Source organism: Nonomuraea sp. NPDC048892 (genome assembly GCF_040649735.1).
In the GTDB taxonomy this organism is placed as follows: domain Bacteria; phylum Actinomycetota; class Actinomycetes; order Streptosporangiales; family Streptosporangiaceae; genus Nonomuraea; species Nonomuraea maheshkhaliensis.
The window spans coordinates 1-56,787 of record NZ_JBEZFZ010000040.1 but is presented as its reverse complement, the minus strand read 5'-3'; the positions used below and the strand labels follow the sequence as shown (position 1 = coordinate 56,787).

Here is a 56,787-nt window from a genome sequence, read left to right as displayed (position 1 = left end):
CGACGCCACCGCCTCCGCGCTGGCGGGGCTGGTCGCCGACGCGGGCGGCGAGCCGTGGATCGCCGGCATCGTCCCCGACGAGCCCGGCGCGCTCAAGGACCGGCTGGCCGCGGTGCTGCCCGAGTCCGACCTGGTCGTCGTCTCGGCCGGCTCGTCGGTCGGCGCACGCGACGAGACCGCGGGCGCGGTCGCCGCGATCGGCCAGGTCTGGTGCCACGGAATCGCCATCAAACCCGGCAAACCCACACTGCTGGCCGAGTGCTCCGGCGTGCCGCTCATCGGGCTGCCTGGCAACCCGCTGTCCGCCCTGGTGGTGTTCGGGCAGGTCGGCGTGCCGCTGGTGTGGCGCATCGCCGGCTGCGAGAACCCGCCGCCGCAGCCGAGCACCCGCGCCCGGCTCTCCCGCGACCTGGCCTCGGCGGCCGGCCGCCTCGACGTGGTCCAAGTCGGCGTACGCGACGGCGTGGCCGAGCCGATCTTCGGCCCGTCGGCGCTACTGTCGGTGCTGGCCCGCGCCGACGGTTACGTGATCGTGCCGGAACCGGCCACCGGGCTGGACGCGGGCACCGAGGTAGAGGTCACCCTGTACAGATGAGCGCTGAAAGTCCCTTCGTCTCCGACGTGCCCGCGGCCCAGGCGCTCACCGTCTGGCGCGAGGCCCGCGCCGCGGCCGGCTGCCCCGCCCGGGTCGGCCCGGTCCGCATGCCGGTCGGGTCCGCCGTCGGCCGCGTCACCGCCGAGCCCGTATGGGCGCTGCGCTCCTCGCCCGCCTTCGACGCCGCGGCCATGGACGGCATCGCAGTCCGCGCCTCCGACACCGTCGGCGCGGCCGACACCACCCCGGTGCTGCTGGCCCACGGCGACTTCGCCGTGGTCGACACCGGTGACCCGCTGCCCGAGGGATACGACGCCGTGGTCATGCGCGAGCACGTCCACCGCACCCAGGACGGGGAGGCCGAGCTGCGGGCGGCCGTACCTCCGTACCAGCACGTCCGCTCCATCGGCGAGGACATCAGCGCCGGCGAGCTGCTGCTGCCCGAGGGACACCGGCTGCGCCCCGTCGACGTCGCCGCCTGCGCCGCGGCCGGGGTCGTCGAGGTCGGCGTCCGCCGCGCGCCGCGCGTGGTGATCGTGCCGACCGGCGACGAGATCCGCCCCGTCGGGGCCGAACTCGCGCCCGGCGACATCCTCGACACCAACTCGATGATGCTGGCCGCGCAGGCCAGGGAGGCCGGCTGCTCGGCGCGCGTCACGGACATCGTTCCCGACGACCCCGCGGCCATCACCGCGGTGCTCATGGAGGCGGTTCAGGACGCCGACCTGGTGCTGCTCATCGCCGGCTCCAGCGCGGGACGCGACGACTACACCGCCCGCGTGGTCGCCGAGGCCGGCGTCGTCGCCGTCCACGGGGTCGCCGTGCGTCCCGGCCATCCCGTCGTGCTCGGCGCGGTCGAGCGGACGCCGGTGATCGGCGTGCCCGGCTACCCGGTGTCGGCGGCGCTCACGTTCGACATCTTCGCCGCACCCGCGCTCGCCGAGCTGGAGGGCGCCGCGCCGCGCGAACGCCCCACCGCCACGGCGCACCTGGCCAGGAAGCTGCCGTCGGCCATCGGCATGGACGACTGGGTACGCGTGCGCCTCGGCCGGGTCCGCGACCGGCTCGTGGCCACCCCGCTGCCCAGGGGCGCCGGCGTGCTCACCTCCCTCGTCCGCGCCGACGGCCTGCTCGTCGTGCCCTCCGGGGTGGAAGGCCACCACGCCGGGGAGCAGGTCCGGGTCGAGCTGCTGCGTGGCCTGTCCGAGATCGGCCGCACCATCGTCGCCATCGGCTCGCACGACATGGTGCTCGACCTCGCCGCCTCCGCCCTGCGCGCCGCCGACCCGCTCATCACCCTGGCGTCGTCGAACGTCGGCTCCCTCGGCGGCCTGGTGGCCCTGCGCGACGGCCTCTGCCACGTGGCCGGCTCACACCTGCTCGACCCGGCCACCGGCCTTTACACGCTCCCGTACGTGGACCGCCTGCTCGGGGCGGACGCCGACGTCGCCGTCATCCGGCTCGTCCACCGCGACCAGGGCCTCATCGTCGCCCCCGGCAACCCGCTCGGCCTGACCGGCATCGACGACCTCGCCAAACCCGACCTGCGCTACGTCAACCGCCAGCGCGGCGCCGGCACCCGCGCCCTGCTCGACCACGAGCTGGCCGGCCTCGGCATCGACCCGCGTGAGGTGTCCGGCTACTCCCGCGAGGAACACACCCACCTCGCCGTCGCCGCCGCCGTGGCGGCCGGCCGCGCGGACACCGGCCTGGGCATCCTGGCCGCCGCGCGCGCCTTCGGGCTGGACTTCGTGCCGGTGGCGCGGGAGCCGTACGACCTGGTGCTGCGTACCGGGACGTTGGAGGAGGAACTGCTGGCGCCGCTGTGGGAATTGCTGGAACGACCGGAGTTCCGGGCAGAGGTGGAGGCGCTGGGCGGCTACTCCTGTGCCGAAACGGGCCGCCGCATCCGCTGACCTGCGCTTGGGGCCGGGGCCGTCAGCCGCGCGGGGCGTACATGATCACCAGGAGCGCCGCCAGCGCGAACAACATCAGTGAGCGAACGATCGTCATGAACGGTGGTACTCCACTCCGCCTCCGTACCAGGAAACTTTGCATCAGGCGACAGCCCTCTTCAGCTCCAGTGTGTTCCCACCACGAGTGGGCGACGGGGCCACCGGGCCGGTCAGTCCCTCGATCACCACGCTCGCAGACGTTGACGCGGTGCCACACGTCGCGGTGCCTTCCGTTCTGACGAGGTGGTGGACCTCCGCACCGATCGCCAGGGCATACCGGCGAACCGTGGACAGGCGTGGATCTCCACCGACTCGCTCGAAGTCGGACACCGCGGGTTGACTCCGCCCCATCCTGTCCGCCACCTCGCTCTGCGCCAGCCCAAGCTGCTTACGCACGCCGACGAGGGCCTCGATGAGACGCATGTCGCGTTCGACCGCTGCGCTCTCCCGCCGAACATCGGGATCATCCAGGTCGATACCGAGCAGAGCGGCGACGTCATGGTCCATGCCTACCTCCAATGATCGGCTTCACCTTATATACGGCGCTGCCGGTCCAGCGTCACACCGGAGGCCGCTGCTACCGGGCGTCGGCGTCTCCGCCTGGGTGCTGGGCCGGCGGGTGCCGGTGTGGGTGGGTCGGGTCGGTGGTGAAGTGGAGGCCCTTGGCGGACAGGTGGTGTTCCAAGGCTTCCGGGCTCTGGTGGGTCTGGTCGGGGAGGAGGTAGTACTCCTCCAGGAGGGCGCGGGCGGTGTCGTCGTCGCTGACCGCGCAGTCCCAGAGCACCTCGCCGTCCTCGACGGTGACGTCGAAGGCGAAGAAGGCGCAGCAGGCCTTCTCACGGGCGGCCAGGTCGCGGACCCAGGCCGCTGTGCCCGGTTCGGCGCGGAGGCGGAAGCGGATGCCCTGCTCGGTGCGCTCGCGGGCAGTGAGGTGGCGGGTGAACAGGTGGCGGTACTCGTCCAGGCGCTCCTGGGGCGTGTCGGAGGCGGTGGTCATGTCGCAGACGATCGGGGTGGAAGCGGGGGGAATGTTCACCTTTGGGCTCCTCCGGGTGGGGCGGTCAGCGCTCTTGTGGTGCCGTCACTTCGAACCGTAGAGTCTGGAGCCTGGTCCAGAGTCAAGGGGTTGCGCCGTGAAGATCGGGCAGGTCGCGCACAAGGCCGGGGTCAGTGTGGATACGGTCCGTTTCTATGAGCGGCGCGGGATCCTGCCTGTCGCCCGGCGCCGGCCCTCGGGATACCGCGTTTTCGACGCCGCCGCGGTTGAACGCATCCGGATGGCCAAGAGCCTGCAAGAGCTCGGGTTCACCCTGGACGAGATCGTCGATGCCCTGGCCGCGCACGATCGTGGTGGTGCCACCTGTGACAGTGAGCGCTGGCGGCTGGAAGCGGTGGTGGATCGGATCGATGGCAAGATCGCCGAGTTGGGCCGGGCGAGGCGCGCCGCTGTGGAGACTCTGAGTGATTGCCGGGCAGGGTGCTGCCGGCTGGCTTATCCGCACGCCGACTGAAATAGCTGCCGGCTCGCCTATCCGCATGCCGACTGACGTGGTTGCGGGCTCGCGTATCGGGCGCGCTGCCTGAAATACTCGTGCGCCGATCAAAACCGCCGAAAACGCCGAAGCCGCGGATGTTCGTCGACTGAAGCGCTCGCGCCGGGCTGCGGGAAGGAGACAGGGAATGCGGGGGCCGCTGGTCGTCAAGCGGGCACTCGGTGAGCCGCCGCTCCTCCTGGCCGCGACGGTCTCGATCCTGCTGGCGACGACCACGCTGGTGGCGCTGACCATGTACGCCTCCTCCATCGCCGGCGCGGGCGTGCGCAGGGCGCTGGAGACGGCCTCGTATCGGCAGACGACCACCACGATCAGCGCTCAGGTCGATGCCAGGACCTTCCCGACGTACGACCGGCTGGTGCGTGGCGAGCTGGCGGCGGCGTACGGGGCGGCGCCGGCGGTCACCACCAGCCTGCGCTCCGACTCCTATGTCATGCCGGGGCAGGACGGCGAGGAACTGCCCGAGTTGCTGCGGTTCGGCAGTCACGACGGGCTCGACCGGCACGCCCGGCTGGTCGCGGGCAGGTGGCCGCGGGCCGGAGGGGAGAGCGTCGAGGCGGTGGTCTCGGAGCCGGCGGCCGCGGCCACCGGGTTCCGTCCCGGCTCCGAGCTCGTGCCGAAGGCGCGGCTCGACGGGCGTCCGGTGCAGGTCCGCGTGGTGGGTGTCTTCCGGCTCGACGACCCCGCCGACGAGCGCTGGGCCGGCGAGGAACTGCTGCGCCGGGGCGTGGAGCGCGGCGAATACACCACGTACGGGCCGCTGATGGTGGCGAGGGAGACGTTCGCCGGGCGCTTCGCCACCGGCGTCAGGGCCGTCTGGGCGGCCGAACCGGAGCTCGGGGCGCTGACCCCCGAGCGGCTGCGCCCGCTGGCCGAGGCCGTCGGCCGGGTCGGGGAGCGGCTGACGAAGGCCGGCTGCGTGAGCTGCGTGACCGCCGGTGAGCTGCCCGAACTGCTCATCCAGCTCGGCACCGCCTCGCTGGTGGCCCGCTCGACCATGCTGATCCCGGTGCTGCAGTTGTTGCTGCTGGCCGCGTACGCGCTGATGCTGACCGCGCGGCTGCTGGCCGACCACCGCCGGATGGAGGTGGCGCTGCTGCGTTCGCGCGGCGCGGGCACGCTGCGGCTGGTGGCGCTGGCGGGCGGCGAGGCGCTGCTGGTGGCGCTGCCCTGTGCGATCGTGGCGCCGTTCCTCGGCCCGCCGCTGCTCGCGCTGGTCACCATGCTGCCCTGGATCAGCGCGTCGGGGGTGCGGCTTGCGCCGGTAGCGGATCTGGGCACGTTCCTCGTGTCGGGTGGGGTGGCGCTGGCGGCGGCCGTGCTGCTGGCGCTGCCGGCCGTGGCGGGTGCGCGGCGTACGTACGTGGAGGAGCAGACGGCGCGCGGGCGCGGCGGCCGGCGCGGCCTGATCCAGGGGGCGGGCGCGGACCTGGCGCTGCTGGCGGTGGCCGCGCTGGCCATCTGGCAGCTCCAGCGGTACGGCGCGCCGGTCACCGAGACGGCGGCCGGCGGGCTGGGCATCGATCCGCTGATCATCTCCGGGCCCGCGCTGGCCCTGCTGGCAGGGGGTTTACTGGGGCTGCGGCTGGTGCCTCGGGTGTCGAAGCTGGCCGAACGGGTGACGTCCAGGCGGCCCACGCTGGTCGCCGCGATGGGGGCCTGGCAGGTCAGCCGGCGGCCGCTCAAGTACGCGGGCCCGGCGCTGCTGCTCACCCTGGCCGTCGCGATCGGCGTCGTCTCCATGGCCACCACCTCCACCTGGCAAGCCTCGCAAGGCGATCAGGCCGATCACCAGGCGTCGGCCGATCTGCGCCTGTCCGGGCCGGCAGAAGGGCCTGAGCTGGGGGCGCTCGGCCGGGGCACGGCGTTCACGGCGTTACCCGGCGTCACCGCCGCCTCGCCCGCCTTCCGGGCGCAGACCGACGTGGGCGGCGAGAGCGCGCTGCTGCTCGCCCTGGACGCGGGCCGGCTCGGCGAGCTGTTCCGGCTGCGTCCCGACCTGTCGGAGCTGAGCGTGGCTGAGCTGGCGCGGGCGCTGCCCGGCGACCGGGCGGGCCGGCTGGAGTTGCCGGGACGGCCGCGCACCCTCACCGTGCGGGTCGCGACCCGCGCCGCCGCGACGGCCCGGCTGGTGATCTCCGACGCGCTGGGCGTCTGGCGCGACCTGCCGCTCGGCGAGCTGAAGTGGGGTCCCAACCTGGTCGAGGTCGATCTGGCCCCGCTGGCCGGGCGCGCCGGGCGGATCGCCTATCCGCTGTCGGTACGCGGGCTCGTGGCGGGCGAGCAGGCCGGCCCGAGGCTGACCGGGCTGAAGGCGGACGGACTGGACGTGCCCGTGGCCGGGGCCGTCTCTCGCCCGCACGGCATCGTCACCTTCGAGCCGCCGGCGAAGTCGGAGGTGCCGGGGAAGGGCGAGTCGGGCCTCTCGGGGGTGCGCGGCGAGGCCGGGGAGCCTGGGCCGTTGCCCGTGGTGATCACCCCCGGTCTGGCCGTCACGTTCAAGCTCGACATCGGCCAGAGCGGAACGGTCCGCCTGGCCGGCCGGGTCGTCCAGGTCGTCGTGGCCGGGATCGTGACGAGCATGCCCACCAGCGCCCCCGCCCAGCAGGCCGTGCTCGCCGACTGGGAGACGCTGCAGACGTACGAGCTGGCCTCCGCCCAGCCGTCCAGGCCCGCCACCGAATGGTGGCTCGCCGCCGCGGGCACCGCGCCCGCGCGGGAGATCCTGCGCCGCAACCCTCAATGGGACGTGACCGCGATCGACCGCCGGGAGCTGGCGGCCGAGCTGCGCGACGACCCGCTGGCCGGCGCGCTCCAGGGCGCGCTGACCCTGGGGTTCGCCGCCGCGCTCGGGTTCGCGGTGCTCGGGTTCCTGGTCAACGCCGTGGTCGCGGCGCGGGAGCGGCGGGCCGAGTTTGCCGTGCTGCGGGCCCTGGGCGCCGGTTTCCGCCAGGTCTTCGGGATGCTGGTCACCGAGCAGGCGTTCGTCATCGGGCTGTCGCTCGCGGCCGGCACCGGGCTGGCCGTGCTCGTCGGGAGCCTGGTGGTGCCGCGCGTCGTCCTGACCGGGCAGGCGTCGGCGGTCACGCCCGGTGTGCTGTTCCACGTCCCGTGGGCCGCGGTCGCGGCGATGCTGGTCCTGGTCACGGCGGTGCTGGTCGCGATCGTGGCCGGGCTGGCCCGGCGGGTGTGGCGGGGGCAGACCTTGGAGGAGCGGTGACGATCCCTCTGGGCGTACGGGCGCACGCGGGCACGTTCGCGCTGATCGCCGTGCTGACGGCGGTCGCCTGCCTGCTCCTCGCCGGGCTGCCCAGGACGATGCAGGCCTCGTTCGACCAGGCACTGCGCCGGTCGCTGGCCGGCGCACCAGCGGTGCGGGCCGACGTGGCCGTCACCGGCGCCCCGGTCCTGCCGCCCGGCGAGCTGCGCTCACGCGCGCAGTTCGAGGACGCCGGCCTGCGCTGGCGCCGGCTCATCCCGGCGGCGCTGCGGCCCATGATCGGGTCCGGCGGCCACATCAGCGCCAAGACCTCCCGTACGCCCGTCGCCGGCGCGAGCGGGATCCGTACCTTCGCCAACCTCGGCTGGCTGTCCGACGCCGACCGGCGGGTGGAGTGGGTGAGCGGCCGCGCGCCCGGCAAGCCGTTCACCATGCAGTACGTGGGCACCACGATCCCCGTCATCGAGGTGGGCGTCGTGGAGGAGGCGGTGGCCCGGATGGGGCTGCGCGTCGGCCGGACCATGATGCTCGGCGGGAGCGTGCACACCGCCGCCAAGATCGTCGGAGTCTTCAAGGCCAGAGACCCGGCCGACCGCGCCTGGACTCACGACGCCGACGTCCTGCACGTCACCAGGATCGTACCGCTGGACGCGCCGGAGGAACTGCACACCACGACGCTGATGTCGGACGACGGCCTGGCCGCGCTGGCCAACCGCGAACGCACCCTGTCCTACCGCTGGGTCCTCCCCCTCGACGGGCGGGCCGCGAGCGCGCTGGGCGTGCCGGACGTCGAAGCCGCGCTCGCCGAGTTCGAACGGCAAGTGGACGTCCAGGGGACGGGCAGCATCATCTACCGCGTCGTCACCGGGCTGCCCGATCTGCTGGGCGCCTTCCAGGTCGCGCTGTCGGCCGCGCAGACCGTGATGTACCTGCTGCTCGGCGGCCTGTTCGCGGTCGCGCTCGGCGTGATCGTGCTGGGCGTGCGGCTGCTGACCGACCGGCTGGAGCCCGCGCTGTCCCTGGCGCGGGCGCGCGGCGCGTCGCTGCGGCAGGTGGCGGTGGCCGGGGTCGCGCTGACCGCGCTCACGGTGGTGCCCGCGGCCTTGGCCGGGTACGCGCTGTCGTACCTGCTGCCGGGGCCCGTGCTGCCCATCGTGCACGCCGGTCCCGCGGCCGTGGCCGCCGGTGCCATGGCGTTCGCCGTGACGCGCCTGGTGCTCGCACACCGCGCGCCGCTGAACGAGCGCCGGGCCGACCTGGTCGCCGCCCGGCCGTCCGCGCGGCGGCTGACGGTGGAGGCGCTGGTCGTCGTGCTCGCCCTGGTGGGGGCGTACCTGCTGCGGGCCAGAGGGCCGTCTGGCACCGCGCAGCAGGATCCGTTCCTGCTGCTGATCCCGGTCGCGCTGACGGTGGCGGCCGCGCTGATCACGCTGCGGTGCCACCCGTACCCGCTGCGGCTGTTCGTCGGGCTGGCCGCGCGGGGGCGGGCGGCGGTGCCGTTCCTGGGCCTGGCCAGGGCCGCCAGGGAGCGGTCGGCGGGCGCGCTGCCGGTGCTGATCCTGCTGCCCGCGCTGAGCCTGTCGGTGTTCGCCGCGGTGGTGCACGACGGGATCACCACCACGCAGCAGGTGGCGTCCTGGCAGAAGGTGGGCGCGCCGATCAAGCTGACGACGGAGGGCAACCTCCCGGCCGACGTGGTCGATCGGGTACGACGGGCGCCAGGCGTCGAGCGGGTGGCGCTCGCCCTGACCGGCCGGGTGCAGGTCAAGGCCACGGGAGAGTGGCCGTACGCGGTCGCCGTGGACCTCGCGGCGTGGCGCCGGGTCAACGAGGACGCCCCGATCGCGCTGCCTGAGCTGTCCGGGAAGAACTCCGCGCTGCTCTCGCCCGCCCTGGACAGCCGGGGTTCGTTCGACATCACGTGGTTGTCGCCGGTACGGCTGAACGCCCAGGGCGTGATCGACGCGGTGCCCGGGTTCTACGCCAGTGGGCAGTTCCTCCTTGTGTCGCAGGAGGTGCTGCCCTGGCCGGCGGCCGACACGCTGCTGATCAAGGGCGACATCACGCCCGCTGAGCTGGCCCGCCTCGTGCCTTCGGCCACGGTCGAGACGCAGGAGGCGGCGCTGGCCGGGATCCGGGCCGACCCGCTCACCGGCACGGTCCGCACCACGATGGTCGTGGTGACGGTGGCGCTGGGGGCGTACGCGCTGGTCGCGATCGTGCTGTCGCTGGCCGCCGGGGCCGCCGGGCGGGCCAGGACGGTCTCGCTGCTGCGCACGCTCGGGCTGTCCGACCGCCAGGCCCGGCGGCTGACCCTGCTGGAACTGCTGCCCGTCGTCCTCATCACGGCGCCGGTCGGCCTGGCCCTGGGCCTGAGCCTGCCGGCCGCGCTCGGGCCGGGCGTGGACATGTCGGCGTTCGCCGGCGGCCTGCCCGTCACCGAGCACCCGCCCGGCCTGCTCACGCCGGTGGCGCTGGCGGCCGGGCTGGGGCTGTGCGCGGTGCTGGGGGCGTACGCGCACACCGCCATGAGCCGCCGCCGCGCCCTCGACGCCGCCCTCCGCGTGGGCGACACCTGAGCACGCCGCCCTCCGTGTGGGCGACACCTGAGCACGCCGCCCTCCGTGTGGGCGACGCGTCAGCATGACGCTCGTCGTGTGGGCGGCGCCTGAGCGGGACCGTCCACCCCGGACGGAGATGGGGACGCGAGCACCGGGGCGGCCCGTCGCGGGCCGCCCCGGTCAGGGCGTCAGCGGACGCGGATGAAGACCGGGTTGGAGTAGAACCACAGGTCCTCCCACGGGCTCTCCTTCCCGTCGGCCTGCGGCTCCATCTCGTCCGTGCTGGTGCCGCGCACCCGCAGGTAGCTGTCCTGGCCCACGTCGCGCAGGGTGTGCCGGATGACGACATCCTTGCCCTGGCGGCGCCAGTCGCGGGGGCCGAAGCGGGCCACGACCTTCGTGGTGGGGTTGGTGGCGGCGTCGAGGTCCGAGCTCACGCCGGTGACCTGGCCTGCGATCAGGTCGACCCGCTGCACCTCGGGACGGTCGCCGTTGCCGTTCTTCCCCTCCAGGGGACGGAAGCGGATCTCCACCTCGACGTCGGTGCGGCCCCGGTTGCTGACGACGAGCGTCTCGCTCACCGTGGCCCGGCGGCCCTGGTTGCTCGCGGTCACGTCGAGCGCGGTGATCAGGTCGCCGGTGGTGACGAAGATCCGGCCGTTGCGCAGGCCGTCCATGATGTCGCCGTAGTCCTGCCGGGCCGCCACGTACGTCTTGCTGTACTCGCCCGGCCAGAAGTCGGAGCCGCCGCGGGTCCAGTGCACGTGGGAGTCGGAGGTGGCGGTGATCCACCAGTGCCGGCCCTCGCCCAGCAGGGAGTCCCACAGGCCGCCGACGCGGGCGGTCATCTGGTCGAATCCGCCGTAGGTGGGGTGGTTGCCGTACCCGCCGCGGGAGCCGCCGTTCAGCGGGCCCGCCTGGTGGCCCGGCGCGCCCTCGAAGCCCACGTACACGTCGGGGGCGGCGTTGTTGCCGTTACGGAACTCACGCGGCGTGTCCTGCCCCCACACGCCGAGCCCCGTCGCCGACCGGGAGGCGTGGTGGGCGATCACCAGCGGCTTGCGGTTCATGCCGCGGGCGGCCTTGAGGAACTCCACCATCTTGGCCTCGGTGTCGCGGCCCGGATCGGTCGGGAAGGCGTCGAACTTGGCGAAGCGGCTCTCCAGCTCGAACAGCTGCTGCGCCTCCCCGTCGTGGTGCGGGATCATCAGGGTGTGGTGGTCCAGCGCAGGCGCGTCGAACTCCATCCCCCAGAACTGCAGCACCTCCGGCACCAGCACCCGTGACCGCAGCAGGTCGGGGTAGGCCTGCTCCAAGTTCACCTTCGAGTGCGTCGGGCCGCCGTGGTCGGTGCACATCGCCCAGGTCAGGCCGAAATACTTGGCCATGATGGCGTTGGTGACGATGGGGTAGACCGCGTCCGCGCCCTTGTGGAAGGTCGGCGGGTTCGTCTTGGTGTCGAACTCACCGCTGTACTCCGAGTGGACGTGGTGATCGCCCGCCCGCCACATCCGGCCGTTGTTGCCGCCGGCGGCGAACGTACGCTCGTCGTCCGCCTGCGCCGGGGTGCCGCCGATCAGGGGAGCCGCCGCGGCCAGGGTCGCGCCGACGCCGGCGTACTTGACCAGACGGCGTCGGGAAAGCCCGGAGTGCTCGGTCTCCTCGGCCTTCTTGTTCCTCACAGTGCTGCCTTTCCTGCAGATAAGGGTGACAGCTGACAAACCTCCAATAGGGGGATGAACACGACATGAATGGCCGCAGGAGACACCCAGAACGCTGCGCAGCGTCTCGGCGCTCAGGGCCGGTCCAACGGGTGCTGGAAGTTGTTCAGCAAGGTGAAATGGTCCTTCGACTCCGGCGGGATCGGCCCGAGCTCCACCAGGCCCGACGGCGGCTCCAGCCCTGTGCGGTAGAGCTTGCCGACACCGGCGCCGTCGTTCGCGGAGGAGGCGATGATCAGGGAACGGCGGTCCTTCGTGAGCGCCACAGACAGGATCGCGGACTCGGTGGCGGGGGCGATCTCCTTGATCACCTCGACCTCGGTGTCCTGGACGTACTCGATGTCGTCCCGCGCCAGCCGCGGCGAGACCCGCGCGGTGTAGAAGTCGTTGCTCCCGCCCTGGCAGAGCAATTCGGCGGCGCCGAGCCAGGCGAGGGGCAGGCAGTCGCGCAGCCCGCCGCCGTCACGCACGACGACCTCCATGCCGAACGGCTTCATCATCGGCTCGTCGTCATGACCGACGATCGTCCGGCCGACGAGGTCGAGCTCCGCGCCGCGTACCGACCTCATGCCCTTGGCCACGGTGGTGGGGTCGGCGGCGAACCTGCCAGACGGGTGCACGGTGCCCGGGCACACGACGGCGACCTGCCCGACGACGCGGTAGTAGATCTCCTCGCTCTCGTTCTTGACGCACGCCATGCTGAGCCGGCGCGCGACCGGCGTTCCGTCCTGGGCGGCCGAGTAGAACCGCAGGCCGCGGCGGAACCAGAACGAGCCGTCGGACGCGAAACCGGGCCGGCTGTCGGAGAACGTCTTCGTCACGTACCCCTTCATGTTCGACCGCTCGGTGAGGTCGGTGAACGCGCCGGTGCCGAGGTCGAGCCAGCCGACGTGCGTCGGATCGCTGCCGGACGCGCCGTCGACCTGGACGGCGAGCCTGCGCCCGTCCGGGGAGACCGGGCTGATGCCGGGGTCGCCGGTCTCGCCGCAAAGGCTTCGCACGACCGCCTTCCGGCCATTGGTAGCGATCTCGGTCAGCAGGGGCTGGAGCATGGCGCTGGAGAAGGTCGCGGCGGGCGTACGGAAGGCGTCGTCGTACGCCGTGACCCGCCAGTGCGCACCGTCCCGCGAGCAGGCCACCGGGCCCCGTGCGGCGAGCAGAGCGGGCAGGCTCTTCGCCGCCTCCGCCAGGGACTCCGCGCGAGAGTTGCGCGTGGCCGGGGGTACGGCGGCGGGTTCCGGTGCCGCCGCGCAGGCGGTGGTGGCGAGCAGGAACGCGACGGCCGCTGCCGTTCCGCGGAGGGTGCCCATCAGGAGGACTCCATTCGATGATGATCCGTAAAAGAGTGAATACCATTAACCATGTGATGGATGTTCACCGCAAGTGGCGGGCGCGGCCTGCTCGCGGCTCGCGGGCATGGCCGGGAGCCGCGAAACTAGGCCTGTGACAGAGTTGACGCGACGCGAACGACTGCGGGCCGAGCTCGAACGCGACGCCAGGGCCGCCGCCAGGCGGCTCGCGGCGGAAGAGGGCGTCGAAGGGCTCACCGTCGCCGCCGTGGCCCGGGCCGTGGGGGTGACGCCGCCCGCTCTGTACCGTTACTTCGACGGCCGGGCGGGGCTCGTCCGCGCCGTCTACGACGACGTCACGGCGGAGTTCATGGACACCCTCGCCCAGGCCGTGCGCCGCCAGGACCCCGACGACCTCAGCTCCCACCTGCACGCCGCCACCCGGGCCGTGCTCGATTGGTCGATGGCCAACAAGGTCGAGTTCGACCTGCTCATGGGCGCCGCCTACGCCAAGATCGCCGACTCGGAGGAAGGCATCCCGACGGTCATCGCCCGCGAGCTGGGCGGCTTCTTCGGGGTGCCCTTCGCCCGGCTGTGGCGCGAAGGCCGGCTGCGCATCCAGGCCGACGAGGACATCGATCCCGTCCTGGCGGAGCAGCTGCGGACCTACCGGGCGCGCGTGGGGCTGGACTTCCCGATCGGGGTGGTGCTGCTCATGGTCATCTGCTGGCGGCAGATCTACGGGCTGCTCTGCATGGTCGTGTACGAGCATCACAACTTCGCGTTCGACGACCCGATGCCGCTGTTCGAGCACATGATGGACCACCTGCTGGGCATCCTCGGCCTCGAACGCAGCCCTCGCCTGCGCGTTCCCTGACCGACGCGGGCCTTCGGCAGGGCCTGTGACGAGTCACACTCTCACATTGGTTACGAATGCGACAGTATCATGTGATACTAATCGAGGAAGCCGCTGGTGAGAGAGGGCGGACGTTGACATCCTCCCCCTCTGAAGGAGCGGAGTCCCATGGTCGCCCATGGGTCTTCCTGCTTCACGGCCAGCCGCCCGCCCGAGAGGATTCTCGTTGAGGTCTTACACCAGCTCCACAGGCGTTTCAGTTCGCCGCCGGCCCGGCGGCGAGCACGTCTCTGGCCGCGTTGACGTCCCGGTCGTGGACCGTGCCGCAGGCGCACTCCCGCATCCGGACGTTCAGCGGCATCTTCTCTCGCAAGGCGCCGCAGGCCGGGCACAGCCTGGAGGAGGGCAACCAGCGGTCCACCGCCACCAGCGTGCGCCCATACCAGGCGGCCTTGTACTCGAGCATCGACCGCATCCCGCGCCAGGCCGCGTCCGGGATGGCGCGGGCCAGCGAGTGATTGCCGACCAGGTTGCGGACGGCCAGGTCTTCCACGGCGATCACTTGGTTCTCGCGAACAAGCCGTGTGGTGACCTTGTGCAGGTGGTCTGTCCTGCGGTCGGCGATTCGGGCGTACACCTTGGCGACCTTCGGCTTGGCCTTCGCCCGGTTGTTACTGCCATCTCCTTGCGGGCGAGCGCTCGCTGGGCTTTGGCCGGCTCTGCGCCGGTCGCGGCGCTCGTGACGAGGATTGACGACCTTCTCTCCGGTGGAGAGTGTGGCCAGGGCGGTGATGCCCGCATCCACGCCTACGTTCTGTGCTGCGGGTGGAAGCGGGCCGTCTATCTTCGCCAGCGTCAACTCACCGTCACGCCAGCGGAACGCCGAACGCGTGTGCTCCGCCGACAGGCGCGACTTCTTCTTGCTCTTGAACGTCGGGTACTTGGCGCGCTTGGCGGCGAATCGCCTGTTCCTGCCCTGCTCCGCAGGGGTCCGATTCCTCCCCCGCCTGAAGGCGGGGTTTCCTCGGAGGTTTCTGATGACCATCATTTGTCGCCGGGCTCAGCCTCCCCGGCTCACGACGCCGCCGGCGCGGGCGACGACCTCGGCAACGGCGGGCCTGGGCGCCCTGCCCCGCCCCGTGGCGGTGGTGGTCGGCGGCGGGGGAGTGCTCGGAGCCGCGCAGGTCGGCGTCGGGTACGCCCTGGAGCAGCGCGGCTTCGTCCCCGACCTGATCGTCGGGACCTCGGTCGGCGCGCTCAACGGAGCCATCGCCGCCGCCCACCCGGGACAGGCCGCACCCTGGCTGGCTCGGGTGTGGACCCACGTACGCCGCCGCGAGGTGTTCCCGCTCGGCTGCCTGCCCTCCCGCGCCGGCCTCTTCGCCGACCGCGGCCTGCGCCGGCTGATCGCCAGGGCCGGGCTGCCCGCGCGGATCGAAGAGCTGGCGGTGCCCTTCACCGCGGTGGCCATGGACCTGGCCACCGGCGACCAGGCGCTGCTCGACCACGGCGACCTCGAGTCCGCGCTGCTGGCCAGCGCCGCCATCCCCGGCATCCTGCCGCCGGTCGACCGCGAGGGCCGCCGGCTCGTGGACGGCGGCGTGGTGGCGTTCGTCCCGGTACGGGCGGCGCTGCAGGCGGGTGCGGCCAGCGTGGTCGTGCTGTCGACCGGGCCGGAGAGCGGGGCGCCGCGTCCCGTCGTCCCGCCCCGCTGGGCCGGCGCCGTCGCGGCCAGGGCCGGTCAGCTGCTGCTGCACCATCAGATCGAGCGCGACCTGCACGAGGTGTCGCGCCGCATCCCCACCGTCGTGGTGCCGACCGGCATCGAGACCTGGCCGGCCCCATGGGACTTCGGCCAGGCCGAGCGGCTGATCGCCACCGCGTCCGTCGAGGCGGGCCGCTTCCTCGACGGACTGTGCGTCAGCGGGCCCGGCCTCTACCGGGCCGGAGCCGAGTCGTTCCCCACCGCCTTGGGAGCCGTCCGATGAGCACCATCGCGTTCCTGAACATCCCTCTGCACGGCCACGTCAACCCGACCCTGCCCCTCGCCGCCGAGCTCGTCCGCAGGGGCCACCGCGTCACGTACCACACCTCACCCGCGTTCGCGGAGGAGGTCGAGGCCACCGGCGCGACCGTGCGCCCCTACCCCGGGGGCGACCAGCCGGTGCCCGACCCGCCGATGCCGATCACGATGCTGGACGCGCTCGCCCGCGCCTCCACCGGCCTGCTGCCCGCCGTCCTCGCCGACCTGCGCGGCATCGGGCCCGACCTGATCGTGCACGGGTCCGCCTGCCCGTGGGGCGCGGTCGCCGCCCGCGAGCTCCGGGTGCCGGCGGCGGCGCTGTTCACCACGTTCGCGTTCGGCAGGAACGTGCCCAGCCCCACCCGCGGCTCGGCGGAGCTGCTGGTCTCCGCGCTGGCCAGGCCCGGCGCCGCGCTGGGGTTCCTGCGCGCGCGGTGGGCGCTGCACCGCCGCCACCGGACGCACGGGGTGCCGCTGGTGGACCTGGCGAACGTACGCGAGCCGCTCAACCTGGTCTTCACCTCCCGCGCGTTCCAGCCCGGCGCCGGCGATTTCGACCCGTCGTACCGGTTCGTCGGCCCGAGCGTCGGCGCGCGGCCGCGAGACCCGTCGTTCCCGATCGGCCGCCTGCGGGCACCCGTGCTGTACGCGTCGCTGGGCACGGTGTTCAACGCCGGCCCGCGGCTGCTGCGGACGTTCGCCGACGCGCTGGCGCCGCTGGGCGGCACCGTGATCGTCTCCACCGGGGCGGTCGATCCGGCCGCGCTGGACCCGCTGCCGGGCAACGTGTTCGCCCGCCGCTTCGTCCCGCAACCGGAGCTGCTGGAGCACGCGGCGCTGTTCGTCACGCACGGCGGGATGAACAGTGTGAACGAGGCCATGTACGCCGGGGTGCCGATGCTGCTGGTCCCGCAGGGCGCCGACCAGCCGCTCGTGGCCCGCCGGGTGGTCGAGCTGGGCGCCGGCCTGTCGATCCGTACCGGGGAGGCCACCGCCGGCGCCGTTCAAGCCCTGGCCCGCCGCCTGCTCGGCGAGCCGCGCTTCCGCGAGGCGGCGGCAGCCCTGCGGGTGGCCCAGCACGAGGCCGGCGGCTACGTGCGTGCCGCCGACGAGATCGAGCACCAGCTGGAGCGGGTCGGCCGGCCGGTTTCGGTGGGCGCGCGGCGGGAGAGCTGAGCGATGTCACCCGCCGTCGCCGTCCTGCTGCTGCTGGCCGGGCTGTCGGAGGCCGCGGGCCGCCTGCTGCCCCTGCTGGCCCGCCGAACGGGCACGTCCCGACCCGGCACCTCACGACTCGTCGCGCTGAGCTCCGGCATACCGAGACCCCGCACGTCGAGACCCAGCACGTCGGGCCCCAGCACGTCGGGCCCCAGCACGTCGAGACCTGGTGCGCTGAGTTCCGCCACGCTGAGGCCCGACACTGCGGGGCCCGGCACGTCGAGGCCTGGCGCGGTCCTGCTGCTGCTGACCGGGGCCGTCGTGGAAGGCTCCGTGTTCGCGCTCTGGCCCCTGACCGCCTGGACCCTGGCCGGCCTGACCCTGCCCGAGCCTCCGGCGACCACCACCCCGCTGACCTGGACCCCCGCGCTGGCCGCCCCGCTCCTGCTCGCCGCCGTCCTCGCGTTCCCGCTGCTCGGGCCCCTGCTGCACCTGCTGCTCTTCGCCGCCGTCGGAGCCGGCCTGGTCGCCCCGCTCGCCGCCCTGACGGACCTGGGCTGGTGGACCGCCGCGGGCTGCGTGGCCGTCGCGGGAGTCGGGCTCGGCCTGGCCGTCGAGGCGGTCAGGCGGCTCGTGGTGTGGATCAGCGCCACCCGGGGGGTGCCCGCATGATCGAGTTCCCGTTCCTCGTCCTGGTCCTCGGCGCGGTCCTGCTTGCCGAGGCCCTGCTCGCCCGGCACGAGGTGATGGCGTACACCGCCGGCTGGCGCACGCCCGCCCGCGAGCTCCCGTACGGCATGCCCCACGCCAGAGGCGCCGACCCCGACCGGCCGCCGGACGCCTACCTCGTCTACCTGGACGGCATCGGCAAACGCCGCTTCCACGACACGCGCGACGGCGGCCAGCTGGTCAAGGCCCTGATCGCCGGGGCGCCTGAGCTGCGGGTGCTGGGGCAGGTGCAGCCGTACTCGCCGCTGGCCGCCCCGCTCGCCGACCGCCCGCTGTGGGCGTGGCTGCGCCGCCGCGCCGGGCTGCTGCTGTTCCTGCACAACGTCATGCAGATCTTCGTCGCGGCCGACCACCGCTACCGCCCGCTGTACAACCGCGCCGTGGGCGGCCAGATCGCCGACCAGCTCCGCCTGGCCGGTTACCGGCCCGGCAACGGCGTCCCCGTGGTGCTGCTCAGCTACAGCGGCGGTGCCCAGGTCGCCACCGGCGCGGTCGAGGAACTGCACGCCCGGCTGCGTGCCCCGCTCCTGCTGATCACCCTCGGCGGGTTCCACAACGGAGCCAACGACCTCACCCACGCCGTCCACCTGCACCGCCTCACCAGCGACGGCGACTGGATCGAGCGCGTCTGCACCTGGATCTTCCCCCAGCGCTGGCGGCTGTTCCGCCGCAGCGGATGGCACCAGGCCGCCCGCGCAGGCAAGATCACCGTGCACCGGCTCGACCCGGCCACCCACCTCGGGCGGCGCAGCTACATCAGCCCGCGGGCCCTGCTGCCGGACGGCCGCAGCCACCTCGACCACACCGCCGGCACGGTGATCGCCCTCATCCGGGACTTCACCCCTCGGGCAGGCGCTCGAACCGGGGGATCCGCGACAGATCACACCGCACAGTGACCAGGGCGGGACCCTCGACCACGGCGCCGTCGTCGGCACGCCAGCGCCCCTGCGGCAGGGCGACGATCCGCTCGGTGGCGCCCTTCTCCGTCACGGGGGCCACGACGAGGTCGGGGCCGAGGAAGAACTGGTCGGTCACGTCGTCCAGCCCGCCCGCGTGGTACGCCATCGGCCGCACGATCGGCTCGCCGGTCCTGGCCGCCTCGTCCACGAGCCCGAGGATCAGCGGCAGGACGGACTCACGGACGGCGAGCGCGTCACGTACCGCGGCGAGGTGTTCGTCGTCCAGGACGCGCGAGGGCAGGACCGAGAACTGCATCATCGGGCTGAGGGCGGCCACCTGCGCGTACCGGACGAAGAACTCCTGATCGACCGCCGCCTGCCCGCCGACCGAGCCGATCTCGCCACCGCCGATCATGTCCGGGCAGACGAAGGGATGGCCGATCATGCCCTGGGCCAGCATCTCCGGGACGAGCGACCCGAGCCCGGCCGGCCCCCACAGGGCCGGCTTGTCCTGGAGCCGCTGGCCGAGCGGCTGCCCGCCCATCCGCCAGCAGGCGCGGAACTCGTTGAACGGATACCGCAGCCCCACCCGCGCCCACGCCTCGCACAGATCGACCGGCTCGGCGGGCACGGAGGTGAGATCGTCGGCCCGGTAGTCGCGGACGTCACCGGCGTCGAACTTGAACCCGTCCACCCCGGTCTCCTCGACGAGCGCGTCGAGCTGGTCCGTCATCCACCGGACGGCCGCCGGGTCGGTGAGATCGAGGGTGGCGCTGAACCCGTTCCACCAGCGGCGGATCGCGGTCTCACCGGTCCGGTCCCTGAGCAGCAGCCCCCGCTCCTCAGCCTCACGGAAGGCGGCGGAATCGGGGCTGACGAACGGGACCACCCAGAGCATCACCCGGCAGCCCCACGCGTGCAACTGCTCGATCATGGCCGCCGGATCGGGAAAGCGGGCACGGTCGAACCGCCAGGTGCCGTAGTCGCACGCCCACGAGTCGTCGATCAGCACGACACCGGGCGGCATCCCGCTCTCCAGCAGGTCCCGGGCGAAGCGCAGGACCGTCTCCTGCGTGGGCGTGTACGGGTGCGCGATCCAGGTGTTGTACTGCGGCCCGGAGAACAGCTCCCGCGCGGGGGCGCGCCCGGCCGGGGGAAAGAACCGCCGCGAGGCCGCCAGGAACGCCTCCCGGAGCGATCCGCCACCCCGGCCGACCAGGATGTCCCGTCCGGAAAGCCGCAGCCGCCCGTCCTCGAACGCGAACGCGAACGGCCGCTCCGACCAGACCACCCGCCCGCGCGTCGACACCAGCAAGGGGCCGCTCTGGTTGGACGGGGCGGCGTCGCGCGACCCGTGCCCCCGGGGCGAGCCGAGATCGCGGGCGAACGCCTGCGTCCCGAACGGCATCGACAGCCCGTCCTCGGCGGCGCCGCCCCACCACCCCTCGCCGTCCTCCAGCACCAGCTCCAGCTCATCCCCTGACACCTCCGTGAACGGCTCGGCAGGCGGATGGGGTTCAGGGCGGGAGATCGTCATCAGCACCTCTTCGGCAGGCGGATCGGCGGGCAGCCGTACGCGATACGTGTCGTTCGCGCTGACGCTAGTGGACGCCCACGGACGCTCCGGCACCCACCCCTCCGTCGCCGATCGCAAACAGTTCTTCGCGAAGAAGTGTTTGCGAAGAAGTGTTTGCGGTTTAGAGTCGGGTGTATGAGCGATCCCGACAAGAACGTCGTCGTCCTTGACGCCAAGGGGCTGCGGGCCCTGGCCCATCCGGTGCGGGTGCAGCTGGTCGACCTGCTGCGCAAGCACGGCCCGTCCACCGCCACCCGGCTGGCCGAGCGGCTCGGCGTCAACTCCGGGACAGCCAGTTACCACCTGCGCAGGCTCGGCGCGGCCGGGTTCGTGGAGGAGGACGCCGAGCGGGGCAACGCGCGGGAGCGGTGGTGGCGGTCGGTGCACCAGGTCACCCGCCTGTCCGACGAGGAACTGGCCAGGACGGAGCCGGAGGCGGTGCTGGCGTACATGCAGTCGATCGTGGCCCTGTACGGCCTGCGCGCCCAGCGGGCGGTGAACGAGATGCTGACCATGCCGGGGGAGTGGGGGAGCGTGCTCGACCTGAGCTCGTTCGCGCTGCGGCTGACGCCGGAGGAGGGGCTGCGGCTGCGCTCCGAGCTGGAGGAAGTGATCTCCCGCTACCGGCGTGACCTGCCCGGCGAGGACGGGCCCGAGGGGTCGGCGCGGGTGTCGGTCATCACCGAGGTCCTGCCGGAACCGTCGTGAACGGCCGGGTGCGGCCGCTGGCAGGGGTGCTGGCGGCCACGGCGGTGGCGCTGACCGGGACGCGGGTGTCGGCCGTCGCCCTGCCCTGGTACGTGCTGGGCACCACCGGCAGCGCGGCCTGGACCGGGGTCGTCGCGTTCGCCGAGATGGTGCCGTACGTGCTGGTCAAGGCGTTGACCGGGCCGCTGGTCGACCACGTAGGCCCGCGCCGGATCTCGCTGGCCTCCGACGTGGTGAGCGCGGCGGCGGCCGGGGCCGTCGTGCTGCTGCACACGCTGGGCGCGCTGCCCATGGGCGCGCTGATCGCCCTGGTGGTGGTGATCGGCGCCGGGCGCGGGCCGGGTGACCTGGCCAAGGAGATCATGATCCCTGAGGCGGCCGGGCGGGCGGGGATGCCGCTGGAGCGGGCCACGGGGCTGATGGGGGTGACCGAGCGGCTGGCGCAGACCGTGGGGCCGGCCGCCGGGGGAGCGGTGGTCGGGGTCTTCGGGGCGCTGCCGAGCCTGGGGCTGAGCGCCGTCTTCTTCGCGCTCGGGTCGGTGATCGTGGCGTGGGCGTTGCCGAGAGGGATGGGACACAGCGCGCCCGAGCCCGGGGCTGAGGAAGGTGCCACGCCTCCACCCCGGCGCCGGCCCGCCGGCAAGGAGGGGTACTGGCGGCGGTTCGGGGAGGGGATGACGTTTCTGCGGGGCGAGCCGCTGCTGCTCACCCTGATCGCCATGGTCTGCGTGACGAACCTGCTCGACGCAGCGTTCGGCCAGGTGCTCGGCCCCGTGTGGGCGAAGGAGAGCGGGTACGGGCCCGTCCTGCTCGGATTGTGCGGCAGTGTGATGGGCCTGACGGCGGTCGGCGGGAGCCTGGTGGCGGCGGCGGTGGCGCACCGGTTGCCGCGTCGGCCGGTGCTGTTCGTGGCGTTCCTGATCGCGGGGCCGCCGAGGTTCCTCCTCCTGGCCTTCGACCTGCCGGTGGCGGCGATCGTGGCGGTGTTCGCGGTGGGCGGGTTCGCCGGCGGGTTCCTCAACCCGATCCTGGGGGCGGTCTCGTTCGAACGGGTGCCGCGCCACCTGCTCGGCCGGGTGGCCGGACTGCAGACCTCGCTCTCCTTCGTCGGCACCCCGCTGGGCGGGCTGCTGGCCGGGGTGGCGGTGACGGTGACCGGGCTGGCCCCGGTGCTGCTGGCGTGCGGGGCCGCGTACGTGCTCGCCATCGTTCTGACCGGCCTGCGCCCGGAGTGGCGCGAGATGGACCTCCTCCGCGCCCGCCCCGCACCGGACGGGAGCGCGCGGGAGCGGATCGGGGTCAAGGAGTGATCAGGCCCTGGGCTAGGTCGGCGGCCGTGGCCTCGGGGGAGCGGCGGTCGGCCGGGCCGTAGCCGCCGCCCCCGCCCGACTCGCACCGCAGCACGTCCCCGGCCCGTACGGGCAGCGCGTTCACCTTGAGCATCTCCCGCGCCCCGCCCGTGCCGGGGTTGAGCGTGACCCGGGGAGGAGCGCCCGCCGCGCCGCCCGCCAGCCCCCACGCCGGCGTGACCGACCGCTCGAACCACAGCGACAACGACGTGTCGCCGCAGAACTCGTACTCGCGCACCACGCCGTTGCCGCCGCGCCACCGCCCGGCCCCGCCCGTGCCGGGACGCATCTCGTAACGGGTGACGCGCACGGGGAAGAGCGTCTCCAGCACCTCGATCGGCATGTCCCGCAGTGACCCGTTGACGTTGTTGATCAGGCAGCTCTCGCCGTCGCCGCCCTCCCACGCGCCCCACCCGCCGACCGTGGCCTCCTGGGAGACGTACAACTTCCCGGTACGCGGGTCCGTGCCGGTGAACTGCACGATCATCGAGTCCCCGTACGAGGCCGCGGCCGCCTTGCCCGGCAGCACCGGCGCCAGCGCCTTGACCACCAGGTCGATGAGCAGCCCCAGATGCGAGTAGTAGTACTGGCAGGCGGCCGGCGACTCGGCGGCCAGCATCGAGCCGGGACGCGTCAGCACCGACAGCGGCCGGAACGAGCCCCCGTTGAGCGGCACCTCACCCGACACCAGCAGTTTGTAACCGACCCGCACCGCGGCCACCGCCTGCGCCGCCCCGCAGTTGACCGGTCCGAGCGCCTGGTCGGCGCAGTCGGTCAGGTCGACGTGCATCGACTCGCCCGACACCGTGACGCGGACGTTCACCGGCAACGGGGTGTCCAGGTCGATGCCGTCGTTGTCGAGGTGTCCTGACGCCTCGTACACGCCGTCGGGGATGGCCGCGATGGCCGCCCGCTCCATACGTTCGGTCTGGGCGAAGATCTCGTCGCGGGCGGCCGTCACGGTCGCCAGGCCCCAGCGGGCGACGATCTCGCGCAGCCGCCGCTGCCCGGTCATCGCGCAGCTCACCTGGGCACGCAGGTCGCCGAGCGTGGCGTGCGGGAAGCGTACGTTGCGCGCGATCACCTCGTGCAGGTCGCGGCAGGGCGCGCCGCCCGCGTACACCTTCACCGGGCCCATCCGCAGGCCCTCCTGGAAGATCGAGGTGGAGTCCATCGAGCCGCCGGGATCCTTGGAGCCGACGTCCAGCCAGTGCGCCCGCGACGCGGCGAACCCGGCCAGCTCGCCGTCACAGAAGATCGGCCCGTAGACGGTCACGTCGTTGAGGTGGGTGCCGCCGATGTAGGAGTCGTTCAGCACCCAGACGTCGCCCTCCTCCCAGACCTCCCGCCCGTACAGGCGCTCGGTCTCGCGGGTGCACACCTCCAGGTTGCCCAGGAAGATCGGCAGCCCGGACGACTGCCCCAGCACGTTGTGCTCGCGGTCGAGCAGCGCGACCGCGCAGTCCTTGGCCTCGTAGATGACGGGGGTGTAGGAGCTGCGGATGAGGGTGGTGTTCATGTCCTCCGCCGCCTGCAGCAGCGCGCAGCGGATGATCTCGGTGGTGACGGGGTCGATCACTGGTCCACCTTCACGATGAGAAAGCCGTTGTCGTCCACGGTGACCAGGCAGCCGGGCGGCACGACCGTGGTCGCGGTCTCCTCCACCACGATCGCGGGCCCGGCCAGATCGCCCTCCAGGGCGGAGCGGCGCAGCACGGGGGTACGGTGCACGGCGCCGTCGAAGATCACGTCCCGCACGTCGGGCTCCGCCTGCTCGGGGGCGCCGGGGGCGGGGGCGGCGGTACGGGGGAACGAACCGAACCCGGTGCTGCGCAGCATCACGAACTCCACCGGCGCCTCGGGCGTGGCGTGCCCGTACCGGCTGGTGTGCGCCTCGGCGTAGCGGGCCGCGATCTCCGCCGCGAACCCGGGCCCGGCCGGCTCCGCGGCGTCGCGCAGCGGAATGGTGAGCGTGTAGTCCTGGCCCTCGTACCGCATGTCCACGGCGTGCTCCACCCGCCGCCGCTGCTCCGGAACGCCCTGACCGGCGAGCGCCTGGAACGCGTCCCGCTCCAGTTTCACGAGATATCCGGACATGTCGGCGCCGTCCAGCGTGTCCTGATGCCGGAAGTACGGATGCGTCAGATCCCGGCGCACGTCCGCCTCCAGCATCCCCCATGCCGAGAACGCCCCGGGAAAGCGCGGCACCACCACCTCGGAGATCCCCAGCTCACGCGCGATGAACACCGCGTGCATCGCCCCCGCGCCCCCGAACGCCACCAGCACGAACTCACGCGGCTCGACACCGTGCTCCACCGTCAGCGTCCTGATCGCCTGCGCCATCCTGGCGTTGGCCACGTCGCACACGCCCTCGGCCAGCCGCAGCGGATCGAGCTTCAGCTTCCCGGCCAGCTCCGCCACCGCGACCCCGGCCGCCTCGGCGTCCAGCGTCATCAGCCCGCCCGCGAACCAGGCCGGATCCACCCGCCCCAGCACCACGTTCGCGTCCGTGACCGTGACCTGGGTGCCGCCCCGGCCGTAGCACGCGGGCCCGGGAACGGCCCCCGCCGACTCGGGACCCACCCGCAGCGCGCCCGCCTCGGCGTAGGCGATGGAGCCACCGCCCGCGCCGATCGTGTGCAGGTTCACCACCGGCATCAGCACCGGATGACCCTCGATCCGCGCCTCCGCGCTGACGTCGGGCCGCCCGTTAACGATGAGCGACACGTCGAACGACGTGCCGCCCATGTCCACGCAGATCGCGTTGTCCCGCCCGAGCAGCCGGGCCGCCGCGACCCCGCCCATCGTCCCGCCGACCGGCCCCGACAGCAGCGTCTGCAACGGCCTGCGCATCGCGTACGAGGCGTTCACCAGCCCGCCCGACGACTGCATGACGTGCACCGGCACCGCCAGCCCCCGCTCGGCGAAGCGCCGCTCGATCCGGCCCAGATAACGGCGCACCACCGGCCCCGTGTACGCCTCCAGTACCGCCGAGGACGTCCGCTCGTACTCCCGCCACTCCCTGGCCACCTCGTGCGACAGCACGACCAGCACATCCTCACCCAGCTCGGCCCGCAGAATCTCACCGGCCCGCACCTCGTGCGCCGGATCGGCGAAGGAGAACAGCAGGCACACCGCCACCGCGTCGAACCCCTCCGCACGAGCCCGCCGCGCCGCCGCCCGCACCGCCTCCTCGTCCAGCGGCACGAGCTCCCGCCCCCGGTAGTCCAGCCGCCCGCCCGCCTCCATGACGTCCTGCCGCGACACCAGCGGCGCCGGCTTGCGGTAGCGCAGGTCGAACATGCGCTCCCGGTTGCCCCTGGCGATCTGGTAGACGTCCCTGGCCCCCCGGCTCGCCAGCAGCAGCACCCGTGCGCCCTTGCGTTCCAGCAGCGCGTTGAGACCCTGCGTGGTGCCGTGCACGAAGAAGGAGATGTCCGACGGATCGTCCACGACCCGCGCGAGCGCGGCGAACACCCCCTCCGCGAGATCCCCCGGCGTGGTGGGCGCCTTCGAGGCGGTGACGGCCCCCGACCGCTCGTCGTAACAGACGACGTCGGTGAAGGTGCCGCCGATGTCCATGGCGACGCGATAAGTCATGCGCGTCACCGTATGCCGCCCGATCCCGGGCCCAGCTGTGCGTTCCGCACAGCGCGACACCGTCCGCAGTGCCGGTCGCAAGGGTCCGTACGACGCCTCGAACCGGGCACCCGCGACGATCAAAACCGCCGCGGTGCCGCCTCCGACGATCGGAGCGGTGCCGCCTCCGACGATCACACCGCCGTGGTGCCGCCCCCTCCGACGGTCACACCGCCGTAGTGCCGCCCCCGACGGTCACCGGCCCTTCCCCCGGCCCGTTCACCGGCGCGTCCCACGCCGGCCGGGGCAGCATCGCCGCCACCTCTCGCCGCAGCAGAGGATCCGCCTGGAACGCCTCCTCGATCGCCAGCCGCAACGCCGTCCGGCCGGCCTCGTCGTCAGGCTTGGCACCCGCCACCCGGTCGATCAGGTCCTTGGCGCGGGCGTCGCCGCGCCCGAACACCCGCTGCAGGATGCGCGAGCCACGGGCGGCAGGCGTGTCGGCGGCCAGCTCACCGGTCTTGGCCAGCACACCGGTGCCGAAGGCGTCGATCGCCGCCGCGGCATAGGGCATGACGTCATTCGCCGTTTCCATCAGTACCTCCGAGGGGACCGGCGGCGTTAGCCGTCGGGGGAATCGGGAGCGGGAGGGCCGCCAAGGCCCGAGCGTGCAGTGCTGGGCGGCCGGGTGAAGGCCCGCTTGGAGGAGCGGATCCGCGTCAAGGCCGCCGAGCAGGGGTGGGAGATCGTGGCGCTTGAGGTGATGCCCGACCACGTGCACCTGTTCGTCAAGCCGCATCCGAAGAACTCGCCGTCGTATGTGGCCAACCAGTTCAAAGGGTTCACCTCGCACCACCTGCGCGCCGAGTTCGCTCACCTGCGTTCCCAGTTCCCCGCGCTGTGGTCGCGGTCCTGCTTCGTGGCGACCGTCGGCGCCGTGTCCGCAGAGACGGTGCGGCGTTACATCGAGACGCAGTATGAGCGGGCGCCCCAGGCGGGTGGCCGTGCGTAGGTCTTACAAGTTCCTCATGCGTCCGACCGCGCGCCAGCAGGCCGCGCTCACCGCGTGCCTGGACGACCACCGCGCCCTGTACAACGCGGCGCTTTCGGAGCGGCGCGAAGCGCACAAGCGGTCCCAGGTGTCGATCCGGTACGGCGACCAGTCCGCCCAGCTCAAGGAGATCCGCGCCTACGACCCCGATCAGGCGCACTGGTCGTTCTCCTCCCAGCAGGCCACCCTGCGCCGCCTGGACAAGGCGTTCCGCGCGTTCTTCGACCGCGTCAAGGCCGGTCGCCCTCCGGGCTTCCCGCGTTTCAAGGGCCGGGGCTGGTTCGACACGGTCGAGTGGCCCAAGGACGGCGACGGCTGCCGGTGGGACTCCCCACCCGAGCACCCGTCCGCCACGTTCGTCCGCCTTCAAGGCATCGGGCATGTCCGCGTGCACCAGCACCGCCCGGTGCGGGGCCGGGTGAAGACGATCAGCGTAAAGCGGGAAGGCTCCCGCCGGTACATCGTCCTGTCGTGCGACGATGTGCCCGCCGAGAAGCTGGCAGCCGTTCAGCAGGACCTCGCCCGTAAGAAGCGCGGGTCCAAGCGCCGCCGTAAGGCGGTCGCCCGCGTCGCAGCCCTGCACGGCAAGATCCGGCGTCAACGACTCGACGGCGCGCACAAGGCCGCGAACGCCCTGATCCGCGACTACGACATGATCGTGCACGAGGACCTGCGGATCGCGAACATGACCAAGAGCCCAGCCCCGAAACCTGACGGAGAAGGCGGCTACCTGCCCAACCGCGCGGCGGCCAAGGCTGGACTGAACAAGAGCATCCTGGACGCGGGTTGGGGGGTGTTCCTGGGCATCCTCGCGCACAAGGCTGAAAGCGCCGGTCGAGAGCTGATCTCCGTGGACCCCCGCAACACCTCCCGCACGTGCGCCCAATGCGGGCACATGGCGAAAGAAAACCGCGCCACCCAAGCCGAGTTCGCCTGTACGGCGTGCGGCCACACTGCGCACGCCGACGTCAACGCGGCGATCAACATTCTCGGGGCAGGGCTTGCCCTTCGCGAAGCCGCAGCGGCTTCGCGAGAAGCCGCCCTTTTTAGGGGGCGGAGGAGTCACGAGACCCTCCCGTAGGTCCTGATGGATAGTCGGCATGCTAGCTCCCTGAGTGCCCGCGGCAAGGGAATACGCTGTCGAATGTGCCTGCCCCGTATCTCACACTCACGACCGTCATCGAGCACGAGACCGAGGCGCGGCGCTCGCGCTTCATCTGCGCCGTGGCCCCGGCGCGTACGGTCGAGGAGGCGGCGGCCTTCATCGCCGCCCGCCGCGCCGAGCACGCCGGGGCCACCCACAACTGCACGGCGTACGTGATCGGCGAGCGCATCCAGAAGGGCGACGACGACGGCGAGCCGGGCGGCACGGCCGGCACGCCCATGGTGCAGGCGCTGGTCGGCCGGGGGTTCAGCGACGTGGTGGCGGTGGTGACGCGTTACTTCGGCGGCACCCTGCTGGGCGCGGGCGGGCTGGTGCGGGCCTACGGCGGCGCGGTGACCGAGGCCCTCGACCGGGCCGAGCCCGTCCGGATGGTGCCGGCCAGGCTCGTGCACGTCGCGGTCGCGCACGACCAGGCCGGGCGGGTGGAGAACGACCTGCGCGCCTCCCGTCACGCGGTGCGCGAGGTGACGTACGCGGGGGAGGTCACCTTCGCGGTGGCGGTGGGGGAGGACGAGGTCGCGGCGTTCACCGACTGGGTGGCCACGCTGACGGCCGGCCGGGCCCGCGTCACACCGGGCGCCGACCTCCACGTCCCCGCCTGACCGAGGACCCGGCGGCTCAGCCCTCCAGGGCGTACTGCATGACGCGGAACTTCGCCTGCGCCTCCGCCAGCTCGGCCGCCGGATCGGAGTCGCCCATGATGCCGCCCCCCGCGAACAGCCGGGCCCGGCGCCCCTCGACCAGGCCCGAGCGCAGCGCGATGCCCCACTCGCCGTCGCCCCGGGCGTCGATCCAGCCCACGGGACCGGCGTAACCGGCCCGGTCCATGCCCTCCAGCTCGCGGATGACCTCGATCGCCGTGTGGGTCGGGGTGCCGCCGACGGCCGCCGTCGGGTGCATGGCCGCCACCACGTCCAGCACCGACGCCCCGTCGGCCAGCCGGCCCGTGACGTGGCTGGCGAGGTGCTGCACGTTGGGCAGCATGAGTAGTTCGGGCTCGTCGGGCGTGGTGAGCGAGGAGCACAGGGGCGACAGCGTCTGGCGTACGGAGGCGATCGCGCACTCGTGCTCGTGCCGGTCCTTCGTCGAGGCCAGCAGCGCCTTGCCACGGGCGAGGTCGTCGGCCGGGCCGGTGCCGCGCGGGGTCGTGCCGGCCAGCACCAGCGACTCGATCTCCTGCCCCGTACGCCGGATCAGCAGCTCGGGCGTGGCCCCGACCAGCCCCGCGACCGAGAACGTGTAGCACTCGGGATAGCGCCGGGCCAGGCGGGTCAGCAGCAGCCGTACGTCGATCGGCCGCTCGGCGGTGGCGACCAGGTCGCGGGCCAGCACCACCTTCTCCAGCTCGCCCTCGCGGATGCGCTTGGCCGCGCTGGCCACGACGTGCTCCCACTCGGGCGCGCTCAGGCTGCCGTCGCCGTAGCTGATCCGGCCGGGGTCGCGGATCGGCGTGAACGTCTCCAGCGGCGCGTCCCCGATCGTGGTCAGCCAGGCGTGGCCGTCGCGGCGGGCCAGCACGGCCCGCGGGACCACGAGGACGGAGCCGTGGGCGTCCTCGTCGAAGGTGAAGCTGCCGAAGGCGACCGCGCCGGAGCCGGGGGCCTGCACGGCGTCGTCGACGTGCGCCTCACCGAGGACGGTGGCCAGCCACCGGCGGGCCCAGGCGAACCTGCCGGGGCCGGGCGGCACCGTCACGCGGGCGGCCTCACCCCATCCGACCAGGCCCTCGCCGTTTCTGATCCAGGCGTAGGGCGCCGTCCTGGGGAGGGAGGCCAGCAGGTCACCGGGGTCGCCGACAAGGGTGGTGCGAACCGGCAGCGGGCGGGTTGTTCCGAGCGCGACACTCACCCAAGACACTCTATGCGGGAACTGAACACGTTCGACTCGGACCCCCGTGAATGCGAGGTTACGGGCAACGAACCCGGAAAAAACGGGATGCCGTTAGGTATTGGGTATCACCAGATCCCCTTCGGCCTGTCAAGCGGGGATATGAAGTCGGTCCCGAACTGGCAGGCCTTGCCGTGTAGCCATAGTGGCAGGGTGATCGGCTATCTACCTTGGTGCGCATGATCGTTCGCCTCGGGCCAGTGCTGGCCGCCGCCGTCGTCCTCACCGCCTCGGTCCCGGCTCACGCCGCCGCTCCCGCGGAACCCGTCCCCGAGGTCATGGCCGCGCTCGGCGACTCCATCTCCGCCGGTTTCAACGCCTGCGGCTGGTACGTCTCCTGCACCGCCCGCTCCTGGTCCACCGGCGACCGCGCCGACGTCGACAGCCACTACCTGCGCCTGTCGAAGCTGTCTGGAACGCTCCACAAACACAACCACAACTTCGCCGTGCCCGGCTCCACCAGCGCCGCCCTGCTCGGCCAGGTACGCAAGGCGATCGCCGCCAAGGCCGACTACGTCACGATCCTCATCGGCGCGGTCGACGCCTGCGCCCGCACCGAGCAGGCGATGACCCCGGTGGCGACCTACCGGCGCCGGCTGGACACCGCCCTGGCCGAGCTGCGCGCCGGGCTGCCCAGGGCCAGGGTGTTCGTGGCCAGCATCCCCGACCTGCGGCGGCTGTGGCAGGCCGGGCGCGGCAACCCGCTGGCCCGTACGTTCTGGTCGGCCGGCCGCATCTGCCAGAGCCTGCTGCTGCGGCCCACGTCCACCCGCCGGGCCGACACCGAGCGCCGCGCCAGGGTGCGGGACAGGGTGATCGGCTACAACCGGGCGGCGGCCGAGGCGTGCGCCGCGTACGGGCCCGCCTGCCGCACCGACGGGGGAGCCGTCTTCGCCTACCCCTTCACCCTCGACCAGGTCAGCAAGTGGGACTACTTCCACCCGAACACGGCCGGGCAGCGGGTGCTGGCGGAGCAGACCTACCGGCGCGGCTTCACCTGGATCGACCCGCGATAGGGTTCATCGGCACTGCGCGAGCATGGTCTTCTTGTCGGCCGGGGTGACCGGGACGTCGTACTTGAGCGCCACCTGCGCGAACCGGGTGACGTAGGCGCAACGGATGCCCCGGCGCGGCGGCAGCCAGCCCGACGGCCCCGAGGCGTCCTTGTGCTCGTTGGCCTCGCCGTCCACGGGCAGCAGGTTGAGCGGGTCGTTGGCGAAGTCCAGCCGCTTCGTCATCGACCAGCGCGGCGCTCCCATGCGCCACCCGTAGTTGAGCGGCACCACGTGATCGACCTGCACCTCGTCGGCGTTGTCCTTGTGCCAGTGGATGAGCCGCCCGGTGTAGGGGTCGGTCAGCTCCATCGAGACGACCTCGCAGTTCGACCCCTTGCGGTACTTCACGTTCCGGCCGTCGCGGGCCAGCAGGTCGTCACGGGTACGGCAGCCGTTGCGCGCGTACGGCACCCCGGTGGCGTCGTCGGCCCAGTTGTCCCCGTACCGGGTGCGCTCGTATCCCCCGTTGGAGCCGAGACCCTTGACGCGCAGGCGCTTGATGAGGCCGCGCGCCTCGCGCCTGTCGGCGGCGGAGCTGATGGGGGCCAGGCCCGGTAACGTGCCGCTGACGTTGCCCAGCGGGCTGGCCGCGGTGGCCGGCGGGGTCTTGGCTGTGCCGATGAACGAGACGATGACGATGGCTCCGGCGAGGACGGCGACCGCGTCCTTGGTGCTCAAGCAGACCTCCGTGAGCTCCAGGTTGTCTAGAGAAATTCCCGGCATCGGCGCTTTTGACACGGGAAGGGTTGTGTGACTGATCGTCCCATCAACCACTCCGCACCCGCGCCGCGGGGCGAGCTCGGACGGGGCGGGGGGCATGTGAGAGGGGTGGGCGAGGGCGCGCCGGGGAGGCGGCGGTAGCCTGCGTCGTGTGACTGATCGTCCCGTCGACCCCGATGTCGATCTTCACGTTCCCGCGCAGCGGGCCGAGCCGCTCTGGCCGGTGCTCGCCGTGATCGCCCCCGGCGGCGCGCTCGGAGCGCTGGCCCGGCACGCCGTCCAGACGGCGCTGCCCGCAGGGCCGGCCGACTTCCCGTGGGCGACGTTCCTGGTAAACGTGTCCGGCTGCCTGCTCATCGGGGTGCTGATGGTGCTGATCACGGAGGTCCGCCCGGCCCACCGCCTGGTGCGGCCGTTCCTCGGGGTGGGGGTGCTGGGCGGTTACACGACGTTCTCGACGTACGCGGTGGACGTGCGGCGGACGGTCGAGGCGGGCGCGCCGCTCATCGGCCTGGTCTACCTGGTGGCCACGATGCTGGCGGCGGTGGCCGCGACGGCGGCCGGCATGTGGCTGACCCGCCGCGCCGCCGGCATTGTGCCCGGGATCGGTGCCCGATGACAGTCGTGCTCGTCGTGCCGGAGGCGGGTGTCCGATGACGATCGTGCTGATCGTGCTGGGGGCGGCGGTCGGGGCGCCGCTGCGGTACCTGGCGGATCGAGCGGTGCAGGCGCGGCACGACACGGTGTTCCCCTGGGGGACCCTCTCCGTCAACGTGAGCGGGTCGGCGGTGCTGGGCTTCGTGGCCGCGCTGCCGGTGGGCGACGGGGTGATGGCGCTGGTGGGCACGGGGTTCTGCGGCGCGCTGACGACGTACTCGACGCTGGGGTACGAGACGGTGCGGCTGCTGGAGGAGGGGGCCCGCTTCCACGCGGTCGCCAACGCCGTGGCCAGCGTGGTCGCGGGCCTCGGCGCGGCCTTCTGCGGCGCGGCCCTCGCCCAAGCCCTGCTCTGAGCCCGGGCCCTTGCCCTGAGCCCCAGCCCTGCTTTCAGCCCAGGCGCCGCTTCGAGAGGGGCGGCCCGCGCGCCCAGGCGCTGCTTCGCGTGGAGCCCGCTCAGGTTTTGAAGGGGAGAGTTACCGTGTAATCCAGTAAGCACATTGGAGGTCACGGTGGCCGATCCCCTCGACGCCTACTCCCAGGTCGTGTCTTCCGTGGCCGCCGAGCTGCTGCCCAGGGTGGCCAGCGTGCGGGCCGGGCGGGGCAGTGGTTCCGCCGTGGTGTTCACCGGCGACGGCTTCCTGCTGACCAACGCCCACGTGGTCGGCTACTCCCGCACCGGCACCGTCGCGTTCGCCGACGGCGTGTCCGGCGACTTCGAGGTGGTCGGGCGCGACCCGCTGTCCGACCTCGCCGTGATCAGGGCGCGCACCGCCACCCCGCCGCCGGCCGAGCTCGGCGACAGCGACAGGCTGGTGGTCGGCCAGCTCGTGGTGGCCGTGGGCAACCCGCTCGGGCTGACCGGCTCGGTGACGGCCGGGGTGGTGTCCGGGCTGGGCCGGTCGCTGCCCGCCCGGGCCGGCGCCGCCACCCGTCTGATCGAGGACGTCATCCAGACCGACGCCGCGCTCAACCCGGGCAACTCCGGCGGGGCGCTGGCCGACGCGCGGGCGCGGGTGGTCGGCATCAACACGGCCGTGGCCGGGGTCGGGGTAGGGCTGGCCGTGCCGATGAACGCCACCACCCGCTCCATCATCACCGCACTGATCAGGGACGGCCGCGTCAGGCGGGCGTTCCTGGGCCTGGTGACCTCGCCCGCGCCGCTGCCCGAGCACCTGCGCAGGAGCACCGGGCAGAACGGCGCCCTGCGCGTGGTCGAGGTGGTGCCCGGCTCGCCCGCGCACCGGGCCGGGCTGCGTGCCGGCGACCTCGTGCTGAGCGCCGGCCGTACCCCGGTGGGTGACGCGCAGAGCCTGCAGCGGCTGATGTTCGCCGACGCGATCGGACGGCCGTTACCCATCACCGTGCACCGCAACGGCGCGCTCGTGGACGTCATCGCCGAGCCGGTGGAACTCACCGGCTCGGGTGTGTGATCAGACCCTTATCGCTGAGCCGGCGACTGCTCCTGCGCCGCGGGCTGCTCCTGCGCCGGGGACGACTCATCCGCCGCGGGCGCCTCGACGGGCTCTTTGCTCCGGCGGGCCGCGGCCCACGAGCCGTCGCGCCGCGCCAGCAGCTCCTCCAGCAGCGCGTCCCACTTCTTCCCGACGACGTCGGGGTCGTACTTGTGCGCCGTCTCCAGCGCCCGCGCCGCGAGGTCCCGGCGCAACTGCTCGTCCTCGATCACCCGCATGATGGCGGCGGCGAGGTTCGCGTTGGTACGGGGCTTGACCAGCAGCCCGTCCACCTCGTTCTTGATCATTTCCTTGGGCCCGTGCGGGCTGTTGAAGCTGACGATGGCCAGCCCCTTCGCCATGGCCTCCAGGATCGTCATGGGGAAGCCCTCGTGCCGCGAGCTGAGCACGTAGATCGACGACTTCTCCAGCTCCGCGCCCACGTCGGTCGTCGGCCCCGGCAGCTCCACCTTGCCCTCAAGGCCCGCCTCGACGATCTGCTTGGCCAGGTTCTCCTCCTGCGGCCCCGCGCCGAAGATGCGCAGCTTCCAGTCCGGGTGCGCGGCGGCGACGGTCTCCCAGGCGGTGATCAGCCGGTGGAAGCCCTTGATCCGGGTCATCCGGCCGACCGCGACGGCCACCTTGGCATCGAGCTTGGACACCTCGCCCGACATCGGCGGCACGGCGTTGGGAATGCGGACCAGCTTGCGCGGCTGCTTCGGCAGCGTCTCGCGGTAGTCGGCCAGATCGGCTTTGGTGAGGGTGACCAGGGCGTCCAGGCGGCGGTAACGCCACTTGATCAGCTCCTGGATGGGTTCGGGCTGAGTACGCAACGCCACATGTTCCTGCCCGATCGTGATCACACCGGGCTGGGCTAATTGGGCGAGCGCGAGGTTGAGCCCCGGGCGGGTGGCCATGAGCACGCCGGTGTCGAGCGAACGGATGAAACGAGCCAGCTTGAGGTCGGTCCAGAGGTTGAACCTGTGGTACGCCGACTCCTCCTTGGGGAGGAGCCGGCTCGGCAGCTTCGACAACATGGCGCGCACCGGGTCGATGCCGGGATCGATCCGATCGTCCAGGAAACGGAACCTCACCCGGGGATCGATGGGGAAGAACGGCGCGTCCGCCTCCTTCAGCACGCTGACGATCTCCACGTCGTGCTCCTCGGCCAGGTAACTGGCCAGGTTGAACACGGTGCGGATGGTGCCCCCCATCCCGTTGGCGTGCAGCAGCAGGATGCGTACCTGCCGGATCGAGGGCGGCGGCGCGTCGCGCTTCTTGCGCCGGTTGTACTCCCGATAGAGCCGGACCATCGCCGACTTGCCCTTGCGTGCCAGTGCGCGCACTTAACAGATCCCCTTTTCACGGAAGAAGTCTCGACACACGTGACCGGCGGAGAGGGCTCGCCTCACCACCGGTCTCATACTTATTCGTCGGTGGAGCGCATTTGCTTTCATCCCCTGTGCGCTAACCCCACCTATGATCTTTAGACGCTTTGGGGATGCTTAAGGTTGCATGCGCGGCCGGTGCCGATGATCGGGAGTATGCGGGGGATTGTCGGCCAGCAGGTCAAGCGCCACGTCGATCGCCCGTTCGAGCTGCGTGTCCACGCCCCGCGCGTAATCCTGCGGGGTGATGTCCACCTCGATGTCGGGATCGGTGCCGTAGTTCTCCACCTGCCAGCCGACATCGTCGAAAGCGAAGGAGAACTCCGGCTGCGTGGTGAGCGTCCCGTCGGCCAGCCGGTGGCGTGGCCAGATGCCGATCACGCCGCCCCACGTGCGCTTGCCGACCAGCGGGCCGAGACCGAGCAGCTTGAAGGTGTGGCTGAAGATGTCGCCGTCCGAGCCCGCCCACTCGTTCGTGACCGCCACGATCGGGCCGCGCGGCGACTCGGGCGGGTACGGCTCGGGATCGCCCCACCGCGGATAGTCGTAGCCCAGCGGCCGCCTGGCCAGCTTCTCCAGCAGCAGCGCCGAGACATGGCCGCCGCCGTTGAAGCGCACGTCCACGATGAGCGCGTGGCGGTCGTACTCGGCCAGGAAGCCCCGGTGGAACTCCCCGAACCCCTCGGCCCCCATGTCGGGCACGTGCAGGTAACCGATCCGGCCGCCGGAGCGCTCGTGGCACTGGGCGCGGTTGAGGTTCACCCAGTCGCGGTAGCGGGCCGGCCGTTCGTCGGCGAGCGTGCGTACGGTGACCGTGAACACGCGCTTGCCGCGCCGCAGCGTCAGCTCGACCTCCTCGCCCGCCTGGTTGACCAGCCGCTCGTTCGGGGTGGCGGCCACCCCGATCGGCGCGCCGTCGATGGCCAGCACGGCGTCACCGGGGCGCACGTCGAGGCCGAGCCGGTTCAGCGGCGAGGTGGCCTTCGGGTCCCACAGGTCGCCGGTCACGAGGGCGCCGATGCGGTAGACGCCGCCGCGATACTGCCAGTCCACGCCCAGCTTGCCCTGCGTGTAGTCGGGGCCCGGCCGGTATTCGCCGCCGCTCTCGAAGGCGTGGCTGGTGGCCAGCTCCCCGTGCAGCTCCCACAGCAGGTCGGAGAACTCGCCGCGGGTCGTCACCCGGTCCACCAGCGGCTGATAGCGCTCGTACACGGCCGGCCAGTCCACGCCCGCCATGTCCTCGGTCCAGAAGTTCTCCAGCTGCAGCCGCCACGCCTCGCGGAACATCTGCCGCCACTCCGCCACCGGGCAGACCGACACCTTGACCCGCGACAGGTCGATCCAGCCGCTCTCACGCCCAGGGCTCTCCCCGTCGCCGGGCACTTCGCCCGCCTTGACCACCCGCAGCCGGTTCCCCGCCCGGTACAGCAGCGTCTTGTGGTCGCGGCCGAGCTCGAAGTCGTCCACGCCCTCGGCGAACAGCTCGTTGTGGCCGCCGGCGAAGTCGAACAGGTGCAGCGTGTCGTCCCCTTCGAGCGGGCTGGTCAGGATCAGCGCCTTGCCCTTCAGCCCCGCCACCCGCTCGTAACGGCCCTCCGGCAGCGGGAACGCGGTCACCCTGCGGGCCAGCCCGTCCACGTCCACGCGCAGCGGCTCCGGCTCGTCCTCCTCGTCGTCGTCCTTCGGCTCCTCCAGCGGGCGGGGCCGGGGCACGAACGGGTCCGGCGCGTCCGCCCGGAGCGCCACCGCGTACGGCCGCGTCCCCAGCGGGAACCCCAGGTCGAACTGGAGCTGGTCGTAGACAGGGGAGAAGACGCGCTGGCCGATGAAGTACAGGTAGCGGCCCTCCGGGTCGAAGGCCGGCATCGAGTCCTTGAGCGCCGGCTCGCTGGCCTGGACCGTGCGGCCGGTCGCCGGATGGTGCAGCTTGATCGCGGTGGACCGGGAGCTCGACGGGCTCGCGTACGCCAGCCACTCGCCGTCGTGCGACCAGGCCGGATCCTCCGGCGGGCCGTGCGGGTTGGCCTCGACCAGCTCAGATCGGCCCGTGGCCAGGTCGAGCACGTGCAGCTCGTCGCGGTGGTTGACGACCGCCACCCGGTCGTGCGCGGGATCGGGGACCAGCTCGTTGACCCGCCCCAGCCGGGCCACCTCCGTGCCCTGCCCGCCCTCGCCGCCCTCCAGGACGACCAGCCGCTCCTCGTCGCCGTCGTCGCTGGCCGCCGCGATCAGCCGGACGCCGTCGTTCAGCCAGGTCAGGAAGCGGTAGCGGACGCCGTCGGGGCGGCCGTGCTGGCGTACGGGGCCCTCCCAGTCCGCCATCGCGTACGCCTTGCCGCGCGCCGTGATCGCCAGCGCGCTGCCGTCCGGGCTCAGCCTGGCGCTGTCGAGATAGTCGGCGGCCTCCACGAACCTGCGGTTGAGCTGCGTCCTGGAGCTGGCCAGCCGCACCTCCAGCCGCCGCGGCCCCTCACCCGGGTCCAGCAGGAACAGCTCCGCGCCCGCGTGATAGACCAGGCGCTGCCCGTCGCCGGACAGGTTCCTGGCGTAGTAGTCGTCATGGTGGGTGAGCCGGTGCAGGTCGCCGCCGGTGGGGTCGCACGAGTAGACGTTGCCGACGCCCTCGTGGTCGGAGATGAAGTACACCCGGCCGCCGCTCCAGCAGGGCGAGGCCAGGTTGCCCGGCAACCTGATCAGCCGCCGGAACTCGCCGTCGCCGTGCGGATCGATCCACAGGTCGCCCACCGTCCCGCCGCGGTAGCGCTTCCATCGCGCCGGGTCCGCGGTGTTGCGGCCGAGCACGATCATGCCGCCGGGGCCGTACGCGATCGAGTTCGCCGGCCCGTACGGCAGCCGCTCCGGCACCCCGCCCGGCCTCACCCGGTGCAGCCATTTGCGGCCTTCGAACGGTTGTGACTGGTCGCTGGCGTACAGAATGCGGCCTTCCGGATCCCAGCCGGTCACCGTGCAGCGGGCGCCGTGGAACGTCACCCGGCGGGCCGCGCCGCCGCCGGACGGCATCACGTACACCTCTTCGGGCCCCTCCTCGCGTCCCACGAACGCGAGCTGGTCGCCGCGCGGCGAGATGCGCGGATAGCCGGCCTCGGCCAGCCCCGCGGTCAGCCGGAAGGCCCGCCCGCCCAGGGCGGAGACCATCCACAGGTCGTCCTCGGCGGCGAAGACCACCACGTCCTGGAAGACGGCGGGGAAGCGCAGGTAAGCCGACATGGAGCAGCTCCACGGTCGATCGGACGGCCGGGCCGCCCTGGGCCACGGCCGTCCGATCAGGTCACCGGCCGGGCAGCCTCGGCGAGCGACTGCCCCGGCCGTCCGATCATCTCCAGCCGAGCAGCCTCACCCGGTGACCGCCCGGACCGTCCGATCAGATCCGGCCGGACGGTCACCGTGGCGCCGGCCCGGCCGTCCGATCAGATCCGGCCGGACGGTCACCGTGGCGCCGGCCCGGCCGTCCGATCAGATCCGGCCAGACAGACACCGTGGCGTCCGCCCAGGCCCTCTGATCAGGTCTGGCCGGGCAGTCACTATGGCGTCCACCCCGGCCGTCCGATCAGGTCACCGGCCCGGCAGCCATCGGCAGGCTGCCCGGATGGTCACTCCTCGCCGGACGTCTTCTGGCTGTCCCGCTTCGTCTCCTTGACCTGCCGGCTGGTCTTGATGGCCTGCTTCTTCGACTTGCCGGACTTGGAAGCGGGTTTCTTCTTCGTGTCAGCCATGGAAATCTCCCCCCGAATGGATGAGATGCACCGTATTGGTGCACCACGGCCGTTAATACCCATCAAACGACGAAACCCGACATACCACCTACTCGTCTCCTCAATAACCCTTTCCCGCACGGGCTCACCCGTCCATCGTCGCCATGCGACCGTCCCCGCACCCGGCCGTCACCACATGCGGCCGTGTCCGCACCCACCCGTCACTACATGCGGTTGTCTCCATCCCCGGCTGCCACCGCGTGCGGTTGCCTCGATCTCTGACCGTCCCCGCGTGCCTCGGGTCAGGCGGGGACGGGATCAGAGCAGGCGCAACTGCTCCGGCTCGGGTGGGACCACAGGGCCCTCGGGGGTGATCGGAGGGCGGCGGCGGGACGGTGCGCGGCGGGCCATCGCCGGGACGGACCGGCCGACCCCATGGCGTTCGGCCAGCTCCCTGGCCAGGCCCGTCACCCGCTGCTGGTAGGCCTTGGGCGCGTAGGAGCCCCGCCCGTACAACTCCAGATAGCGCGGCACCAGGCGCGGGTGCTCGCGCGAGAGCCAGCTCAGCCACCACTCCCTGGCCCCCGGCCGCAGGTGCAGCACGATCGGGACGAGGTGGGTGGCGCCCGCCTCGGCGATCTCCTTGACTGTACGGTCGAGCTGGGCGGGGGAGTCGGTCAGATAGGGAAGGATCGGGGCCATCAGGACCCCGCAGGCGATGCCGTGGTCGTTGAGCGTCGCACACGTCTCCAGGCGGCGGCGCGGATTGGGCGTGCCCGGCTCGACGGCGCGCCACAACTCCGGATCCACGAACCCGACCGAGACGTCGGCGCTGACGTCGGTCACGTCGGCGGCCTCGGTGAGCAGGTCGAGGTCGCGCAGGATCAGCGTGCCCTTGGTGAGGATGGAGAACGGGTTGGCGGCGTCGCGCAACGCGGCCAGGATGCCGCGCATCAGCTGATATCGCCCCTCGGCGCGCTGGTAGCAGTCGACGTTGGTGCCCATGGCCACGTGGTGCCCACCCCAGCGAGGCGAGGCCAGCTCCTTGCGAGCCAGCTCGGCGGCGTTGACCTTCACCACGATTTTGGAGTCGAAGTCCGCCCCGGAATCCAAATCTAGATATTCGTGCGTTTTTCGGGCAAAACAGTAAATGCACTTATGAGAGCAACCCCGGTACGGGTTGATCGTGTACTCGAACGGAACCCGGCTGGCCGCGGGGACGCGGTTGATGATGGATCGGGCCCGGATCTCATAGAAGGTCATCCCACTGAATTCGGGCGTGTCGAACGTTCGGGTCACCGCGCCGCGAGCGAAGAGCGGCACGGCCGGATCGTCCCGGCCGGACCCGGCCAGGCGCAGGTTGTCCCAGCGCATGCCATGATTAGAACAAAGGTTCGAGCATGATCGCAAACCGAAAAGAGGTGGCAATTACTGGGTCAGGCGGGGGCTAATGATCTTCAGGGTTGGGCAGAAAGACGCCACAGAGCTTGCGTTCCGGAGGTGCACCCATGGCCTGGTCGCAGGACGAGGAGCGAATGCTGGCCCAGATCGAGCAGCACCTCGTCGACGACGATCCCCGACTCGTCGCACGACTGGAGTCGTTCAACGAGCGGGTTCGCCGCAGCGAGGAGAGGTCGAAGGGGCAGCCGGGTCCGAGGCACCGGCCACGCCGCTCGACGGTCATCATCGTCATCAGTTGGTTGCTCATCGCTACATTGGTCGCCACACTCTTGGTCATGGTTCTCAGCCACGAGGCCGCCACGGCCCTGGCCTTGGCAGTCTCCTTCTGACCGCACCCCAGCCGGCACCGACGTGAGAACGGCCGACCCACCCGAAGATCACGCCCATGAGGCGATGCCCCACGTCCCGCAGCGCACCACCCACGCCCGGGACAAGCCGGCCCGGGGGAGGCATTCGCAGCCGACCGGGTGTCCGAGCAGGGCCGTCGCAGACGTCCTGGCAAGCCCGTTGCCCACGGCCAGGTGCCAGGGGAAACCGTCGCGGTGGGCCGGGCGCCCTGATCGACCTCCTGCCGACCCTGGCGAGGCTCCCTGTTGGTGGGGGGACCACGGTGGCGGGACCACGGTGGCGGGGGGCCGTCACCTCGCGGGCGGTGACCCGCCACCGAGTACCTCAGCGGTGGTGACCCGGCGCTGGGAACCCCAGCGTGAGCAGGGGTAAAGTCCCGAAGATGATCGAACGGGACCTCACGATGGGCGACGGCCGCACGCTGCACGTCTACGACGCCGCGGAGAACGGACGGCTGCCCGTCGTATGGCACCACGGCACGCCGAACCTGGGCGCCCCGCCGGAGCCGCTCTTCGCCGCGGCCGACAGGCTCGGCCTGCGATGGGTGTCCTTCGACCGACCGGGCTACGGCGGCTCCAGCCCCGACCCCGGCCGCAGCGTGGCGTCGATCGCCCGCGACACCGCGGCGGTCGCCGACGCCCTCGGCCTCGACCGGTTCGCCGTCGCCGGCTACTCCGGCGGCGGAACCTACGCCCTGGGATGCGCCGCGTCGCTGGGCAGCCGCGTCCAAGCGGTGCTGACCCTGGCCGGCATCGCCCCGTACGGCGTGGAGGGGCTCGACTGGTTCGCGGGAATGGTCCCGTCCGGGGTGGCCGCGCTGGGCACGGCGGCGGCGGGCCGCGACGTGCGCACGGCACTGGCGACGTCCGCATTCCCCTACGACTGCGAGTTCACCGCCGCGGACCTGGCGTTGTTCGAGGGCCCGTGGGGATGGCTGGGCAAGGTCTCGGAACCGGCCCTCGACGCCGGCCCGTACGGCCAGATCGACGACGACGTCTCCTACACCCACGCCTGGGGCTGCGACCCCGCCGCCATCGAGGCCCCGACCCTCCTGCTGCACGGCACCGAGGACCGCATCATCCCCGCCACCCACGGAAAGTGGCTCGCGACCCACTGCCCGAACGCCGAACTGCGGCTTTGCGAGGGCGACAGCCACTTCACCATCGTCACCCACGCCGAATCCGGCCTGGACTGGTTGCGCAGCCGGCTCTGACACCCGGTGACGGCCTGTTGGGGCAACTTGTGGTGACGGCCTGTGGCGGCGAGCTGTGGCGACGAGTTGCAGTGCCGACCAGCCGTGACGACCAGCAGCAGGGTGCGGAAAGCGCAGCCGGACCATTCCTCCCGGCCTGCTGATGCCCCATGATGATCATATGCTTGATCACTACCGCGCTCTCTTCAAACGGCACCAGTGGCTCACGGACGGCGCCTGCTGGACGGTGGTGCAGCCCTTCGACGACGAGATGACGCCGGACGACCTCCTGTGGCGGATGAACGGAGGGCGCGACCCGGAGGAACTCACCGTGGACCACCCCATGGAGCTGGCTCTGAACGAGGACCTCACCCTGCTCTTCGTCTTCGAGGGCGACGGCGGGTACGGGTTCCTGGAGTGCACGTACGGCGACCCGCCGTCCGACGAACTGCTGCGCACGCTCGACCGCGAGGACTTCGACGGCAGACGCGCCACGGCGCTCGCCTTCATCGAGGCAGCCACCGGGGTCGGCATCGAGATCGACTGGCTGGACGGCGAGCAGACGACAGTGACCGTCCTCGACAATCCGGTCAGCTAGTCGGAGCTACGGGGTCCGCTGATCGGGCAGACCCGGTGCCTGGTGGCCGCTGGCGAGTGAGTACTTTCGTCCGCTGGACCGATGCCCGAGCCCTGGGGTCAGACCGTGCCCTCACCGGTGGTCAGGGGTCTTGGCCGCTGATGGGATATCGTGCTCGACCCCTTGCCCGAACGGCGTCGTCAGCGGCAGTGCCCGGCCGCGGAGCAGGGCGTCCACAAGGGCCGGACGGGGCTGCAGCCGTGTACCCGATTGCTGGGCCGGCCGCGCTATGCCCGGCTGACAGGATGCCAGGCCCGTTTCGCTAACGTGATCTGGAGCCCCACCAGGGGGACCCAGGCAGTGAGGAAGATCGTCGATGAGCCGCCAGCATACGTACCAGACCGTCGTGACCTGGACCGGCGACAAAGGCACGGGCACCAGTGGTTACCGCGACTACGGCCGCGAGCACGAGCTGTCGGCCGAGGGCCCGCCCACCATCCCGGGCAGCGCCGACCCCGCCTTCCGTGGCGACCCGGCCCGCTGGAACCCCGAGCAGTTGCTGCTCGGCTCGCTCTCCCAGTGCCACATGCTCTGGTACCTGCACAAATGCGCCATGGCCGGGGTGGTCGTCACCGCGTACGCCGACACGGCGACCGGCACGATGGCCGAGACCGCGGACGGCGGCCACTTCACCGAGGTGGTGCTCCACCCGATGGTCACGGTGGCCGCGCCCGAGATGACCGAAACCGCCCTCGCGCTGCACGCCGACGCCCACAAGTCCTGCTACATTGCCGCCTCGGTCAACTTCCCGGTCCGCCACGAGCCGACCGTCCAAACGGCCGCCTGACCGCGGTCTGGGCCAGGCGACGACCTGGCCTGAGCCGCTCGTTCTCGCGCCGCCGTCTCGCCCGCCGCCTTCGCCGCGTCTCGTTCCGGCGGTGTCTGGTTCCGCCGTGCCCGGTTTCGGCTGCGTCCGGTTCCCGCCGCGTCTAGCTCTCGTCGTGGGACGACTGCCGAGGCCGGGCGCGTACGTGCGCGCGTACCCCTTGCAGGCCGAACAGGACCAGCAGCTCCACCGCGCCGCCGTCCGCGCTCCCCAGCCAGTGCGGCAGCGACGTGTCGAACTCGGCGATCTCGCCAGCCGTCATCGTCAGGTCGCGCTCGCCGAGCACCAGCCGCAGGTGGCCGTTGAGCACGTACAGCCATTCGAAGCCCTCGTGCGTCTGCGGCGTCGGTTCGAGCGGTTCGGGGCGGGCGGGGATGATCATCTTGAACGCCTGCGTGCTGCCGGGTCGCCGGGACAGCGGAACGAAGATCATCCCGTACCGCCGGATCGGCTTCAGATGGATCCGGGGGTCACCCGTGCGCGGGGCGCCGACGAGGTCGTCCAGCGGGACGTCGTAGGTGCGGGCCAGCGGCAGCAGCAACTCCAGCGTCGCCCGGCGCTGCCCACTCTCCAGCCGGGACAGCGTGCTCTCCGAGACTCCCGTCGTCGCCGCAAGGTCGGCCAGGGTGATCCCGCGCGCACGGCGCAGCGCCCGCAGCCGCGGTCCCACCGCGCCGAGCACCTCCTCCGTCGCGCCGTCCACGAGGCCATCTTGCCAGAACCGCAAGAACGCGTGCCAGATCGGGCAGGTCTGGGGAGACTGAGCGAGTTCCGATTTGAGGCGCCTTACGGCCTGACACGCGTTCCGGCCTGGTGCGGCATTCGGATCGTGAACGTCCTGATGAGCGCAGCCACCCGGCAGCAGAGGGAGTTTCGATGAGCACCACCGACATGACCACGTTCTGGGACGGCTTCTACGCGGCCCGGCCCGCGGCCACCGCCCCGCGCCCGAACGACCGCCTCGCCGAGACGGTCGCCGATCTGCCGCCCGGCGACGCGCTGGACCTCGGCTGTGGCGACGGCGGTGACGCGCTGTGGCTCGCCCGCCAGGGGTGGCACGTCACCGCCGTCGACATCTCGGCCGTCGCGGTCGAGCGGCTCGCCGGCCTCGCCCGCTCATCCGGCCTGGACGACCGGATCGTCACGGAACGGCATGCCTTGCACGAGTCGTTCCCGCAGGGCGAGTTCGACCTGATCTGCGCCCACTACCTGCACACCCCGTTCGACGTGGACCGTCCGGCCATCCTGCGTACGGCTGCGCACGCGCTGCGTACGGGCGGGCGATTGCTGGTGGTCGATCACGGTTCGAGCATGCCGTGGTCATGGAAGCAAGACCCCGACGCTCACTATCCGTCCCCGCAGGAGATCGCCGCAGGCATCGGCCTGGACCCGGCGGCGTGGACGGTCGAGCGCGCCGACGCGCCCCGCCGAATCGCGACCGGACCCGGCGGCCGCACCGCCGAGGTCACCGACCACGTCCTCCTCATCCGCCGCACAGCTTGACCATCCACATGTCGGTCCGAGTCCGACCATGTGCCGGTCCGAGCTCGCGACGACCCCGCACGGCCTGGCCCGCGCCGGAGCCGTTCCCGTACGAAGGGGATCACCATGCCCACCGCCTCCCGCCGCCGCGACACTCCGCCACCCCGTACCGGAGGCACCGAGATCGAGGTCCTGCGCGGCTTCCTCGACTACCTGCGCGCGTCGATCGCCGCGAAGGTCGACGGCGCCCCTGAACCCCAAGTCCGCACCCCCGCCGTACCCTCCGGTACGAACCTGCTCGGCCTGCTCAACCACCTCACCTTCGTCGAACGCGCCACCTTCCTCGGGGAGGAGGTCACCCGCTGGCAGGCGACGTTCCACGCCGCGCCGGCGGACAGCGTCGCCGACGTCGTCGGCCGCTACCGGGAGACGGTCGAGCGCGCGAACGACGTCCTCGACGGCTGCACCGACCTCGGCGCCCCGCTGCCCAGGCCGGGCCGTCCAGGGCCGAGCGTCCGCTGGGCGCTCACCCACCTGATCGAGGAGACCGGCCGCCACGCCGGCCACGCGGACATCCTGCGCGAACTGATCGACGGCGCGACCGGCCGCTGACCAACCCCAGCAGCATTTCCAGACCGGAAGTCCGAGGTCTCAAGCAGCGGTCGTGGCGTTGCTCTTCCTGAGCGCCGTCCGCCGGGCCGGCCCGCTGAAATCCGGCCCAATCGCTGTTCTTCCCGCATGGCATACTCCCTTTCCGTCTGACGATCACTTCCGAGAGGCGGGAAATATGCGAGCGGTCTTATGGCGATTAGCCGCTGCTGTGTCAGCTCTGTTGCCGACGATGTATTCCCCGTGCGGCTGGGCCAGGACGACACCAGGTTCCTGCGACATCGCGAACCCGGACGCCGGCCTGGGGATCGGCGCGCTCGCCTCGATGATCGTGCGCGGGAATTCGCCGGTGTTCTGGCTGACGGTCATCGAGTCCGCGCTGCTGCTGTTCGCCTTTCCCGCACCGCTGGTGGCGCTGACGGGAAAATGGCGCGGACGGCGGTTCGCTCGCGCCGTGACCGCATTTCTGGTCGCCGGTGGATGCGTCAACGTCCTGGCGAACGCTTTCGGCAGGGTGCTGGGCAGCGAGCGTTTCCTGGTCGTCGTTTTCGACGCGCTTCCCGTGAACGGCCGGGACCTCCCGTCCATCTGACTCGGCCTCTCACTTCTGGCCGCCGCTTATGCCGTACGCCGGGCCGCCAGGGAACCAGGCGAAGCCGGTTCGTAACGCCGAGCGCGTGCATGCGCAGCGGTTGCCTGATCCTTGCCCGTGCATGGGACGGGGTGGGAAATGTCAGGACGGGGGGTTCTGATGGACGTGAAACACCAGCGGGCGGAGACCAACGGGGTCCGGCTGCACTACGTCACCGCCGGTTCCGGGCCGGCCGTTCTGTGCCTGCACGGCTGGCCGGAGACGCACCGCGAGTACCTGGTCGTCATCGAGCGGCTGGGCCACAAGTACCGTTTCATCGTCCCGGACCTGCGGGGTTTCGCCGACAGCGACAAGCCGTTCAGCGGCTACGACCCCATGACGATCGCGGCCGACCTGCTGGGCCTGGCCGACGCCGAGCACGCGGAGCGTTTCCACATCCTGAGCCATGACCTCGGCGGGCCGGCTTCCGTCGCTCTCGCCTACCTGGCGGCCGATCGTGCCCTGTCGCTGTCGGCGATCGAGACGCCGTTCTTCGGCCTCGATTACCCGGGCTACGTGGATCCCCGCGTGGCGTACTGGCACCTCGTCCTGCACATGAACATGGACGTCACCCGCTTCCTCGTCGAGGGCCGCGAGGAGCAGTACCTGCGGCACTTCTTCCGCGATTTCGCCTACGACCCGACCGCGATGCCCGAATCGGAGATCCAGGCGTACGTGACGCAGATGCGCCAGCCCGGCAACCTGCGCGCGAGTCTCAACCTGTACGGCTCCATACCGGAGGCGGCCGAGCAGACGAAGCGGCTGACGACCGACAAACTCACCGTGCCGATGATGGCGTGGGGCGGCCGGTCGTCGTTCGGCGCCCACTGTTTCGACAGTGCCAGGGCCATCGCGGCGAACGCGTACGGCGGAGTCATCGAGCAGTGCGGTCACTGGGTGTTCCAGGAGCGGACCGACTTCATCTGCGCGGAACTCGACCGGTTCTGGTCCGGCTGAAGGCGCCGGAACCGCAGAGTCACGAACAACCCTTGCCGGACCAATACTCGCCGCCGTATACTCGCACACGAGTATACGGAGTAGGGGAAGGTGCGGCATGGCCCAACGGCGCCCGGTGAGTAACCTGCTGGCTCTGGCCGTGCTCACCGTCGCCGTCCAGCGCCCGATGCACCCGTACGAGATGGCCTCCATCCTGCGTGCCCGTGGCAAGGACCAGGACATGCCCATCAAATGGGGCACCCTCTACACGGTCGTCCGCAACCTCGACAAACACGGCCTGCTGGAGGCGGTCGAGAGCGGACGGCAGGGCGCCCGTCCCGAGCGGACCGTCTACCGCGTCACCGAGGCGGGCCGCCGGGAGGCCGAGGACTGGACCCGCGAGCTGCTGTCCACCCCCAAGCTGGAGCCGTCCTCGTTCGAGGCCGGCCTGTCGGTGATGGGCGGATTGACCCCCGACGAGGTGACGGAGCTGCTGCGGCGCCGGCTCGGGTCGCTGGAGGAGCGGATCGAGGCCGACCGGCGGGCGCTGGAGGAGCAGCGGGGCGAGTTGCCCAGGTTGTTCCTCGTCGAGTCCGAGTACGCGCTGGCGATGCTGGAGGCGCAGGCCGGCTGGGTGCGTTCGCTGCTGGTGGAGCTGGCCGAAGGCACTTTCCCCGGCCTGGACGCCTGGCGCGACTTTCACCGGACCGGCCGCATGCCGCCCGGCCTCGCCGAACTCGCGGAAAGGGGAGCGACAGAAGAGTGAAAAAGCCCGGCGGAGGTGCGGCAACACCACCGCCGGGAGACCTCGCCGACCGAAAGACCCGCGAAGCGGAGCCCCGGCCCACGAGATGGCAGATCCCACGATAGCCGGGCTTCCTTCGCGTGCAGACCGTACGGACCTTCCGTACGGAAACGAGAAACGATGGGAGCCCCATGACCACGACCACCATCGGCACTGTCACGTCCGCCGACGGCACCGAGATCGCCTACCACGAGGTCGGGCACGGCCCCGGCCTGGTGATCCTGCACGGCGCCATGCAGACAGGACACAGCCAGATCGAGCTGGCCCAGGCCCTGTCCGACGCCTTCACCTGCTACCTCCCCGACCGCCGAGGACGGGGCCGCAGCGGCCCGGCCGGCCCCGATTACGGCCTGCGGAGCGAGATCGAGGACCTGGAGGCGCTGCTCGACGCCACGCAAGCGCCGTACGTGGCCGGCGTCAGCTCAGGCGCGATCATCACGCTGCGCACCCTGCTCGAACGTCCGGACATACGCAAGGCCGTCGTCTTCGAGCCCCCGCTGTTCGAGGACGCGAACGCTTTCCCGTCAGACTGCCTGCCGCGCCTGGACCGCGAGCTGGCCGCAGGCAAGACCGCGGCCGCGCTCGTCACCGGCATGAAGGCCGCCCGGCTGGGCCCGCCGATCTTCCAGGCCCTGCCCCGTCCGGTGCTGGAGCTGCTCACCACCCTGATGCTGAAGCGTCAGGACGGGCAGTCGTTCGGGCAGCTGGCGCCGACGCTGCGCCAGGACCTGGAGCTGGCCGCGCGGGCCGCAGGAGACCTGGCGGTGTACCGTCCGGTACGGGCCGAGGTGCTGCTGCTCGGCGGCACCAGAAGCCCCGCCTACCTGCGTTCGGCACTCGCGGGGCTGGAGCGGGTCCTGCCGCGCGCCCGCCGCGTGCTGATGGAGGGCCTCGACCACAGCGCCACCTCCAACGCCGCCCAGCGCGGCCACCCCGACCGGGTGGCCACCGAAATCCGCCGCTTCCTCCTGAAAACCGCAAATCCGGACGCCGCCAACCCGGACGCAAACGACCCAGGTGCCGCAAAACCGAACGCCACCGCTCCGGATGCCGCAAACCTGGACGCCGCCGACCCGGAGGGCTCCAGCCTCACAGATGCTTGAGGAACGTGGCCGCCACCGGGGCGGCGACGGCCCCGCCGCCGCCCCCGCCCTCCACGACCACGGCGAACGCCACATCCCCCTTGAACCCCATGAACCAGGCGTGCGACTCCAGCTTCTCGCCGGTCCCGTACTCCGCCGTCCCCGTCTTGCCGTGAGTGCCCGCGGGCAGCCCCGCCGACTTGGCGGTGCCCTTGGTGACCACGGCCGACATCATCGTGTGCAGCCCGGACTTCACCCCGTCGGGCAGCTCGCGTTCGGTGGCCTTCTGCTTGATCGAGGGCACCAGTGTCGGCGGACGCCAGGTGCCGTCGGCGATGGCCGCGGCGACGGAGGCCATCGTCAGCGGGCTGGCCGTGATCCTGGCCTGCCCGAACGCCTCGGCGGCCAGCTCGGCGTCCGACGTGGCCTTGGGGAAGCTGGGTTTGGCGGCGGGCACGCCGATGTTGAGCGGCTGGTTGAAGCCGACGCTTTCGGCAGCTTCGAGCAGCTTGTCGGTCCCCAGCTTCTGCTCGGCCAGCGGCGCGAAGGTCGTGTTGCACGAGTGGGCGAAGGAGTCGAGGAACGACAGGCTGCCGAACTCCTCCTTGTCGGAGTTGCGGATCTTGAGCCCGCCGACGTTGGCGTACATGGGGCAGGTCACCTTGTCCTCGGGTGACATCCCGGCCGCCAACAGCCCGATCGCGGTGACCGCCTTGAACGTCGAGCCCGGCGGGTAGCGGCCGTCGAGCGCCCGGTTGAACCCGCCCACGTTGTTGACCACGGTCAGGATCCCGCCCGTCGAAGCCCGGATCGCGACCAGCGAGGCGGGCTTCTTGACGGTCTTGATCGCGGTCACGGCGGCGGCCTGCGCCTCGGGGTCGAGCGTGGTCTCGACCGGCTCGCCCTCGGCGCCCTCGATGGTCTTCAGCGTCTTGTCGCCGAGCCGGATCTCGGTCGCGGGCCGGCCGGCCAGCCGCTTCTGGAAGGTCTCCTGCAACCCGCCGCGCCCCACCGCCTGCCCGACCTTGTAGGCCGAGCCCAGCTTGGCCACGTCCTTCTTGGTGGCCTTGTCGAGGTAGCCGACGAGCTGCTGCACCGACCCGCCGACCGTGCCGGTGTCGATGCGCTCGCCGGAGGCGTCGGTGATCTTGGCGCGGTCCGGCCAGCTGGTCTTGAGCGAGAACGCCGCTCCCTGCGTCATCGACGGGTACAGCGTCGTGGGCTTCCAGTCGACCTTCCAGGTGCGGTCGGCCACCACCAGGCCGATCTCGCCCTCGTAGGTCCACTCGCCGAGGTTCTTCAGGTTGAGCGTGGCGGTGTAGGGGACGGTGGCGCGGTCGTCGCCCTCGGTGACCCGGCCCAGCTTGATCGCGGCCGACTCGACCGCGAGCGCGCTGCGCTGCTGGTCGTAGGCGCCCAGCTGCTGCGGCGTGGCCAGCTCGCGGGTCATGGCGCTCTTGTCGCCGGCCTGCCAGGCCGCGGCGAAGCGCTGCGCGGTCTCGGCCGGGGTGCCCCTGGTGTGCAGCACGTAGTACGCCCCGCCGGCCGCGGCCCCCACCGCGAGCACGGTGGCGCCGGAAACGATCGCGATGGTACGACCCCGTGCCACTGATCAGCCCCCTGTTTCCCGACGCCAGGCGTCCGAGCCCGGCGTCGTGCTATGACATGCCATTGGATGCCTTGTAACTGGCCGCGTAGGTCGGCACGTATTCCTGCCCCGACAGCCGCTGGATGGCCATCATGATCTCGTCGGTCACCCGCCGCCGGTCGCGCGCCTTGGTGTGGTCGCCCTCGAACCGCATCGGCGCCCCGATCGTGATGCCGATGGGGGCGGGCCTGGGCACCTTCGCGCCCACGGGCAGCACCTTCTCGGTGCCGCTGAGCGCCACCGGCAGCACCGGCGCGCCGGTCTTCAGCGCCAGCCAGGCCACCCCGATCTTGCCACGATAGAGGCGGCCGTCGGGGGAGCGGGTGCCCTCCGGGTGGATGCCGAACAGCTCACCCCGCTCCAGCAGCGCGGCGGCGTCGTCGAGCATGGCCTGCGCGGCGTGCGCGCTCTCGCGGTCGATCGGCAGGCTGCCGCCCAGCCGCATGAAGAAGCCGGAGACGGGGTTGCCGGAGAAGTACTCGTTCTTGGCCGTGAACGTCACGTGGCGGGGCAGCAGCGCGGGCAGCAGGAACGAGTCGAGGATCGAGAGGTGGTTGACGGCCAGGATCGCGGGGCCGGTCCGCGGCACGTGCGCCGCGCCGGAGATGTGCGGACGGCACATCGCGTTGGCGAGCGGCGCGGAGGCGAACTTGACCACTTCGTACAGCAACGAGCTCTCCTGATCATCGGGCGGGCGGCCACCCCACAATAAAGCAGGCGCCCCGCCGGTGCGGCGGGACGCCTGGGAAAGCTTTTAGGCCGATGTGGCGGTCGCCTCCTCGGCGAGGTGCACAACACGGCTCCAGCCGAACGGTATTCCGTGAAGGCGGTAATTTGCGGCCCGGGGGACACAGACCACATCGGCAATCTTGAGTTAAGCACACCGTCCGGCAGGAAAGGTAATCGCGGCTTCCGCTTTGAGCGTGGTTTCGACAGGTCGCGGGCCCTCAGGCCCTCGCTCCAGGCGGCCGAGCCGAGCATCAGGCCCCCTGCCCAGTACGGCTGGGCCACCCTCAGGTCCTGGTCCAGTGGGGCTGGGCCACGTCGAAGACCCGCTGCTCGCGCCCCCGCAACGCCACCTCGGCGAACTGCCACAGGATCGCCCCCGTCGGCGCGTGGATCACGATGGAGGGCCCCAGCGGCATCTGCAGCAGCTTCCCCTTCCAGCGCGGCACCCCCGGCGCCAGGAAGCGTTCCAGCGGCACCGCGTGCACCGAGGCCACCTCGCGCGGATCGGGCACCGGCTCCTGCCGGCCGCCGAACGCCACCACCGGCGTGATCACGAACCCCGAGTCGGTGACGAAGTCGTCGAGCAGCCCGGCCACCTCGACGCCGGTGACGCCGGTCTCCTCGGCCAGCTCGCGCAGCGCCGCCGCCACGGGCTGCTCGCCGTCGTCGGCCCGCCCGCCGGGCAGCGCCCACTGCCCGGGGTTGCGGCCCCTGGCGGCGCGCCTGATCACGATGACGTACGGGCCGCCTCCGGCGTCCTCCAGCACGCACACGGTGACGGCGGCGCGGCGCACGCCCCCGGCCGGCGGGACCTGCCGGCGGTCGAAGGCGGACAACCGGGCGGTGACCTGCTCGCGCAGCGCGTCGATGGGCGAAAGCACCCCTCAAGGATCGCACGGGGCCGCACGGACGGCCCTGGAGCCGTACGTCAGCGCGGGACCAGCAGGATGCTGAGCATCGTCCCGGCCAGCATGGCCGCGCCCGCGGCGATGGCCGCCCAGCGGCCCAGGGGCTCGCCGCGGGTGTGGCCGACGATGCCCAGCACGACGCCCGCCAGGCCGAACAGCACCGGGACGTACAGGACGGCCACCACGGCGCAGACGAACCCGATGATCGACAGGACCTGGTCGCTCACCCGAGGCCGGCGCGCGGGAGCCGGCGGTGGCGGCCGGCCGGGATCGTCGCCTGGGGGCGGGTCCTGCGAAGCGGTCACGGGCGGCTCCTTCCTGAGGGTGAACCACATCACACACCGAACGGCAGGCCCTGTCGAGCCACGCGTACCCGGCATCTGCCCATTTCAGGCGGCTGCCGCGGGCAGGGCGAGCTCCGGCGGCAGCGGCCGGGCGTGCACGACGTCGAGGCGGGAGACGGCACGGGTGAGGGCCACGTACAGGCGGTTGAGTCCGCGCCGCTCCGCCTCGGCGATGGCGGCCGGCTCGGCCAGGACGACGTGGTCGTACTCCAGGCCCTTGCACAGCGAGGCGGGCACGACGCTGAGCCGGCCGCTCACGTCCAGGCCGTCGTTCCACAGCGCGGACGTCAGCGCCTCCACCTCGGCGTCGGCCGCGATCACCCCGACCGAGCCCTCGAACGTGAGCGCGTCGCGCACCGCCGCGACCACCCCCTCGCCCAGCCCGGCGGCGCGCGTCACCCGCAGCCGGCCGTCCGACCGGTACGAGCGCGTCGCCGGCACCTGCACCTCCAGCGCCGTCAGCAGCGTGTTGGCCAGATCCACCACCGCCGCCGGCACCCGGAAGCCGGTCGTGAGCGCGATCACCTCGCCGTCCGGCTTGCCCAGCAGCTCCATGCGCGGCGCCCACGAGGTGGCGGCCCACGGCGTGGTGCCCTGCGCCAGGTCGCCCAGCACGGTCAGCGAGCCGTGTTCGCTGCGCCTGGCCACGGCCCGGCACTCCATGGGCGACAGGTCCTGGGCCTCGTCCACGATGACGTGCCCGTAGCCGCGCGGACGCTCGATCAGACCGGCGAGCTCGTCCAGCAGGACCAGGTCGGCCGCCGTCAACCGGGCGCTCTTGACGCCGCGGGGCGGCCTGGCCCAGGTGACGGCCGCGCGTTCGGCCTCGGTCAGCACGCCGCGCGCCGGGTCGGGGGCGTCGCCCGAGGGGCCGCGCAGCACCTCGTACAGGATCTCCTGCGGTTTGACGGCGGGCCAGACGCCGTCCAGCCACGCGGTGACGCCGCGGCCGATCCGGCGCAGCCAGGCGGCGTTCGCCGTCGCGCCGCGCGACTCGGCCTGGCGGCGCACGGCCGCCACCACGCGGGCCCTGACGCGTTCGCGGCCGACGCCGTAGGGGAGGGACTCGCGCCGGGTGTCGTCCACGATGCGGCGCAGCTCGTCCTCGGGCACGCGCCAGCGGTAGGAGCCGTCGGCGATCGCGACCGGCTCGACCGGCTTGCGCACGCGGCCGTACAGGGCCCGGCGCAGCACCCGTGCCATGCGTACGTCGTGCTTGACCACGGCCGCCTCCTCCGTGTCCTCGGCCGTGACGGGGACCGTCGCGAGCAGCCGTTCCAGCGTGGTCTGCTCGACGTCCACCTCCCCGAGCGCGGGCAGGACGGCGGAGATGTAGCCGAGGAAGGCCCGGTTCGGGCCCAGCACCAGCACGCCGTCGCGGCCGAGGCGGCGGCGGTGCGCGTAGAGCAGGTAGGCGGCCCGGTGCAGGCCGACGGCGGTCTTGCCGGTGCCGGGCGCGCCCTGGACGCAGATCGAGGTGTCCAGCTCGGCGCGTACGAGATCGTCCTGCTCGGGCTGGATCGTGGCGACGATGTCGCGCATCGGGCCGACGCGGGGCCGCTCGATCTCGGCGGCGAGCAGCGTGCCTCCGCCCTCCTCGCCGCGCGCGAGCCGTTCGTCCTCGAAGCTCGTCAGCGTGCCGTCCGACCAGCCGAAACGCCGGCGTACGGCGACACCGAGGGGGTCGCGGGCGCTGGCCCGGTAGAACGCCCGCGCGACCGGCGCGCGCCAGTCGATCACCTCGGGCGGGCCGCCGCGCTCGCCGCTGATGTGCCGCCTGCCGATGTGGTACGCGCGCCCGCCGTGCTCGGCCGAGTCCGCGCCGAAGTCGAGCCGGCCGAAGAACGGCGGGCCGTCGGGCTCCTCGCTCAGCTCCTTGGCCAGGCTCTTGAGGTGGCGTCCCAGGCGTTCGGCGCTGTAGCGGTCGCCGGCCACGGTCTCACCGACGATCACGTTGTCCCGTGCGCCGTCCAGCATCCTGCGCAGGCCGGCCCGGCAGCGTTCGACGTGCTCGCGCTCCTCGTCGAGCGTTCCCATCACACCTCCAAAAACGTTAACCGGGTTAAGAGATTGACCAGGTTAACACTTTGATAGAGTGCGTCTATGACGGGACTGCGGGAGCTGCAGCGGCGGCGGGTGCACGAGTCGATCTCGGAGGCGGCCATCCGGCTGTTCCTGGAGCGCGGCTTCGATGAGGTGCCCGTGACGGAGATCGCGGCGGCGGCGGGAGTCTCGAAGCCGACGCTGTTCAAGTACTTCGCGTCCAAGGAGGACCTGGTCCTGCACCGCATCGCCGACCATCTCGGGGAGTCGGCCCGGGTGGTGCGCGAGCGGGAGTCCGGGCTGAGCCCGCTGGAGGCGCTGCTCCGCCACTTCCTCGACCGGCTGGCCGCGCACGACCCCGTCACGGGGCTCAACGACCATCCTGACGTGGTGGCGTACCACCGCCTGGTGTTCTCCACCGCGCCGAGCCTGCTGGCGCGGCTGCACCAGCACATGGCCCGCGACGAGGAGGCCCTGGCGGAGGCGCTGGAGGGACCCCATGACCGCCTGACCGCGGCACTGCTGGCCGGCCAGGTGATGGCCACGCAACGGGTGCTGGCCCGGCGCAACTGGTCGATGCTCGCCGACGGCCGCCCGATGGCCGAGGTGGAGCCGGAGGCGGTGCGCGCGGCCGGACGGGCCTTCGCGATGTTGTCCGCCTGACTTTACCCAGCGGGCGTTTTCACGCCTGGCGAACACCTTTCCCCGCCCAGTTTGGCCAGGTGAGACGGGGTGCAGTTGATACGCTGACGATCTCTTCACCAATTGCAAAGTTATGCAATTGGGGACAAGGTGGGGTTGTCTTTACCCAGAAGGAGTGATCATGGGCGAACCTTTCATGCGTGCATGCAGTCACAGGATCGGCTCGAACGGTGACACAACGTGAGTGCGGTGCTCGCCGCGAGCTGGGGCCGCGTCCGAAGCGTGCTGCCCGAACGCGCCGCGCTGGCCGCCATGCGCGACCGTCCCAGTGACGACCTGCTGGCCGGCCTCACGGTGGCGATCGTCGCGCTGCCGCTGGCGCTCGGCTTCGGCATCTCCTCCGGCCTCGGCGCCACCTCCGGCCTGGCCACCGCCGTGGTCGCCGGAGCGCTCGCCGCGCTGTTCGGCGGCTCGGCCCTGCAGGTGTCGGGCACCAGCGGCGCCATGACCGTCGTGCTCATGCCGATCATGAGCGCCCACGGCGCCACCGGCGTCCTGACCGTCGGCCTGCTCGCCGGGCTGCTCCTCGTCGGGCTGGCCCTGGCGCGCGCCGGCCGCTACATGGCCCTGGTGCCGGCGCCCGTCGTCGCCGGCTTCACCGTCGGCATGGCCGGCGTCATCGCGCTGCAGCAACTCCCGCACGCGCTCGGGGTCCCCGCCCACGACAGCGACAAAATCGCCGTCGTGGCCTGGCACGCCGTCATGGACTTCCTGTCCAGGCCGCACTGGTGGGCCATGTCCACCACGCTGACCGTCGCGGCGGTGCTGCTGGTGGTGGCGAGCGTACGGCCGGCGCTGCCGCTCTCGCTCGTCGTCGTGGCCGCCGTCACCCTCGTCGTGGAGCTGGCCGGGCTGCCGCTGGCCAGGATCGGCCACCTGCCCGCCGGGCTGCCCGCGCCGTCGCTGGCGTTCCTCGACCTCCAGGTGCTGCCGTCGCTGCTCGCCCCGGCCGTCGCCGTGGCCGCGCTGGCGGCGCTGGAGTCGCTCCTGTCGGCCGCCGTCGCCGACAACATGACCGGACACCACCGGCACGACCCCGACAGGGAGCTGTTCGGACAGGGCATCGCCAACCTCGTCACACCGATGTTCGGCGGCATGCCCGGCACCGGCGCCATCGTGCGCACCGCCGTCAACGTGCGCTCAGGCGCTCACTCCCGGCTCGCGGCGCTGGCCCACGCCCTGATCCTGGGCGCCATCGTCTACCTGGCCGCCGGCCTCGTCGCCAAGATCCCCCTCGCCGCGCTCGCCGGCGTGCTGCTGGCCACGGCCGTGCGGATGGTGGAGATGGACGCCGTACGCGCCATGTTCCGCAGCACCCGCGGCGACGGCCTGGTGCTCGTCCTGACCGCCGTCGCCACCCTCACCCTCGACACCGTCCTGGCCGTCATCCTCGGCCTGGTGGTGGCCGGAGCGCTGGCGTGGGGGGGGGGGGCGCCCCCCCCCCCCCCCCCCCCCCGCAAACCCCCCCCCCCCCCCCCCCCGCCCCCCCCCCCCCCCCCGGCCCCCCGGCGCGGCCCGCCCCACCACACCCAAACCCGCCGCG

The 56,787-nt window shown here is 72.1% G+C and carries 51 protein-coding genes and 1 pseudogene (1 of these 52 only partly in view); 31 read left to right on the top strand and 21 right to left on the bottom strand.

From position 1 onward, the window contains the following. Nucleotides 1–595 carry the final stretch of a gephyrin-like molybdotransferase Glp gene (gene glp / locus AB0C28_RS52345; RefSeq protein ID WP_358084466.1) on the top strand. The gene continues 626 nt to the left of window position 1, outside the view, so the window shows 595 of its 1,221 coding nt (coding positions 627–1,221); its start codon lies beyond the left edge, outside the window; the stop codon is at nt 593–595. Then, complete coding sequence (locus AB0C28_RS52340) at nt 592–2,511, top strand: molybdopterin biosynthesis protein (RefSeq protein WP_358084463.1); 1,920 nt, start codon at nt 592–594, stop codon at nt 2,509–2,511. Before glp ends, AB0C28_RS52340 begins: the two co-directional genes overlap by 4 nt. Before the next feature lie 141 nt (nt 2,512–2,652). Here AB0C28_RS52340 and AB0C28_RS52335 read toward each other — a convergent pair whose 3' ends face one another. Beyond that, nucleotides 2,653–3,057 (bottom strand): helix-turn-helix transcriptional regulator, encoded by a 405-nt coding sequence (locus AB0C28_RS52335; protein ID WP_358084460.1) that lies wholly within the window; start codon nt 3,055–3,057, stop codon nt 2,653–2,655. Nucleotides 3,058–3,127: 70 nt separating this feature from the next. Next, on the bottom strand, nt 3,128–3,586 hold the full coding sequence (locus AB0C28_RS52330; RefSeq protein ID WP_358084458.1) for a hypothetical protein: 459 nt from the start codon (nt 3,584–3,586) through the stop codon (nt 3,128–3,130). Nucleotides 3,587–3,683: 97 nt separating this feature from the next. On the opposite strand from AB0C28_RS52330, the gene AB0C28_RS52325 reads away from it, so the two are divergent. The 3 genes from AB0C28_RS52325 (at nt 3,684) to AB0C28_RS52315 (ending at nt 9,902) form a co-directional block, all read left to right on the top strand. After that, entirely contained in the window at nt 3,684–4,061 is a 378-nt protein-coding gene (locus tag AB0C28_RS52325) for a MerR family transcriptional regulator (protein WP_358084455.1), read from the top strand. A 169-nt stretch (nt 4,062–4,230) separates the two neighbouring features. Beyond that, complete coding sequence (locus AB0C28_RS52320) at nt 4,231–7,323, top strand: ABC transporter permease (RefSeq protein WP_358084452.1); 3,093 nt, start codon at nt 4,231–4,233, stop codon at nt 7,321–7,323. After that, nucleotides 7,320–9,902 carry an FtsX-like permease family protein gene (locus tag AB0C28_RS52315; RefSeq protein WP_358084449.1) on the top strand — a complete coding sequence of 861 codons (2,583 nt, stop codon included), beginning with the start codon at nt 7,320–7,322 and terminating at the stop codon, nt 9,900–9,902. The genes AB0C28_RS52320 and AB0C28_RS52315 overlap by 4 nt, the downstream gene beginning before the upstream one ends. Nucleotides 9,903–10,072: 170 nt before the next feature. Here AB0C28_RS52315 and AB0C28_RS52310 read toward each other — a convergent pair whose 3' ends face one another. Together AB0C28_RS52310 and AB0C28_RS52305 are read right to left on the bottom strand one after the other, a co-directional pair. Then, on the bottom strand, nt 10,073–11,566 hold the full coding sequence (locus tag AB0C28_RS52310) for a phosphoesterase (protein WP_358084447.1): 1,494 nt from the start codon (nt 11,564–11,566) through the stop codon (nt 10,073–10,075). Between the two features lie 113 nt (nt 11,567–11,679). Continuing rightward, nucleotides 11,680–12,915, bottom strand: coding sequence for a hypothetical protein (locus tag AB0C28_RS52305; protein WP_358084444.1), 1,236 nt, complete (start codon nt 12,913–12,915; stop codon nt 11,680–11,682). Between the two features lie 133 nt (nt 12,916–13,048). Between AB0C28_RS52305 and AB0C28_RS52300 the strand changes: the two genes are divergently transcribed. Continuing rightward, nucleotides 13,049–13,771, top strand: coding sequence for a TetR/AcrR family transcriptional regulator (locus AB0C28_RS52300; protein WP_358084441.1), 723 nt, complete (start codon nt 13,049–13,051; stop codon nt 13,769–13,771). A 77-nt stretch (nt 13,772–13,848) separates the two neighbouring features. Here the strand turns inward: AB0C28_RS52300 and AB0C28_RS52295 are convergent. Then, nucleotides 13,849–14,711: pseudogene (locus AB0C28_RS52295) on the bottom strand (RNA-guided endonuclease TnpB family protein); the annotation flags it as partial. 76 nt (nt 14,712–14,787) lie between these two features. On the opposite strand from AB0C28_RS52295, the gene AB0C28_RS52290 reads away from it, so the two are divergent. Genes AB0C28_RS52290 through AB0C28_RS52275 form a run of 4 tightly spaced genes read left to right on the top strand, consistent with a single transcriptional unit; the run spans nt 14,788 to nt 18,556 of the window. Beyond that, nucleotides 14,788–15,738, top strand: coding sequence for a patatin-like phospholipase family protein (locus AB0C28_RS52290; protein ID WP_358084437.1), 951 nt, complete (start codon nt 14,788–14,790; stop codon nt 15,736–15,738). Continuing rightward, nucleotides 15,735–16,949, top strand: coding sequence for a macrolide family glycosyltransferase (locus AB0C28_RS52285; protein WP_358084434.1), 1,215 nt, complete (start codon nt 15,735–15,737; stop codon nt 16,947–16,949). Before AB0C28_RS52290 ends, AB0C28_RS52285 begins: the two co-directional genes overlap by 4 nt. A gap of 3 nt (nt 16,950–16,952) precedes the next feature. After that, nucleotides 16,953–17,603, top strand: a complete 651-nt coding sequence (locus tag AB0C28_RS52280) for a hypothetical protein (protein WP_358084431.1) — start codon at nt 16,953–16,955, stop codon at nt 17,601–17,603. Next, nucleotides 17,600–18,556 (top strand): hypothetical protein, encoded by a 957-nt coding sequence (locus AB0C28_RS52275; RefSeq protein WP_357849685.1) that lies wholly within the window; start codon nt 17,600–17,602, stop codon nt 18,554–18,556. Before AB0C28_RS52280 ends, AB0C28_RS52275 begins: the two co-directional genes overlap by 4 nt. On the opposite strand, the gene AB0C28_RS52270 is transcribed toward AB0C28_RS52275, so the two are convergent. Further along, entirely contained in the window at nt 18,498–20,189 is a 1,692-nt protein-coding gene (locus AB0C28_RS52270) for a glycoside hydrolase family 31 protein (protein ID WP_357849682.1), read from the bottom strand. The two genes, AB0C28_RS52275 and AB0C28_RS52270, sit on opposite strands and share 59 nt — an antisense overlap. 81 nt (nt 20,190–20,270) lie before the next feature. Between AB0C28_RS52270 and AB0C28_RS52265 the strand changes: the two genes are divergently transcribed. Further along, complete coding sequence (locus AB0C28_RS52265; RefSeq protein WP_357849679.1) at nt 20,271–20,843, top strand: winged helix-turn-helix domain-containing protein; 573 nt, start codon at nt 20,271–20,273, stop codon at nt 20,841–20,843. Beyond that, nucleotides 20,840–22,153 carry an MFS transporter gene (locus AB0C28_RS52260; RefSeq protein WP_358084428.1) on the top strand — a complete coding sequence of 438 codons (1,314 nt, stop codon included), beginning with the start codon at nt 20,840–20,842 and terminating at the stop codon, nt 22,151–22,153. Before AB0C28_RS52265 ends, AB0C28_RS52260 begins: the two co-directional genes overlap by 4 nt. Here AB0C28_RS52260 and AB0C28_RS52255 read toward each other — a convergent pair. The 3 genes from AB0C28_RS52255 to AB0C28_RS52245 all read right to left on the bottom strand — a co-directional run bounded on the left by AB0C28_RS52255 (nt 22,143) and on the right by AB0C28_RS52245 (nt 26,366). After that, complete coding sequence (locus AB0C28_RS52255) at nt 22,143–23,771, bottom strand: hydantoinase B/oxoprolinase family protein (RefSeq protein WP_357849673.1); 1,629 nt, start codon at nt 23,769–23,771, stop codon at nt 22,143–22,145. The two genes, AB0C28_RS52260 and AB0C28_RS52255, sit on opposite strands and share 11 nt — an antisense overlap. Further along, complete coding sequence (locus AB0C28_RS52250; RefSeq protein WP_358084425.1) at nt 23,768–25,792, bottom strand: hydantoinase/oxoprolinase family protein; 2,025 nt, start codon at nt 25,790–25,792, stop codon at nt 23,768–23,770. The genes AB0C28_RS52255 and AB0C28_RS52250 overlap by 4 nt, the downstream gene beginning before the upstream one ends. 205 nt (nt 25,793–25,997) lie before the next feature. Next, the gene (locus AB0C28_RS52245; protein WP_357849668.1) at nt 25,998–26,366 is read right to left on the bottom strand and encodes a hypothetical protein; all 369 of its coding nucleotides are present in this window, start codon (nt 26,364–26,366) and stop codon (nt 25,998–26,000) included. A 78-nt stretch (nt 26,367–26,444) separates the two neighbouring features. Between AB0C28_RS52245 and tnpA the strand changes: the two genes are divergently transcribed. The 3 genes from tnpA to AB0C28_RS52230 all read left to right on the top strand — a co-directional run bounded on the left by tnpA (nt 26,445) and on the right by AB0C28_RS52230 (nt 28,589). Next, nucleotides 26,445–26,783: an IS200/IS605 family transposase gene (tnpA, locus tag AB0C28_RS52240; RefSeq protein WP_357849665.1), complete on the top strand. Its 339-nt coding sequence runs from the start codon at nt 26,445–26,447 to the stop codon at nt 26,781–26,783. Between the two features lie 16 nt (nt 26,784–26,799). Continuing rightward, nucleotides 26,800–27,903 (top strand): transposase, encoded by a 1,104-nt coding sequence (locus tag AB0C28_RS52235; RefSeq protein ID WP_358084422.1) that lies wholly within the window; start codon nt 26,800–26,802, stop codon nt 27,901–27,903. 65 nt (nt 27,904–27,968) lie between these two features. Then, nucleotides 27,969–28,589, top strand: a complete 621-nt coding sequence (locus AB0C28_RS52230) for a YigZ family protein (protein WP_358084419.1) — start codon at nt 27,969–27,971, stop codon at nt 28,587–28,589. Nucleotides 28,590–28,605: 16 nt separating this feature from the next. Here AB0C28_RS52230 and AB0C28_RS52225 read toward each other — a convergent pair whose 3' ends face one another. Further along, the gene (locus AB0C28_RS52225) at nt 28,606–29,835 is read right to left on the bottom strand and encodes an isochorismate synthase (protein WP_357849654.1); all 1,230 of its coding nucleotides are present in this window, start codon (nt 29,833–29,835) and stop codon (nt 28,606–28,608) included. Between the two features lie 218 nt (nt 29,836–30,053). Here AB0C28_RS52225 and AB0C28_RS52220 point away from each other — a divergent pair, with 218 nt between their 5' ends. Beyond that, a complete protein-coding gene (locus AB0C28_RS52220) occupies nt 30,054–30,890 on the top strand; it encodes a GDSL-type esterase/lipase family protein (protein ID WP_357849651.1) in 837 nt (278 codons plus the stop codon). A gap of 3 nt (nt 30,891–30,893) precedes the next feature. Here AB0C28_RS52220 and AB0C28_RS52215 read toward each other — a convergent pair whose 3' ends face one another. Then, the gene (locus AB0C28_RS52215; RefSeq protein ID WP_357849649.1) at nt 30,894–31,607 is read right to left on the bottom strand and encodes an HNH endonuclease family protein; all 714 of its coding nucleotides are present in this window, start codon (nt 31,605–31,607) and stop codon (nt 30,894–30,896) included. 193 nt (nt 31,608–31,800) lie between these two features. On the opposite strand from AB0C28_RS52215, the gene crcB (AB0C28_RS52210) reads away from it, so the two are divergent. From crcB (AB0C28_RS52210) to AB0C28_RS52200, 3 genes are all read left to right on the top strand, one after another. Next, nucleotides 31,801–32,268, top strand: a complete 468-nt coding sequence (gene crcB / locus AB0C28_RS52210; RefSeq protein ID WP_357849645.1) for a fluoride efflux transporter CrcB — start codon at nt 31,801–31,803, stop codon at nt 32,266–32,268. Nucleotides 32,269–32,302: 34 nt separating this feature from the next. Further along, nucleotides 32,303–32,662: a fluoride efflux transporter CrcB gene (gene crcB / locus AB0C28_RS52205; RefSeq protein WP_346112753.1), complete on the top strand. Its 360-nt coding sequence runs from the start codon at nt 32,303–32,305 to the stop codon at nt 32,660–32,662. A gap of 156 nt (nt 32,663–32,818) precedes the next feature. After that, complete coding sequence (locus AB0C28_RS52200) at nt 32,819–33,739, top strand: trypsin-like peptidase domain-containing protein (protein ID WP_357849642.1); 921 nt, start codon at nt 32,819–32,821, stop codon at nt 33,737–33,739. A gap of 8 nt (nt 33,740–33,747) precedes the next feature. Here the strand turns inward: AB0C28_RS52200 and AB0C28_RS52195 are convergent, their stop codons facing one another. The 4 genes from AB0C28_RS52195 to AB0C28_RS52180 all read right to left on the bottom strand — a co-directional run bounded on the left by AB0C28_RS52195 (nt 33,748) and on the right by AB0C28_RS52180 (nt 40,235). Next, nucleotides 33,748–35,106 carry a glycosyltransferase family 4 protein gene (locus AB0C28_RS52195; protein ID WP_358084416.1) on the bottom strand — a complete coding sequence of 453 codons (1,359 nt, stop codon included), beginning with the start codon at nt 35,104–35,106 and terminating at the stop codon, nt 33,748–33,750. A 159-nt stretch (nt 35,107–35,265) separates the two neighbouring features. After that, entirely contained in the window at nt 35,266–38,376 is a 3,111-nt protein-coding gene (locus AB0C28_RS52190) for a PDZ domain-containing protein (RefSeq protein WP_358084414.1), read from the bottom strand. Between the two features lie 383 nt (nt 38,377–38,759). Continuing rightward, nucleotides 38,760–38,882, bottom strand: coding sequence for a hypothetical protein (locus AB0C28_RS52185; protein ID WP_357849632.1), 123 nt, complete (start codon nt 38,880–38,882; stop codon nt 38,760–38,762). Between the two features lie 297 nt (nt 38,883–39,179). Further along, a complete protein-coding gene (locus tag AB0C28_RS52180) occupies nt 39,180–40,235 on the bottom strand; it encodes an Rv2578c family radical SAM protein (protein ID WP_358084411.1) in 1,056 nt (351 codons plus the stop codon). 134 nt (nt 40,236–40,369) lie between these two features. On the opposite strand from AB0C28_RS52180, the gene AB0C28_RS52175 reads away from it, so the two are divergent. From AB0C28_RS52175 to AB0C28_RS52160, 4 genes are all read left to right on the top strand, one after another. Then, the gene (locus AB0C28_RS52175; protein WP_346112745.1) at nt 40,370–40,651 is read left to right on the top strand and encodes a DUF3040 domain-containing protein; all 282 of its coding nucleotides are present in this window, start codon (nt 40,370–40,372) and stop codon (nt 40,649–40,651) included. A 401-nt stretch (nt 40,652–41,052) separates the two neighbouring features. Continuing rightward, nucleotides 41,053–41,883 (top strand): alpha/beta hydrolase, encoded by an 831-nt coding sequence (locus AB0C28_RS52170; RefSeq protein WP_357849625.1) that lies wholly within the window; start codon nt 41,053–41,055, stop codon nt 41,881–41,883. Nucleotides 41,884–42,043: 160 nt separating this feature from the next. After that, a complete protein-coding gene (locus AB0C28_RS52165) occupies nt 42,044–42,460 on the top strand; it encodes a hypothetical protein (protein WP_358084408.1) in 417 nt (138 codons plus the stop codon). A gap of 355 nt (nt 42,461–42,815) precedes the next feature. Further along, nucleotides 42,816–43,286, top strand: coding sequence for an OsmC family protein (locus tag AB0C28_RS52160; protein WP_357849619.1), 471 nt, complete (start codon nt 42,816–42,818; stop codon nt 43,284–43,286). A gap of 142 nt (nt 43,287–43,428) precedes the next feature. Here AB0C28_RS52160 and AB0C28_RS52155 read toward each other — a convergent pair whose 3' ends face one another. Then, nucleotides 43,429–44,028 carry an XRE family transcriptional regulator gene (locus AB0C28_RS52155; RefSeq protein ID WP_358084406.1) on the bottom strand — a complete coding sequence of 200 codons (600 nt, stop codon included), beginning with the start codon at nt 44,026–44,028 and terminating at the stop codon, nt 43,429–43,431. A 173-nt stretch (nt 44,029–44,201) separates the two neighbouring features. Here AB0C28_RS52155 and AB0C28_RS52150 point away from each other — a divergent pair, with 173 nt between their 5' ends. The 6 genes from AB0C28_RS52150 (at nt 44,202) to AB0C28_RS52125 (ending at nt 48,891) form a co-directional block, all read left to right on the top strand. Then, nucleotides 44,202–44,828, top strand: coding sequence for a class I SAM-dependent methyltransferase (locus AB0C28_RS52150; protein ID WP_357849614.1), 627 nt, complete (start codon nt 44,202–44,204; stop codon nt 44,826–44,828). A 105-nt stretch (nt 44,829–44,933) separates the two neighbouring features. After that, nucleotides 44,934–45,419 carry a DinB family protein gene (locus AB0C28_RS52145; protein WP_358084403.1) on the top strand — a complete coding sequence of 162 codons (486 nt, stop codon included), beginning with the start codon at nt 44,934–44,936 and terminating at the stop codon, nt 45,417–45,419. 52 nt (nt 45,420–45,471) lie between these two features. Beyond that, nucleotides 45,472–46,008, top strand: a complete 537-nt coding sequence (locus tag AB0C28_RS52140) for a hypothetical protein (RefSeq protein ID WP_358084400.1) — start codon at nt 45,472–45,474, stop codon at nt 46,006–46,008. Between the two features lie 159 nt (nt 46,009–46,167). After that, a complete protein-coding gene (locus AB0C28_RS52135) occupies nt 46,168–47,004 on the top strand; it encodes an alpha/beta hydrolase (protein ID WP_358084397.1) in 837 nt (278 codons plus the stop codon). A gap of 97 nt (nt 47,005–47,101) precedes the next feature. Next, nucleotides 47,102–47,749 carry a PadR family transcriptional regulator gene (locus AB0C28_RS52130; protein ID WP_358084394.1) on the top strand — a complete coding sequence of 216 codons (648 nt, stop codon included), beginning with the start codon at nt 47,102–47,104 and terminating at the stop codon, nt 47,747–47,749. A 170-nt stretch (nt 47,750–47,919) separates the two neighbouring features. Further along, nucleotides 47,920–48,891: an alpha/beta hydrolase gene (locus tag AB0C28_RS52125; protein ID WP_358084391.1), complete on the top strand. Its 972-nt coding sequence runs from the start codon at nt 47,920–47,922 to the stop codon at nt 48,889–48,891. Here AB0C28_RS52125 and AB0C28_RS52120 read toward each other — a convergent pair. The 5 genes from AB0C28_RS52120 to AB0C28_RS52100 all read right to left on the bottom strand — a co-directional run bounded on the left by AB0C28_RS52120 (nt 48,878) and on the right by AB0C28_RS52100 (nt 54,536). Beyond that, the gene (locus tag AB0C28_RS52120; protein WP_358084389.1) at nt 48,878–50,479 is read right to left on the bottom strand and encodes a penicillin-binding transpeptidase domain-containing protein; all 1,602 of its coding nucleotides are present in this window, start codon (nt 50,477–50,479) and stop codon (nt 48,878–48,880) included. The genes AB0C28_RS52125 and AB0C28_RS52120 overlap by 14 nt on opposite strands. A gap of 49 nt (nt 50,480–50,528) precedes the next feature. Continuing rightward, entirely contained in the window at nt 50,529–51,188 is a 660-nt protein-coding gene (locus AB0C28_RS52115) for a lysophospholipid acyltransferase family protein (RefSeq protein WP_357849592.1), read from the bottom strand. A gap of 343 nt (nt 51,189–51,531) precedes the next feature. Beyond that, the gene (locus AB0C28_RS52110; RefSeq protein ID WP_357849589.1) at nt 51,532–52,128 is read right to left on the bottom strand and encodes a CoA pyrophosphatase; all 597 of its coding nucleotides are present in this window, start codon (nt 52,126–52,128) and stop codon (nt 51,532–51,534) included. A gap of 47 nt (nt 52,129–52,175) precedes the next feature. After that, complete coding sequence (locus AB0C28_RS52105) at nt 52,176–52,460, bottom strand: hypothetical protein (protein ID WP_357849586.1); 285 nt, start codon at nt 52,458–52,460, stop codon at nt 52,176–52,178. Between the two features lie 84 nt (nt 52,461–52,544). Next, nucleotides 52,545–54,536, bottom strand: coding sequence for an ATP-binding domain-containing protein (locus AB0C28_RS52100; RefSeq protein WP_358084386.1), 1,992 nt, complete (start codon nt 54,534–54,536; stop codon nt 52,545–52,547). A 66-nt stretch (nt 54,537–54,602) separates the two neighbouring features. Between AB0C28_RS52100 and AB0C28_RS52095 the strand changes: the two genes are divergently transcribed. After that, a complete protein-coding gene (locus tag AB0C28_RS52095; protein ID WP_358084384.1) occupies nt 54,603–55,205 on the top strand; it encodes a helix-turn-helix domain-containing protein in 603 nt (200 codons plus the stop codon). Between the two features lie 291 nt (nt 55,206–55,496). Next, nucleotides 55,497–56,787: SulP family inorganic anion transporter (locus AB0C28_RS52090; RefSeq protein ID WP_358084493.1), on the top strand; the 1,291-nt coding region annotated here is incomplete at its 3' end.

What these genes read in the sequence shown, in the direction of transcription:
- AB0C28_RS52340 (WP_358084463.1), top strand. Translation starts at nt 592, where the DNA reads ATGAGCGCTGAAAGTCCCTTCGTCTCCGACGTGCCCGCGGCCCAGGCG.
- AB0C28_RS52335 (WP_358084460.1), bottom strand. Translation starts at nt 3,057, where the DNA reads ATGGACCATGACGTCGCCGCTCTGCTCGGTATCGACCTGGATGATCCC.
- AB0C28_RS52320 (WP_358084452.1), top strand. Translation starts at nt 4,231, where the DNA reads ATGCGGGGGCCGCTGGTCGTCAAGCGGGCACTCGGTGAGCCGCCGCTC.
- AB0C28_RS52305 (WP_358084444.1), bottom strand. Translation starts at nt 12,915, where the DNA reads ATGGGCACCCTCCGCGGAACGGCAGCGGCCGTCGCGTTCCTGCTCGCC.
- AB0C28_RS52290 (WP_358084437.1), top strand. Translation starts at nt 14,788, where the DNA reads ATGACCATCATTTGTCGCCGGGCTCAGCCTCCCCGGCTCACGACGCCG.
- AB0C28_RS52285 (WP_358084434.1), top strand. Translation starts at nt 15,735, where the DNA reads ATGAGCACCATCGCGTTCCTGAACATCCCTCTGCACGGCCACGTCAAC.
- AB0C28_RS52280 (WP_358084431.1), top strand. Translation starts at nt 16,953, where the DNA reads ATGTCACCCGCCGTCGCCGTCCTGCTGCTGCTGGCCGGGCTGTCGGAG.
- AB0C28_RS52275 (WP_357849685.1), top strand. Translation starts at nt 17,600, where the DNA reads ATGATCGAGTTCCCGTTCCTCGTCCTGGTCCTCGGCGCGGTCCTGCTT.
- AB0C28_RS52265 (WP_357849679.1), top strand. Translation starts at nt 20,271, where the DNA reads ATGAGCGATCCCGACAAGAACGTCGTCGTCCTTGACGCCAAGGGGCTG.
- AB0C28_RS52250 (WP_358084425.1), bottom strand. Translation starts at nt 25,792, where the DNA reads ATGACTTATCGCGTCGCCATGGACATCGGCGGCACCTTCACCGACGTC.
- AB0C28_RS52245 (WP_357849668.1), bottom strand. Translation starts at nt 26,366, where the DNA reads ATGGAAACGGCGAATGACGTCATGCCCTATGCCGCGGCGGCGATCGAC.
- AB0C28_RS52235 (WP_358084422.1), top strand. Translation starts at nt 26,800, where the DNA reads ATGCGTCCGACCGCGCGCCAGCAGGCCGCGCTCACCGCGTGCCTGGAC.
- AB0C28_RS52220 (WP_357849651.1), top strand. Translation starts at nt 30,054, where the DNA reads ATGATCGTTCGCCTCGGGCCAGTGCTGGCCGCCGCCGTCGTCCTCACC.
- crcB (WP_346112753.1), top strand. Translation starts at nt 32,303, where the DNA reads ATGACGATCGTGCTGATCGTGCTGGGGGCGGCGGTCGGGGCGCCGCTG.
- AB0C28_RS52190 (WP_358084414.1), bottom strand. Translation starts at nt 38,376, where the DNA reads ATGTCGGCTTACCTGCGCTTCCCCGCCGTCTTCCAGGACGTGGTGGTC.
- AB0C28_RS52185 (WP_357849632.1), bottom strand. Translation starts at nt 38,882, where the DNA reads ATGGCTGACACGAAGAAGAAACCCGCTTCCAAGTCCGGCAAGTCGAAG.
- AB0C28_RS52180 (WP_358084411.1), bottom strand. Translation starts at nt 40,235, where the DNA reads ATGCGCTGGGACAACCTGCGCCTGGCCGGGTCCGGCCGGGACGATCCG.
- AB0C28_RS52175 (WP_346112745.1), top strand. Translation starts at nt 40,370, where the DNA reads ATGGCCTGGTCGCAGGACGAGGAGCGAATGCTGGCCCAGATCGAGCAG.
- AB0C28_RS52170 (WP_357849625.1), top strand. Translation starts at nt 41,053, where the DNA reads ATGATCGAACGGGACCTCACGATGGGCGACGGCCGCACGCTGCACGTC.
- AB0C28_RS52165 (WP_358084408.1), top strand. Translation starts at nt 42,044, where the DNA reads ATGCTTGATCACTACCGCGCTCTCTTCAAACGGCACCAGTGGCTCACG.
- AB0C28_RS52160 (WP_357849619.1), top strand. Translation starts at nt 42,816, where the DNA reads ATGAGCCGCCAGCATACGTACCAGACCGTCGTGACCTGGACCGGCGAC.
- AB0C28_RS52150 (WP_357849614.1), top strand. Translation starts at nt 44,202, where the DNA reads ATGAGCACCACCGACATGACCACGTTCTGGGACGGCTTCTACGCGGCC.
- AB0C28_RS52145 (WP_358084403.1), top strand. Translation starts at nt 44,934, where the DNA reads ATGCCCACCGCCTCCCGCCGCCGCGACACTCCGCCACCCCGTACCGGA.
- AB0C28_RS52135 (WP_358084397.1), top strand. Translation starts at nt 46,168, where the DNA reads ATGGACGTGAAACACCAGCGGGCGGAGACCAACGGGGTCCGGCTGCAC.
- AB0C28_RS52130 (WP_358084394.1), top strand. Translation starts at nt 47,102, where the DNA reads ATGGCCCAACGGCGCCCGGTGAGTAACCTGCTGGCTCTGGCCGTGCTC.
- AB0C28_RS52125 (WP_358084391.1), top strand. Translation starts at nt 47,920, where the DNA reads ATGACCACGACCACCATCGGCACTGTCACGTCCGCCGACGGCACCGAG.
- AB0C28_RS52100 (WP_358084386.1), bottom strand. Translation starts at nt 54,536, where the DNA reads ATGGGAACGCTCGACGAGGAGCGCGAGCACGTCGAACGCTGCCGGGCC.
- AB0C28_RS52095 (WP_358084384.1), top strand. Translation starts at nt 54,603, where the DNA reads ATGACGGGACTGCGGGAGCTGCAGCGGCGGCGGGTGCACGAGTCGATC.